Below are 56,183 nucleotides of genomic sequence, written 5' to 3' on the forward strand. Positions count from 1 at the left end.
GCGCTGCCCGGCGTGAGGGGCTGGGCGACGAGCTAGCTCGCCGCCGGCGGCGAGCTGTCCGAGGGCGACGGCGGCGATGTAGAGGCTGTTGTTGTGCAGGTGCGGGCCGGAGGCCGTGACCCGCTCCACCTCCCCGTTGATCGCGGAGCGCAGGAAGGCGGTGCGCCGTCCGCGGCCCGCGAGGGCGACCGTGATGAGTGTCTGCGGGGGCAGCGGGGCCGGGCGCAGGAGTTCGGCGAGCCATTCCGGCAGGGGTGCCACGGGGGTGTTACAGGTGACCTCGTACGGATGTCCGGCGAAGGTGCTGCCCGCGCCGACGACGAGCCCGCCCCACGCGCGGGTGTCGACCTTCCAGCCCAGTCCACGGGCGCTGTCCCCGGCGGTGTTGCGCAGGGGCTCGCCTTCAGGTGCGGCGAAGTACAGGTGGGTGCCGCCGCTCCAGGTGCGCACGGTGTAGGTGTCGGCGGGGAAGGGCTGGCCGTGGCGCTCACAGAGCACGGCGAGCACGTCGGCGCCGTCGGTGACGCCGTACTCGGCCCAAGCGGCCGGCGGGGTGTCGCCGGGGTGCTTGGGCTTGTCCAGGTCGATGACGACCAGGCCGGACGGGCCAGTGGCGATGCCGACGTTGAAGGCGGCAACGGACCACGCGCGGGTGATGCGGTCCGGGTCGGTAGTGGCGCGGGTCTCCCAGTCGGAGACGGCCGGGCGCTTGTCACCGGGGATCAGGGGGAAGACGCGCCAGTCGTGCGACGCTGCGTCAAGCGCGGCGGTGAGCTGGGCAGAGCCGTCCAGGTGCGGCATGCTGGGGGTTCTCCTGTTCTGTCTGCGGATGGGCAGGGAGAACCGCGGCGGCGGGCGACCTTGCTGGGGAGTCCCGCCGCCGCGGCGTTGCTACTGGTGCTTGGCCCAGTGGGCGTATTCCTGGCGGACGTAGCCGCGCGGGTCGGCGGCGGTCGCCGGGTGCTCCGGCCAGTACGGGACGCCGTGGTAGTCACCCTCGCCGTCCCGGTCGTACTCGATGAGCCGTCGGGCCGCTTCTTTGGCCGCCTCGGCCGCGTCGCCGGTGACGCCGTCCTCGTCCTCGCGCAGCGCGATGCGGTCCAGCAATGCGGCCTTGCGAAGCCAGTACTCCCGGTTCAGGTCAACGCCGAACGGTTTGTCGGCGGCCGTCTGAGCGGTCCATCCGATCTCGCGGACCATGCTCGGGGCGAGCGCGTACGCCTCTTCCGGTGTCGGCCACGGTCCCGGCTCAGGGCGGTGGTCCGCCGTGACGTACAGCCGGTCACGGTTGCCGTCGCGCGTGGGGTACTTGCGTGCCGGGCTGGTGTCGAACGCGGCGGCCAGGGCGCGGCTGACGCGGTCGGCGTCGGCCGGGTCGCAGATGACGTGGATCTCGAACATATGTCAGTGCTCCTTGCTGGTGCTGATGGACGGGAGTTCAGGCAGCCCGGCGGCTTCCACGGCCTTGAGGTCGAACCCGGGCAGGGCGGCACGGGTGACAAGCGCTTGGGCGAGCTGTTCGGCGTACACGGCGCCGGTACGGGCCACCGCGATCTGTGCTCCGGCGCGCAGGGTCTCGACGCGTTCGATGTGGGCGTGTTCCTCGCGGCGCGCGGTGGTCTGCCGCTCGTGGGCGACGCGCTCACGGCGGTCGGTGTGCCAGTACCGCGCGGCGAGCCCGTAGGCGATGGCGGTGGCCAGCGTCCACAGCAGCAGGGGCAGAGAGAGGCCGTCGGCGTATCCGGCGACCCCGGCGAGAGCGAGCCCGCCAGAGGCGGCGAACGCGGTTCCGGCGATGACGCTCTCGCCGGCGCGGCCGATGGTCGCGCATACGCCGGCCGCCGCGGACCCCAGGGACAGCACGGTCATGAGAACGGCGTTGCCGACGGAGTGCTCGGCGCCGTTGGCGTTCCAGATGCGGGCCAGGATCAGCACGGTGGACGTGGTCAGTGCGGGCGCGGCCTTGGGCGCGATGATGGCGAGCCAGTGTCGGGCGATGATCTGTTCGTTCATGGCCGGACTCCTCACAGTTGCTGCATGGCGTCAATGACGGCGGCGGCGAGTTGGTTGATGGGACCGGCGGCGCCCGTGGAGGCGAGGAAGTAGCCGAACCCAGCAGCGGTGAATGCGGCGCCGTAGCCCAGGGACTTGGAGCGCAGCAGGAAGAGCAGGACGAGTCCGAACAGGGCCACGAGCGAGACAGTGACGGCCACTGACGGCACCTCCTTCAGGTGGCGTGGGCGGGTGGTCAGTGCGTGCCTTCGCGGTAGATCCGCTGGGCTCGGTTGAAAAGCCAGCGCCCGGCGCGTATGCGCTTGCCGGTCGCGCGGCAGCGGCGGCAGCTCTTGCCGCGCTTGGGCTGTCCCTTGCGGTCGGTGGTCGTGGCGAAGCCGAAGCCGTGGCACTTGCGGCAGGTGCCGAATGGGCTGGCCGCACACAGAGCGCTGTAACCGAGCGTGACGATCATCAGGCAGGGGATAGCAAGGGCGATGAGGGTCATGAGGGGTCCTTCCAGGCGGTTTCCGGGATTTCCGCAGGTGGGGTGCTATGCACTAGAGCGCAGCTCAGACGCGATGTGGAGTGCTAGCGGGGGTGCTACTGGTAGCAGGGCGACGTGCTATCGGTAGCACCGTCCCGGACTAAGCAGCGCCCCGCCTATCGTCACGCCCCGCGATCGCCTTCGTGAGGTCGGCGCGGGTGATGCCGCGGCGGGTGGTGCGGGTGCCGTCGTCGGTGGTGCCGGCCACGTCGCGGGTCTTGATGCCGTGCGGCTTGAGCGCGCTGGTGACGTTCTCGCCCTTCCAGCCGCCGTAGACCTCCGGCCGCAGCTCTGCCAGCCGGGCGGCGATCCGTTCGTTCCACACCCGCTCCTCCGACGGCGGTATGACAGCGGCGACGTCCGCGAGCAGGTCGTAGGACGGGCCGGCCACAGCCTCGGGGTCCTCTCCGAGCGCGTGTCCGGACAGGGTGCCCTCGGCCTTGCGCAGGGCGTAGGCGCGCTGAGCGATGGCGTGGGTGGCGTTGTCATCTAGGTAGGCGGTGCGCACCACGACCGGCAGCGCGGTTGCGCCGGCGAGGTAGCCGTTACCGGCGTCGATCTCCGGCCGGAAGGACGTGGCGCGCACGCCATTCTTGTACGCCGACGTACCCAGGATCATGTCGTTCTCGACCTGCCCGGCGACCTTGAGGGCGAAGCGGATGGACACGTTGCCGCTGATGCCGGTCGGGAGGGAATCCTTGTCCGGGCGCTGCGTGGCCAGCACCAAGATGACCCCGAGGGCGCGGCCCAGCTTGATGATGAACTCGGCGTCGTCACCTGCTTGTTTGCCGTACTTGGGGTGACCGAACAGGTTCTGGCACTCGTCGAACACACCCAGGAGCGGCCACAGCTTCAGCGAGCGCTTGTCGGCGATCTGCCGGGTGACGCGTTTGTCCGGGCACAGGTCCCGCGGCAGCTTCTTGATCGCAGCCGCGCGGCGCATGACCTCCTCGCGCAGCATCTTCAGGGAGTCGGCCGCGTACTTGATCGAGTCGTCATCGATGCCGGAGACGAACCGGTGCGAGACGCATTCGAGGGAGTCCAGGTCGCCGGTTCCCTTGTTCTCGTGCAGCCACAGTTCCACGGACGGGTCCATGGCGGCGCCGCAGGCCAGCACGCGCACGGAGGCGGTCTTGCCCTGGCCGGGCAGCGAACCGATCAGGATGTTGTGCTGGATCATCGGCACGGACTGAGCCCGGCCGCGCGGGTCGATGCCGAACGGGATGCGCTTGAAGATGTCGTGCTTGCGCGCCGTCGCGAGCGGCCACTTGACGATGCCGGTCTTGGACAGGTCCCGGTCGCCCACCCACAGGATCAGCCGCCCCTCGTGCTCGCTGGGGTCGGCGTCCGGCCACACACAGCCCAGCGGGCGGCGCAGGCCTGAGGCGAGCCGGGCGCGCCGGTCGGCCACGTCCGCGACGGTCACACCCAGCGGCAGGTCGATGTCCGCGCGCCAGCCCGGACCCTCGCGGGTGATCGGGGCGACGAACTTGATGCCGTCCTGGCCCTTGGCCACGGCGGAGGCGATCTGGCCGATGCCGATGGACGCCATTGCCTTGACCACGATGTCGCTGGTCAGTTTCTGCACCTCGGTCTTGATGACCGCTCGGGTGGTCAGGGGTGCATCCGCTGGCGCTCCCAGCCAGCCGAGCGCGAGCACGGTGACCGTGGCGGCGATGACCTGGGTGCGCGGCTCGGCGCCGTAGACCAGGAACAGAGTCATGGTCAGAGCGAACAGGGCGGCGAGGAGGGCGACGCACATCCGCAGCCGCACCCTGCGGTCACGCTGGCGGGACAGCTTCAGGTACAGCTCGGAGTTCTCGCGGCGGGCCTCGGCCTGCCGCAGCGGCTCGCCCTCCGCGTCGACCGCCCACCGGCTGATCCGGGTCGCGGTGTTGGCCAGGCCGCGCGGGGAGCGCCAGATGAGCTTGGGCACGTACAGGAACGGCACGCGGACCGCGTGGAAGGCGATGGTGTGCCAGACGTGTCCGGCCAGCCACCGCATCGCGTCGGCGAACTCCGGGCCCGACGTGACCCACGCCGGGAGGACGTCCAGCCGCTTGGAGTTGCGGATGCGGTCGATCAGACCGGGGCCCGACTGAGTCGGCGCCGAACGGTCGACCAGAGTCGGGCCGGAGTCGTCCGACTCCCCCGTCTCCGGGTCGGCCGACTCGGTCGGCTTCGCGTCGGCCGACCGGTCGGGCCCGGAGTCGGGCGACGCGTCGGGCGTACGGTCGGCCGACTCGGTACGGGTCGACCGGGCCTTGTCCAGGTCGACCACGTCGCCCGCCGGGTCGGCAGTCATCTCGGCTTCCAGCCGGTTGAAGAGTTCGTTGTCGTCATCGGGATGTTTCACTGGGGGTTCCTTCTCTCAGGAGGGACGGCGGGGCCCGGCCGCTGCTTTGGTCGGTTGAGACCGGGCCCCGTACGGAGTCAGGCGGCGCGCTGATCCTCGGGGTAGGCACAGGGGACGCACACCCCGAGCGAAGTCGGGATGCAGTAGCTGTAGGTGATCCGGCACTGCGGGCAGGTGCGGCGGGCGAGCATCGCCAGGGCGAGCGCACCCCACTTGCGCGACGTCATCGGCCGGACCGGCTTCGCGCGGTCGACGCGGTACAGGTAGGCGACCTGCACCCCGGCCTTGCGGCCCCGGTGGCGGCGCATCACCTGCGCGGCGACCGGCTGTCCGCCCGGCCGCAGCCCGGCCGCACGGAGCTGGCGGCGGGTGGCGTAGACGTCCGGGGCGAACCGCCACGGGTACGTGGGGATGCCGAACCGGGTGCCGGACGGGTCGAAACACTTGCTGTAGGCGGCCATCAGGCAGCCACCCCCACGACCGGTGCATCGGTCCGAGCCCCGGCGCGGCCGGCACGTCGCCCGGTGACCGTGGCGAACAGCCGCCCCAATCCCGCCCGGCGGGCACCGGCGCGGGCCTGCTTAGCCGCGTACATCGCCTCATCCGCCCGCCGCAGCAGAGCGGACAGGTCGTCGCCGGGGAAGTCCGCAGCGCGCACCCAGCCGAGGGAGACCGTGGTGTGTATGGCGGGGTCCTGGCCGTCGATCGAGCGGGCGAGCACGGCGTGGAGCACGGCGAGCAGGTCGGAGGCGGTGCCGTGGTCGTCGATCAGGACGGCGGCGAACTCATCGCCCCCGAGCCGCCCGGCCACCCCGGAGCGGCCGACGTGATGGGCGAGACGGTCCGCGGTCGCCTTCAACAGCGCATCCCCGGCTGCATGCCCGAAGGTGTCGTTGATGTGCTTGAAGCGGTCGACGTCGGCCAGCACCACGACCGCGCGGGGGTCCCGCAGCAGAACCGTGGCGCGACGGGTGAAGGCATCGCGTGTCCGCAGCCCGGTCAGCGGGTCACGGCGGGCGACGTTCAGGCGCCGCCGCAGCCACAACGTGTGCGCCGTCCAACCGGAGGCGACCGGCGCCGCCGCAGCCAGCATGGTCAACACGGTGTTCATGCCGCCGCCTCCTCGGTCTCCTCGTCACCGTCGACGGAGTGCAGGCGGCGCCCCTCGGCCCGCTCGCTCAGCAACAGGTCGCGCAGCACGCGGGAGTTGGCAGCCGAGCAGTGCAGCGTGGTCCGGATGACTTCTGCGTTGATCGCGTCATCGGCCCACTCGGCCGTGGCCTCACGTGCCGCAGCGAGCAGTTCCGCCGGGGTCCGCGGCGCCCTGGCAGGCTTGGCCTTGCCCTTGGTGCTGGCCGGGCGCTTGCGCGGCGCCTTGTGCGCCTCCGGCTTCGGCTTCTCCGTCTGCTGCGGCGGCGTGGGCGGGACGTCCTCGCTCGAGGGGGTCAGCTCGCCCAGCTTCAGCAGCACCCGTTCCGGGCGCGGGGTCTTCGACCGCCACCGCCGTCCGTGCCGCTCGCGCAGCCGGGCGCGGGCCAGCTGCCGCTCACGCTCGCGCTTCAGCGCCTCGGAGTAGGAGGTGATCTCCCACAGCGTCATCCGCCGCCACAGGGCGAACGTCGACAGCGGGGCGAGCATCCAGCGGGAGAACCGCACCTTCTCCATCCGCCGGCCGGTGGCGGCGCCGATCCGGACGGCGTAGACGTGGGCGCCGATCTCGGAGAACACCACCCACAGCAGGGGCATCGTGCCGTGCGCGACCTTGGCCCACAGCGTGTGCCCGGCGGCGACGTTTAATCCGCACGTGATCAGCGTCAGCGCCCAGGGCACGAATCGCACCCACGCCAACGCCATGTCCATCCGGATCAGCAACAGGTTGGCCACGGTGAACACCGGAATGGCCACGTCGATGCCGACCGGCAGCATCCACGGTGCACCGAAGCCCCAGCGGGCAGCGGCGGAGGAGACCGCATCGAACGAGGCGATCAGCCCCAGGGCGCCAACACCGGCCGCGGCCAGCGCGCCTAATCCGGCAAGGCCCATCTCCGGCTTCGTCAGCGGCGGCACCGCCGGCCGTGCCGTCTCGGTTGCGGTCGTCATGCCGCCGCCCCCTTCCGGGAGGACCGGCGGCGCCTCGCCGGGCTCGCCAGTGGGACGACGTTGAACAGCTCCGGGGCGCGCGCCTCGATCACCTCGGCGGCGATACGGGCCACATCGTCCGGCAGGTTGCTGTACTCGAGGTCGGCGAGGATGTCGCGCGCCGCGTCCAGACGGGCCGCGCGCTCCTCGTCCGTCTCGCCCTCGACCCCGAGCCACAACTCAACCGGGGTGCCAAGGGCCAACTCCACGAAGTCCTCAGCGGATACGGCCTGTTGATGGTCGACGTACGTGCGCATGGTGCTCTCCTGAGTCGAAGGAGCAGGGAGAACCGCGACGCCAGGCGACCTAGCTGGGGAGTCCCAGCGCTGCGGGATTTCAGATTGACCCATGTCAATCCGGCTGTCAAGGGAATCGGGCGGGGGCGTAGAGATTGACCTAGGTCCAGCTACTCTCGAACCATGGAGCAGAGTCCAGAAGCGCCCAAGCAGACGCCCACGGCCAAGGAGATCGCCGCGGATTTTCGCGAGAAGATCACGGGCCCGAACCGCGAGTACGATCCGGGAGACCGGCTCCCTGCGGCTCGCAAGCTCGCCAAAGACCTTGGTGTGCAGCTCATGACCGTGCAGAGCGCCTACGGCCAGCTCCGTGACGAAGGACTGGTTCTCACCCAGCAGGGCCGCGGGACATTCGTCCGAGATCCATCGGTGCCGCTCGGTACCGAGCCGGGCAGTAGTCCCGCGTTTACCGCCCTGGCAGCAGAACTCAGCTCGATTCATGACGCTCTCCGTCTGCTCGGTGAGCGACTGGACCGCCTTGAAGAGCTCGTCGGCGACGAGACTCCACCCTCGCCGTAAGTTCGTCTGCTCGCCGCAGCAGTCGTTCGATCGTGGCGCGCGCCTCGCTCAGACTCTCTTCAATCAAGGCAAGGTCCGTGGGAGTCAGGCCTCCCAATTCGCCGCTCCGCTCATTGACACCTGACATGCCAATGAGCATGCGACCGGAAACGGAAGAGGACCCGGACAGACTGTCCGGGTCCTCTTTCCTTGCAGTTCAGACAGGTTGACGGCTCGTCACCGAGTAGCTTCCTCCACGACATCGAGCACTGCGGCCCACGGGAGTTCACGCTCCGCCGGCGCTTCCCTCGGTTCGTACAGCGGCCAGACGTCCGGGCCATAGACGACGTGTACTCCCCCGGCACGAAGGGCGTCGACGTGGCCCTGCCACGCAGGGTGGCGAGCGTGCGCCGCGTTCACCCGGGGGAAGACGACAACCGGCAGACCGAGGGTGCCGATGGCCTCACCGACCTGTGTCAGCGCCTGGTTGTCCATGAGGCCGGTCGCAAGCTTGGCGACCGTGTTGGCCGACGCGGGGGCGACCACGTAGCAGTCGACCGGCGGATGCGGCCGGTCCTCCCCAGGGAGCCGCGGTTCGTCACGCACAGGCAGGCCGGTGAGCTTCGCCAGCCGCTCGACCTCGCCGATCACCCGCAGCCACTTACCTGCGGTCGGCGTGAGGGTGACGGCCACCTGCCATCCTCGGTCCATCGCGGGCTCGACAAGACCGGTGCGCAGAGCCTCAACGCCTCCGGCTGCCGACCCGACCACACCGAGCACCCCGCGCTTGCCTGAACTCACTGCACCGCCCTGCATCGCTGAGCCATCACGAACACCTCGGACGAACGCGAACCGCCGGTCACGGGAGACTGCTTGACCAGGTCCCGCAGCGTCTCGCGCACCCTCGGATTGTTGCGTACGAGCTGCGGCGATGTCCGCTCAGCCGTACGTAGCTCCGCGAACGCTTCATCCCCGTGTCCAGCGAGGGACAGGGCTCGGGCGAAGTCGATACGGTGCGAGACGCTGCGCTCCTGCGGCATGTGGTCGACGTTGATCCGGCCGTGTTCCACCACGTACGAGACGTTGTCGAGGTCCAGCTCGATGGACAGGCGATGGAGCAGTACGTTTGTCGGCCCGAACCCGGTCTGCCAGTAGTTCCCATCCGCCCCGAGGTCATCTGCGAGTTCTTCGGCGCGGTCCAGTAGTGCCGTTGCGGTGGGCCGGTCGTGATGCCGTGCCGCCGCGACAGCGGCACGCAGGTGGATCATGCCCAGAAGGCTGAGCGCCGCCGGGTCGCTGTCGGTCACCTGGGCCCAGAGCCACGTAGCTGCCGTGTTGCCCAGCTCCAGCGCATCGTCGTAGCGCCCGTTGGCGAGCAAGGCATGCGTGCCGGATCGTGCAGCCGACGCCAACACGAGCGGGTCGTCCGACTCGTCAGCGGCTCGCATCGCGCGCTCGGCAGCAAGCCATGAGATGTCCGACTCGCCGATCTTCGCAAGAGTCGTAGCCGCAAGGTGGTGGGTACGGGCTGACACTGCCCAGCAGTCGCCATGGTCATCGCCGCGGCGCGCCGCTCGGCCCTCCAGTTCCTGTGCGGTCTGAAGAAGCGCCGGCAAGGCTGCGATCACGCTGCCGAGCCGTCCACCCTGATAGTCGTTCCATGCCTGCTCGACACGCACGGCCACAGGGGCAGGTGTCGGAAGTTGGGTCTCAGCCTCGGGGCCGAAGAGCAGACGCGAGAGCCGACGCGGGCTCATGAGGGCATCACGCACGGCGGGGACATCGTCCTGTTGCCGCTCGTCTTCCATGAGCACGGTCTGACCGAGCAGATCCCCGAGAGGCACACGCAGGGTGCGCGACAACTCCACGAGCATGTCGAGACGGGGCGGCTTCCGACGTCCCGTCTCGATCTTCGCGAGCCAGTCAGTGCTACGACCGACCAGACCGGCCAGCACCTCTTGCGTGTAGCCGCGGCGCTTCCGGTAGAACGCGATGCGCTCGCCGATGCTGAGGTGATCTCCAAGACCACGCATGTGGTGTTGCCTCCCGCTGCCGAGTAAGGGCGTCTTTCACGGTACCGACGCGGCGGGGAAGGGGTAAGTGATCTCGGCCTTTACCGCCGATGGCCAGCGTGCGGCACTGAGCAGGAGCGGACCCGGACAGATTGTCCGGGTCTGATGGAACCGCGCTGGGAGCTGTCCGGCTGTCCGGTTAGGGCACTCACCTGTACAAACAGCCCGGACAGCTCGAAGTCCCGCTGTCCGGGCTGTCCGGTCACAGACGGCTGCAACACGCAGGGGGTGTTACAGCCCGTCGGCGAAGTCAACCTCTCAATGGACGTCAGAGCCGGAGGCGACTTCCGATCTGCTCTGGCTCACGAAGATTCACCGAAGGGTTCGGAACTTCCCTATCCGATCAAGGCGGCTCGCTCCGCTCACGGCGCGCGGCCCGGCCCCCGGCCGGGCCTGCGCTCCTGTCTCCGCCCCGCTCCAGCCCGGCCAGCGCCCGTCCCGCGCGCGCAGCAATCAGCCGCCTGACGTCAGAGAAGGGGTACGTCGTGGCTGGGGCGGTCGGCTCCGCGGCTTTACGCAGCCACTTTGGGGCGAGCCTCGAAGATCTTGGCCCCAACGTCGTGCTCTATCGGGCAGGTTCACAGACCGCCCGACGCGCCGCAAGCTTACGGGGCCAAGATCACTCGCCCCAAAGCAGCCCCAGCCCAAAGCCGCTCCACCGACCTACGAGGTTCTCGCCTCGGCCACCCACACCTTCTTCAAGGACTACGATCTCCCTGTGATTACGGGCGAGCTGAAGAGCAAGGTGGACCGCGTCTGGGACGCGTTCTGGTCGGGCGGGATCTCCAACCCGCTGGAAGTGATGGAGCAGATCACCTATCTGCTCTTCATCCGGCGTCTAGACGAACTGCAGACGGTCAAGGACAGGATGGCCCGGCGCGGCATCCAGGACAACAGCCCCTTCTTCGGCCCTGATCAGCAAGACCTACGCTGGCAGAACTTCAAGGACACCGAGCCAGTGAAGATGTACGAGACCGTCGCCGAGGAGGTCTTCCCGTACCTGCGTGCGCTGGGCGGCGAGGACTCTACGTACTCGCACCACATGAAGGACGCCCGCTTCACGATCCCGACGCCCAACCTCCTGTCCAAGGTCGTCCTCCTTCTGGAGGGCATCCCCATGCAGGACAAAGACACCAAGGGCGATCTGTACGAGTACATGCTCAGCAAGATCGCCTCGGCGGGACAGAACGGGCAGTTCCGCACCCCTCGGCACATCATTCAGCTGATGGTCGAGATGACCGAGCCGAACCCGCGCGACGAAATCTGCGATCCTGCGTGCGGCACGGCCGGCTTCCTGGTCGCCGCGTCCGAGTACGTGCAGCGTGTCCACAGGGACGATCTGGTCGAAGCCGACAATCAACATCACTTCAACAACAGCATGTTCCACGGGTTCGACTTCGACTCGACCATGCTCCGCATCGGCTCGATGAACATGCTTCAGCATGACGTCGCGAGCCCGGACATCCGCTACCGTGACTCCCTTTCGCAAAGCGCGGGTGAGGAGACCGACCGTTACTCCCTGATCCTCGCAAACCCGCCCTTCGCTGGCAGCCTCGACTATGAGACGACCTCCTCGGACCTGTTGAAGCTCGTCAAGACCAAGAAGACAGAACTTCTCTTCCTGGCCCTCTTCCTCAAGCTTCTCAAGCCGGGTGGCCGAGCCGCGGTGATCGTCCCTGACGGCGTTCTCTTCGGGTCGACGAAGGCCCACAAGGAACTGCGCCGCATGCTGGTCGAGGAACAGAAGCTCGACGCGGTGGTGAAGCTGCCGTCGGGCGCATTCAAGCCGTACGCCGGTGTCTCCACCGCTATCCTCTTCTTCACGAAGACGGACTCCGGCGGCACGGATGAGGTCTGGTTCTACGACGTCCAAGCGGACGGTTTCAGCCTGGACGACAAGCGTACGCCGCTACTTCGGGAGGACCGCTCGGGCGCCCGCGCCACCGACCTTACGGCCGAGGAGCACGCGAAGAATAACCTGCCGGACGTCCTGACCCGCTGGAAGCGCCGCACTACCGACGAACGCAACCGCGCCCGCACAGAGCAGAGCTTCTGCGTCCCTAAGTCCGACATTGCCGTCCAAGACTATGATCTTTCCCTCAACCGCTACAAAGAAATTGTCCACGAGGAGGTCGTGACCCGGCCGCCCTTGGAGATCTTGGACGATCTGGATCGGTTGAACAAAGAGATCGAGGCGGGCACGTCGAAGCTGAAGGAGATGCTGGCGTGACTTCGATGCAGTTCGCCCCGCTTCGACATGTGGCTGAAATTCGCTCCGGTGTGGGATTTCCGAATCATCTGCAAGGGCGAACAGAGGGCAAATATCCGTTCGCCAAGGTGGGGGACATCTCCAAGCTGGCCCGCTCAGGTGCGTCAAACCTTCACGGTGCCTCGAATTACATCGACGACACGGACCTTGCGCAACTCAAGGCGAAGCCATTTCCAGCCGGAACGGTCGTTTTCGCAAAAATCGGCGAAGCGATCCGGCAAAACTTCAGGGCAATCCTCAACGCCCCCGCTCTCGTCGACAATAACGTCATGGGCGTGATCCCGAGACCAGAAGCTCTCGACCCACGCTATCTTTACCATCATCTCATGTCTATTGACATGTACCCTCTGGCTCAATCCACCACAGTGCCCTCCATCAGGAAGACGGACCTAGAGCGGCTTCAAATTCCACTCCCACCCCTTGCGCAGCAGAAGCGCATCGTCGCCATACTGGATTACCTGGATGAGCTACGCTCCAAGCGTCGCCAGGCCATCACCCTCCTTGACGATCTCATACTGTCCATTTTCCGCGACACGTTCGGCGAGGGCGGATGGCCGACAGAACCACTGAGCCGGGTTGTCCGGGAAGGGACCATCGTCACCTACGGGATCGTTCAGGCCGGAAACGAATACCCTGGAGGCGTTCCATATATTCGAACGGGTGACATCAAGGGGGGTGAAATCATTACCGGAGGCTTGAGGAGGACATCTCCGCTGATCGCAGAGAAGTATGCACGATCTAGGGTCCGTCCAGGTGAAATCGTCATGAGTATTCGCGCAACGGTGGGGACAACGGCTCTCGTCCCTGAGGAACTTGACGGCGCCAATCTCACCCAGGGAACAGCACGCATCTCTCCTGGAGACAGGGTTTCAGCAGAATACCTACTTGCCTATTTGCGGTCGCATGAGGCTCAATCCTGGATTCAGCGACAGGTCAAAGGGGCGACCTTTCGTGAAATCACACTCGCCAAGCTACGCGAACTAGTGGTGCCGCTTCCGCCTATAGAGCAGCAGCAGGTGTTTGCCGAGCAGGTCAAACATCTGAGAGGTTTGGCGAAAACTCATCGCACTCATCTGAGCACCCTCGACGAACTCTTCGCCTCCCTGCAGCAACGGGCCTTCTCTGGCACCCTCTGGGATCATGGAACCGCCGGGTAGCGCCTGACAGGCCCGCGCGTCATCGCACCACCCCGGCTGTCGCCGCAACCCCTCTTCAGCCGGTCGGCGTCCGGGTAGCTATTGCACACGTCAGACAGGTATTACATGCGTAGCCGCCAAGGCAGGCGTACGCATCACGCGGAAGGGACACGGCTCGGTCATGGCTATTGAGGGTCGCGGCAACGGCCAGGCGCAGGGCACCAACCGGGACGAGCGGAACGCGAAGGAAGCACGGGACACTGCGGCCGCCCAGAACATCGGCCGGCCGCACAGCAACTTCCACTTCCTCCGCACCGAGTGGCCCGCCCTCTACGACGAAGCCCTCCGCGCCGAGCGTCTCGCCCACGCGGATCCGCGTACCTCCTGCTTCTACGCCCGCCGTGTCCTTGAGCTCGCTGTGCACTGGATGTACCACAACGACTCCGCGCTGCGTCCTCCCTACCAGAACGACCTGAGTGCAATGCTGCACGAGCCGAGCATGCGGAACCTGGTCGGGCCGACGCTCAACGCGAAGATGGACCTCATCCGGCGCCAGGGGAACCACGCTGTGCACCGCCCGGCCCCCGTCCAGGCCAGGGACGCGATACGGACAGTCGCCGAGCTGTTCCACGTCTTCTACTGGTTCGCCCGCACCTACGCGCCCGACCCGGCCACCGCTCCCGCCCCCGGTGTCCAGTTCGACACTCAGCACATTCCGCGTCCCGTCCCCACCGAGGTCAAACTACGTCGCCAGGCCGAGCTGAAGAAGCAGGCCGAGGAGGACCAGGCCCGCTGGGACGCCCAGGCCAAGGAGCTGGCGGAGGAGCGCGCGAAGGGGGTGCAGCTCGCCTCCGAGGTGGCCGAGCTGCGTGCCAGGATCACCGAGCTCCGCAAAGCTAACGAGGCACGCCCCGACACACATGACTACGACGAGGCCGCCACCCGCGACCTGTTCATCGACCTCCTCCTCAAGGAAGCAGGCTGGGACCTCACCGAGGAGCGCGACCGCGAGTACCCGATCGACGGTGAGCCCGGGGTGATCAGCAAGTCCGGCAAGGGGTACGTGGACTACATCCTGTGGGGAGACGACGACCGGCCCCTCGCCGTCGTCGAGGCCAAGCGCACCCGTGTCGACGCCCGCGCCGGCCGCCAGCAGGCTGAGCTCTACGCCGACGCGCTCGAAGCTGTCTACAACCAACGACCGGTGATCTTCTACACCAACGGCTACGAGACCTATTTGTGGGACCAGTGGAGCAAGGACAAGAACAACGGCTACCCGCCCCGCAGGGTCCAGGGCTTCCGAACCAAGGACGAGCTGCACTGGATGATCCGGCAGCGCGCTGGCCGGCTCGCCCTGAAGTCCTCCAACGTCAACCAGGGCATCGCGGGCCGCCCTTACCAGCTGGAGGCCATCCAGCGGGTCAGTGAGAGCTTCGAGAAAGAGAAACGCCGTCGCGCCCTGCTCGTCATGGCGACCGGCACCGGCAAGACCCGTACCACCGTGGCCTTCACCGAGCTGCTGCAACGGGCTGGCTGGGCGCGGCGCATCCTCTTCCTCGCCGACCGCCAGGCCCTCGTCAACCAGGCGGTGCGGGCGTTCAAGGAGCACCTGCCGAACAGCGTGACGGTCAACCTCCTCACCGAGAAGAAGACCGACGCCCACGTCTACGTCTCGACGTACCCGACGATGATGAACCTGGTCAACGAGGTCACGGAGGACGGCCGCCGTCGTTTCGGCCCGGGCTTCTTTGACCTGGTCGTCATCGACGAGGCCCACCGCTCGGTCTACGACAAGTACGGCGAGCTCTTCGAGTACTTCGACAGCCTCCTCCTGGGGCTGACGGCCACGCCCAAGGACGACGTCGACCACAACACGTACCAGCTGTTCCAGCTGGAGGACGGCGTCCCCACCGACTCCTACAGCCTGGACCAGGCGGCCACGGACGGCTTCCTGGTGAAGCCGTCCGTCGTAGACGTCCCGTTCGACTCCCTCCGGCGGGGCTTCCGCTACGACGACCTCACCGAGGAGCAGAAGGAGGCCTGGGACAATCTGGAGTGGAGCGAGGATGGGCAGGTTCCCGACGCGGTCTCCGCGGACGAGATCAACCGCTTCCTGTTCAACCGGCCGACCATCAACAAGGCGCTCGAGGTCCTAATGCGGCACGGCCTGCGCGTCGAGGGTGGGGACCGGCTCGGTAAGACGATCATCTTCGCCAAGAACAACACGCACGCCCTGGCCATCGAGGAGCAGTACAACCTCAACTACCCCCAAGGCGCCGGGAACGACGCCCGGGTCATCACCTACCAGGAGAAGAATCCTCAGCAGCTCATCGACGACTTCTCCGACCCGGCCAAGGCACCGGACATCGCCATCTCCGTCGACATGCTGGACACCGGCATCGATGTGCCCGAGGTGCTGAACCTCGTGCTGTTCAAGCCGGTGTACTCGCGGACCAAGTTTTGGCAGATGATCGGCCGCGGCACCCGCCTGCGTCCGGACGTCTACGGGCCCGGTCGCGACAAGGACAGCTTCAACGTCTTCGACCTTTGCGGCAACGCGGAGTTCTTCAACCAGGAACTCGACCGCGCTCCCGCCCGGCAGGCTCCGACGCTCACCGAGAAGTTGCTGCAGCGCCAGCTCGACCTCATCCGGACGCTGGACTGCCGCCAGGCCCCCGACCCGGCCCAGGACGGCGGTCCCGACGCGATCGACACCGAGGCGTCCCTGCGCTGGGCGGCGGCGCACCGTCTCCACAGGACAGTGCGGGGCATGAACCTCGACAACTTCCTCGTGCGACCGCACCGCCGTCACGTCGAGGTGTTCGGCGGCGACTTCGCCGCCTGGCATCGGATCGGCGAAGACGCGGCCCACGCCCTAAGCGGGGACGTCCTCGGCCTGCCGTCCGACTACTGGCCGGAGGGCGAGGACAAGGGCGAGGAGGCCAAGCGCTTCGACCTCATCGCCTACCGCCTTCAACTCGCGGTTTTGGAGGGCGGCTCCGACTACACGCGCCTGCGCGGCCAGGTCAAGGAGCTCGCGGAGGATCTCCTCGGCAAGACCAACATTCCCGTCGTTCGGGACCAGGCCGACCTGCTGGAGGCCATCATCGGCGACGCGTGGTGGCAGAACGTGACCGTTCCAATGCTGGAGCACGTACGACGCCGCGTGCGCGGCCTGGCCCACCTGGTCGACGCGCCAGCCGCCCGGAAGATCGTCTACACGGACATAGCCGAGGATCACGGGGACCTGACGGAGGTCGCGCTCAAGGGTCTGCCCGTCGGCACGGACAGCGAACGCTTCAAGCAGAAGGCCCGCGCCTACCTCCAGACTCACCGCGAGCAGGAGGCTGTCCGCAAGCTGCGCGAGAACGAGCAGGTCACGGCCGAGGACCTGGCCATCCTGGAAGATGTCTTCCTCTCCGAGGGGGTCGCCTCCGCCGAGGACCTCGAGGAGAAGCGCACGGCCGACGGCGGCCTCGGTGCGTTCCTTCGCCGCATTGGCGGCTTGGACCAGGCCGCCGCGCAGGAAGCCTTCTCGGGCTTCATCGCCGACCACGACCTCTCCGCCGACCAGATCGACCTCGTCGGCCTCATGATTCGGTACGTGGCGGCGAATGGTCTCATCGACACCCGCGACCTTTACGAGAACAGCCTCTTCAGCAGTCGTGGGGTCATCGACAACCACTTCACCGACGACGAGATCGACGCCCTGGAGGTCGTCTTCCGTACCGTGCGTTCCCGCGCCGTCCCGGATGCGGGTCTCGCCGCATAGTCAGGCCGCGCTTGTCCCAGAGCCAGTAAGGCCCTGGGGCAGCGCTCGCCACAGCGGCTTTCAGTCGACTGGCGGGGATGCCTTCGATGGCCTTCCAGTTCGACGACTACCTTCTACCGATCAGGCCGGCGCGGCACACCCTGACTCTCGTGCCTGGCTGGGGGGTCTGACGGTCTTCGGCGTCGACAATGCCGCAGCTTGCGGTGCGGGTCGAGTTGTAATGTGCCGCTATCGGAAGCACACAGGCCGCCCGTGACCATCTGTGGACCAGGCGCCTCCTATCGGTCACCCATGGACTCGTGACTTGCGTCTACGGCAGCGACGGAAAGGCCCTCCGGAGCCGCTTGCCTAGTTGTTGGCATCCTGAGACGGGAGCCGGGGTGCGCCCCTCCTCTTGAAGGAGGGGCGCACCCCGGCTAGTACTCGCCGCTGTCTCGCAGCTCCTGGGTTACCTCGTCCACCTTGTCCGGGCAGTAGGCCTTCACGCCCATCAACAAGAGCTCGTTCGCCTCGGGCTTTCTCGTACCCCAGTCCCCGCCGGATGGGTACAGGCCGCCCTCGCTGAAGAGGAACGCGACACTGTGGCCCTCGGCGAGCCCGTCGCACCACATCTGTGGGAACTCGATGAGGTCCCCGTCTGCCGGCTGAGTCTCCTGCCAACTCTGCCAAGACGCGAGATGCACGGCGTCAAGAAACTTGTCTTCCTTCGCCACTGTAGGCGTCGGCTTCGCCTTGGCAGTGGACTTAGTGTCGTTGCCACCGCAGGCGGTCACCGAGGCCGCAGTTATCAGTACCAGTGCAGTTAGCGCGGTGCGGTAGAGCATGGTCCCCCTAGGCGTGTGTGATGCACACATGATCACCACCGTGAGGGTGACGTGAAGGTGAAGTGTTCAAGTTGTGACATGAAGGCCACTGCAAGTAGGGAGACGCGACAGCCATCGCCAGACCGTGCGAGGCCCTGAGCAGGATCGGGTGACTGTTACGACCTTCTCCCGTAGTTCGGGACCTAGAGGTCGCGTGCCACAGCCGTGCCAGATGCAGGGGTCAGCCACGATCAACACGGGTGCCTGGCGGGCGCGCCCGCGCTAGATAGCTCCACCAACAGAGCTGCAGGTCACCAGCAAGACCCCCAGCCTCTCTCGTAAGGCGGTGGTCATGCCCTCGTGGACTATCTGTGGCCGGACCCCAGCCGAACGCGCACCTGCGCGGCCCTGACCAGCCACATTGTCTGTGGCTCAAAGGGCTTCCGGGCCGTGTGCATCGGTGTAGTGACAACTTGAGGTGGCGACTCACCCGTACCGACTAGCTGTCGAACTCCCACCACATCGGCGGAAGATCGGCGAGCGGGCCCGGCGGCTTGAGTGCCTTACCATTGATTCCAGCCTTGGCCTGCACGATGCGATGTCGGCTCTTCTGTGCTGCCTCCGCGGCCGCTCTCTTTTCAAGCCATGCGGCACGCACTTCGGCTGCCCGATCTCTTTGCCGTACTCGATCGCTAACGTGCTGATCTTTGGCGGGCTGCCGCCTGGCGGAGTGCGCAGCGGCTTCTTGGAGTGTTCGTCGGCATGGTCTACACAAGTACCCCTCTGGATAGGGTCGCGCACGTGCCACGTTCCGGCAGTTTGGCTGGCAGCAGAGGACGGCGTTCAAGATGTTCCCCCCTGAACACTAGGTGCATCTACGTTACCCAGCGTGCCCGGAAAGTAACAGGCCTGAAGGACAGACTGCCGCGGTGCCTTGGCGCCGTTCCCAAGTGCAGGAGCGGCGCGCACAGCCAAGATCAGGAGAGATCAATCGATGTCTTGTCGAACTCGCGTCGAAGTGCTGCGAGAGAGAAGCACGCCTAGAGCGATGATGCAGGTCACGGGCCGTGGTGGCCGGGAGCATCCAAGCGCCTTCCAAGCTCCTGCCCCTTCGCAGGCTGTGTCGGCCGCGTGTCAGCCCCGCTGACGACCGCCCGCAGCCGTGCTAGCGGGGCGGCTACCGCCGACCCGACGGTCCTGAGCCTCGCCTGCGAGTATCCGATGCTTGTACTTCCAGAGCCTTCTTCGCTCGTCCCTCGTCAGGTCATCCGCCAACCGGGTCACCTCTTCCCAGGCGGCAGACCGTGCTGACCGTGCAGCTCGCCAGTCCCGTCGGTTCACGGCCGAGTCAAGCTCTGACATCAGCTTGTTCAGCTGCTTCCTGGCAGCCTTCTGCTTCTTCGTGAAGCCAGTCTGCTTCGCCGCCGCCCGCCGCTCCTCCCACGCGGGCCCACCGGTCAACAGATGCACGCGCGGACGCGCCCTATGGGTCATCAGGATCTCCAACCTCCTGGAGCATGGACGCGAAGGATGTGTAAGCGGTGGCAGCCCCAAGCGCTTCAGCACTGGACGATGCAAGGGCGCACGAGGAAGCCGCGTCCCGGACATCTTGCAGCGGAAGTCCGTTGGTCGCCAAGGAGCTAGAGCCGCAGCGATGTTGCAGCCGCTCGGCGAAAGCCGCTCTTCCCATGGGCTCAGGAGCCGGAGGCGACTTCCGACTTCGCACTATCTGCGATACACGAGGGCCCCGCATACCTCACGAGATCAAGGGAGCTGCTGGTCAGGGTACATTCGCAAGCAGAACTCTGATTGCGCTCCGGAGCCGCGTGCGCAGGTTCGGATCCTGCCGCTGGCCCCTCGAAGGAGGTGCCAGAAGACCCCGCCACCAGCGAAAACGCTGAAGGCGGGGTCTTCGTGTTTGTGCAGGCGTACGTCGCCCGGAGCGGCCGTGTGTCGAGGGCTGTGGACGAGGCTTGGAGGGGGTCTTGAGGCGTCTGCCCAGGTCAGCCCCGGTGAACAGCAAGGCCCCGGGACAAGTCCAGGGGCCTCAGGGTTGGTTGATCGGCGGTTCAACGCAGTAGCCGATCTCGATCGGCTGACCGTCACGGTAGAGCACAGCGCAGTGGCCGCGCCCTGGGAGTAAAAAACAGTCCCCAGTAGTACTGCTCGTGTCCTGAAGTCTCAGTCGTCACTGTCGCCTCGGTATCGCGCCGGCTTGCTGGGGGCCTGAACCACATCCTGTCCAAGTCACTCCAGCCGGCTAGACGTCCTCATCGACTTTGCGACTCTTTCGGTGTTATGGCCTACTCACCACGATGCACGCCAGGGGCCGAAAGTCAATAGTCTTTCGGTTGGTTTCGATGGAAACCTCCCGCGATCATCTTCCACTGCGACGTCCGGCTCGTCCGCAGGTCGACGGGGAGCCGGTCGCGGCCGAGCGATTACCCAGGTCAGCCCATCTGACTGACCACTGCGCATGCGCATCGCCGCGTTACGCCGGGTTGCTCTTCCAGGAGGTGCCATGGGCGCGGTCACAGCCCGGCGTGGCGGTCGCGCTTCAGATCGCCTGGGTCGAATGCGCTGCGAAGACGTCCGACCTGCCGGCCTCCACAACGCGGATGCGCGGGAATGCCGCCCGGTCGGGCTCTTCACGGAGGCCGGGACGGCGCGGCTGTCGGATGTGGGAGGGGGGTGGCATGAGATCCCCGCGGGAGGAGGGCACCGCCCGAGCTGTCGTCTTCCCCGGTGCCGTGACCGTCGACGGCGTGAGCGCCCGCTATGTCGCCGCCCACGGGGGCGGCACCGTCGTCGTGGAGCCGGGCGGGACCAAGGCCGTCGACGCACTCCGGGCGGGGCTCACCGGCAAGGGTGAGCGCGCGGCGCGGCAAGCCGTGCTCACCGAGCCGGCGGAGTGCGTGGAGCGGAGCACCTCCCTGGAACCCGGCGACTGCCCGATTGGTCCGGACGGCTACTACTGGGAGGAGGGCGCCGAGGACGTCGTCCGGACCCAGGAGTCCGAACCGGTCCTGCAGACCGAGCTGGCCGAGGACGGCACCGTGAGCGTCACCGGTGACCTGGACCTCAAGGTCACCTGGACCGACGTGGGTTACGGCGAGGAGGGGAGGATGGAGGACACGTGCACGTCGTCCTTCTCCGCCACCGTCGATCTCTCCGGCGCCAGTCCGACCGTCGGTTTCGACACGTCCTACTGACCCGTCCGGGCCGGCACCCTCTCAGGTGCCGGCCCGGGCCTGCCCCGCCGGGGATCAGGGCCTGCCCCGCCGGGGATCAGGACCCGCTCCGTGGGTCACATGCGCGCGAGGATCTCCGCCTTCTTCGCCGTGAACTCCTCTTCCGAGAGGATGCCCGCGTCCCTCAGCTCGGCCAGCTGGCGGAGCTGTTCGACGGGGGTGGTCGCCGCCTGCGGCGCGGGGGCCGGGGCGGCGGGGGCCGGGGCCTGGGCGGGGGCCTGCCCGGGGACGGGGACCTTGCCGAGAATCAGGTCGGTGAGCAGGGCCTTGATGCGGGGAGCCGCGTCGTGCGGCACCCGGAACTCGATGTTGTTGCCCGACGCCACGACCACGACCTTGGTGAACATCAGGCCGTCCCGCTTGGTCACCACGCTGGCGATGTTGCGGACCGGGATCATCTCGGTGCCGGCGTCGGAGCTGCGCACACCCGTGGCCAGGAGCGAGGCGCCGCCGGTAAGGAAGCCGGCCGTGAGCTTCTTGGCGCTCATGCCCCGGGGGCGGGACCACTCGATCCGGTCGTGGTGGATGGCCACGTCGGCGTTCTTGCCCTCGATGTGGCTCTTGAAGGTCATCAGCGCGGTGCTGGACATGGGGGTGCTCCTGACGTTCGGAACGGCGTGGTACGTGCCGTCCGCACCTAGACACACCTAGGTATGTGAAGGTTGTACGAACGTCGGGGAGGGGCCTCAGGCCGTCGGGTCCGGCATGATCTCGCGGACCTCCTGGGCACACCGGCACGCCTCGGCGATCTTCGCCGCCCACTCCAGCGCGGCCTCGCGCGAGGGGACGTCGATGACCGAGAAGCCGCCGATCACCGCCTTGGTCTCCGGGTCGGGGCCGTCGGTGACGGTGCCGTCCGGGGCCACGACGCTCGCCCGCTGCCGTTCCAGTCCGCCGCCGTAGACCCACACTCCGGCCTCGCGGGCCTGGCGCACCACTTCCAGGGATGCCTCGGCGACCTTCGGCAGCTCGCCCTCGGGGATGACCATGGTGCCGTCGTCGAACGAGATCAGGTAGTGCGTCATCCGGGGCTCCTCTGCGGCTCGTCCGGCTCGTCCGGCTCGTCCGGCTCGTCCGTGGCCGGGGCTCCTCTGCGGCTCGTCCGGCTCATGCGGCCCGTCCGTGGCCGGGGCTCCTCTGCGGCTCGTCCGGCTCATGCGGCCCGTCCGTGGCCGGGGCTCGTGCCAGGCGGGGACGCGGCCGGCTCAAGCGGGGGTGTCGGTGCGCAGCATCGCCCACACCGTCTTCCCGGCCGGCGGGCGCCGGGTCCAGCCCCAGTGTTCGGAGAGGACGTCGATCATGCGCAGGCCGCGGCCGTGCTCGTCGAAGGGGTCGCTGGTGTGGGGGTAGACCGGTGGGTTGTCGCTCGGGTCGGTGACCGCGCAGACCACGTGCGCCGGGCGGCGCAGGCTGAGGCGGAGCCAGATGTCGCCGTCGCCCCCGGTGGGCCGGGCGGCGTGCAGGACCGCGTTGGCCAGGAGTTCGGTGACGACCGTGAGCGCGTCGGCGGTGCAGTGGCCGAGGGACCAGTCGTCCAGTGTGCGGCGGACGAGGTCGCGGGCCTGGGCGCAGCCCTGTTCGGCGCCGGTGAGGCGCAGGGCCACGGGACGGGGGGTGTCCGCGCACGGCGAGAGCGGTCCGGCGGGCGCCAGGGGCGCGGTCCGGGGCGCCTGGGTGCCGGCGTCGAGGCTTCGTACGGCGTTGCCGAGGGGGCGCGCCGGCCTTGTGGGGGACGCGGCGCTGCCGGGCGGTCGGAGGCCTTCGTACGCAGGTAAGGACACAACGTCTCCCTGATACACGGTCATAACTGGGCGTCTGCACCGCAGTTGACGGCCCGGCTATTATCCACGACGAAGGCCTCCTCGTGCAATTTCACGGGAAATTGCGCATGGAATGTCATCGCAGAGCACGTGGCGTGTCCGGGCCCGGCGAGGCGGAGGGACGTACGCGTGGCGGAACGTGAGCAAGGAGAGTGCAGTGCCAACAGCACCGAACGGCGTACGAGCGAGCTCGTTGGGCGTCCGTTGGATCAAGAGCAGGCACAGCAATGCCGAGGGCAACTGCGTCGAAGTGGCGGCGCTGGCCGACGGGCGGGTCGCCCTGCGCAACTCCCGGGACCCCGACGGCCCGGCGCTCGTCTACACCCCGGGCGAGATCTCCGCTTTCCTGGCGGGCGCCAAGGACGGTGAGTTCGACCACTTGGCGTGACGCCCGGCCGACCGGCCATGCGGGACCGACGGCCGCCGGCGTGACACCGGCGGCCGTCGCAGGACACCGGCCCCTCCGCGAAGGGTGCTGGTCACGCGGGGGCGCCGCAGCTCCTCGGGGAAGCGGCGGCGCCCCTGCCGGGGGCGTGTCGGCGCCCCGAACTCCGTGCATGAAACGGAAGTTGAGACCGCTACTTCTGGCGGGGCCGAGCAGCGGGAGCCGTCGGGATGCGATAATGCAGTCTGTCGTATGCCGGTCTACGGGGAGTCAGGATGTCCTCCGAGTCACCTCGCATTTCCCGCCTCGAGCCGTATCTGAGTCGGACCGAACCAGCGCCCACCCTGCTCAAGATGCTGGTCGGCGTGCAGCTGGCGGGTATCCGCGAGGACGCGGGACTCTCCCAGGACCAGGCGGCGCGTGCCGTGGGGTTCAGCCCGGCGAAACTGTCGCGGATCGAGTCGGGCAAGGGCCGCCGGCCACCCACCGACGCCGACGTCCGCGCCCTGCTGGAGCTGTACCGCACCGAGGAGTACGAGGCCTCCGTGCTGCTGCAGCTGCTCAAGCGCGCCAACGAGCCCGGGTGGTGGCAGCGCTACGACAAGCGGCTGATGCCGGAGTGGTTCGACCGGCTCGTGGGGCTCCAGGAGGCCGCCACCGCCATCCGCACCTTCGAGCTCCAGTACGTGCCCGGTCTGCTGCAGACCGAGGACTACACCCGGGCCGTCGTGGAGCGCGGGCTGCCCACGGCGTCCGCGCGCGAGGTGCAGCGGCGGGTCGAGCTGCGCATGCGCCGCCGTCAGCTGCTGCACCGGTCCGACGCGCCCCGGCTGTGGGCGATCGTGGACGAGTCGGTGCTGCTGCGTGTCCTCGGCAGCCCCGCGGTGATGCACGAGCAGCTCGAGTACCTCGTCGAGATGGCGCAGCGGCCGCACGTGACCGTGCAGATCGTGCCGCTGGACGTGACGAACGCGTCCGCGCCCGCCATCCCGATCACCTATCTCCGGTTCGGCGGCGTGGACCTGCCCGACATCGTGTACCTGGAGCACATCAAGAGCGCCGCGTTCCTGGAGGACCGCGACGAGACGGAGGAGTACCGGCTCGCGCTGGACCGTCTGGGCGACGAGGCCCTCGACCCGCGGGAGTCGGTGGAGCGGCTGTGCGAGACGATGAAGCGCTACGCGTGACCACCGCTGACACGCCCGGCCAGGTATGACGCGTCCGGAGCTCCCCGCGAGAGCTCCGGACGGGTGCGGTGCGGACGGCCGCGTTACTGCGGCAGGCGGCCGATGCCGCCGAACTCGATCCACTCCGTCGTCTGCTGACGGGGCGCCACCTCGTTGTCGGGGCGCCAGGTGGAGACCTCCACGAGACCGGGCTCCAGGATCTCCAGGCCCTCGAAGTACTCCTCGACGTCCTTCTCCTGACGCACCCGGCCCCAATGGCCCTGGGTCGCCTGGTCCATGAAGTCGGTGACGAACGTGCGGACCTCGGGGTCCTCGCTGACGAGCTGGCACATCAGCATGAAGCTGCCGGGCGCGAGCCGCTCGCGGACCCGGCGGGCCACGGCGAGCGGGCCGTCGGTCTCGCTGTCCGGGATGCAGTGGAAGACCGAGTTGAACAGCACGGCGACGGGCTGCGAGAAGTCGATCAGGCGCTTGGTGTCGGGGTGGTCGAAGATGCCGTCGGTGTCGCGCATGTCGGCGTGGATGACGGCGGTGCGGTCGTTCTGGTCGAGCAGGGCGCGCCCGTGGACCAGGACCATCGGGTCGTTGTCGACGTAGACGACGCGCGACTCGGGGTCGATGTCCTGGGCGACCTGGTGGACGTTGTTCTGGGTGGGCAGACCGGAGCCGTGGTCGAGGAACTGGCGGATGCCGTACTCACCGGCGAGGGCGCGGACGGCGCGCTGGAGGAAACGCCGGTTGTTCACCGCGAGGGCCCGGGTGCTGGGGACGACCTTGTCCAGTTCCTCGCAGGCCGCGCGGTCGGAGGCGTAGTTGTCCTTGCCGCCGAGATAGTGGTCGTACATGCGCGCCGCTGTCGGCACCGCGGCGTCGATCGATGTGGACAGCTTTCCAGGCTCCATCGTTTCCCCCAGTGGCAGGGCCGGCCGAGGAGGATCACCTCGCCGACAACCCATCCTAGGGAGCGGCGAGTTGGTCGGGCCAGTGCATCGGGGAAGCCGCACGGCCGTTCTCGCCCGGCGGGGCGGGCGCGGAGCCGCGAAATGGAGCAAGGGTGCGAACCGGTCAGGGGCGGCGGACGGGCGGGTGACCGCAAACGTTCGTAGGTGTCTACGAGATCTTCGTCCTGACGGCCCGCCGGGTGGTGCGGGGGCCGGTGATCTCCGGGGGGCCGCACCGTCCGGGGGAGCCGGCGGGGAGGTTTCTCGGCCGCGTTGCGCGCGCGGGGCGGCGGCACCCCTCTGATCGAACTACAGTTCCCGGTCGGACACCACATACGACGGGGGTACTCAGGTGGCCGCCAGGACGCGCCCGCTCCACTCCGCGCCCATCGGGTTCGGGACGACGCCATGACCGTGCCCGGGACGCGGACCCGGTGGCTGAGGGGCGTGCGCTCCCCCGGCGCCCGGACGCGTCTGGTCTGCTTCCCGCACGCGGGCGGGGCGGCCGGCTTCTTCCACGACTGGGCGGCGCTGACCCCGCCGTGGCTCGAGGTGCTGTCGGTGCAGTACCCCGGCCGCCAGGACCGGCTGAACGACCCGTGCCCGGCCACGATGGAGGAGCTGGCCGGCACGGTCGCCGAGGCGCTGCTCCAGGAGGCGGCGGACGGTCCGCCGGTGGCACTGTTCGGGCACAGCATGGGGTCGGCGGTGGCGTACGAGGTGGCCGGCCGGCTGGAGGACGCGGGCGCCGCCCCCGTCCGGCTCGTCGTGTCGGGACGGGGGCGGCCGCGGGGCCCGCACGAGCTCGCGGCCCGGCCGGCCCCGGACGACGACGAGATCCTGCGGCACGTCCGCGCGCTCGATCCCGCCGGTGCCGCCGTGTACGACCATCCCGAGCTGCGGCCGGTGATCATGCCGGCCCTGCGCGCGGACTTCCGGATGCTGGCGGCCCACCGCCCGGCCCCGCTGCGCCGGCTGGCGGTCCCGGTGACCGCCTGCGGCGGGGACCGCGATCCGGTGTGCGCGGTCGCGGACCTGTCGTCCTGGTCGGACGTCACCTCGGGGGACGTGGAGGTGCGCGTCTTCGACGGCGGCCACTTCTACCTCACCCCGCGGAAGGCCGACGTACTGGCCTTCCTCTCCGCACGGCTCGCGTGACCGGGAGCCTCACGCCGAGCGCTTGCGGGAGGCCGTCTTCTTGGCCGCCGTCTTCTTGGCCGTGGTCTTGGCGGTGCTCTTGGCCGTCGTCTTCTTCGCGCTCTGGGCGGACTTGGACGTCGACTTCCTCACGGACGACGCCGTCTTCTTCGCCGCGGTCTTCCCGCCGGCCGCGGACTTCTTCCCGGAGGTCTGCTTCGGTGCCGCGCGGGCGGACTTGCGCTGCGGCAGCGTCCGCACCTCCGCCTCCGGCGCCTCCTCGGGCCCGGCCGGCTCCTCGCCCCGCGACTCCTTCGCCGCGCGCACGCTCTTCTCCAGGGCGGCCATCAGGTCGAGGACCTTGCCGGACCGCGCCGGTTCGGGGGCCTCGGGCGGAGCCTCGCCGGAGACCTTCGCGGCGACCACCTGCTCCAGGGCCTCGCGGTACTCGTCGTGCAGCTCGTCCAGCTCGATCTCGCCGAGGGTGTCCATCAGGGCGTCCGCGAGGTCGAGTTCCTTGTCGTTCACGGTGACGGGCGTGTCCGGCGCCACGCCCTCGGGGGCCCGGACCTCGTCCGGCCACAGCAGCCCGTGCATGGCGATGGCGTCGTCGACGACCCGCAGCATGCCCAGCCGCTCCCGGCCGCGCAGGGCGTACTTGGCGATGGCCACCTTCTGGCTGCGCTTGAGCGCCTCCCTCAGAAGGGTGTACGGCTTGGCGGCCTGAGCCCCGCCGGCCGCGAGGTAGTAGGCGGCGTCCATCTGGAGCGGGTCGATCCGGTCGGCCGGGACGAAGGCCACGATCTCGATGGTCCGGGCGGTCGGCAGCGGGAGGTGGGCGAGGTCCTCGTCGGTGATCGGGACGATCGTGCCGTCCGCGTCCTCGTACCCCTTGCCGATCTCGTCCTGGCCGACCTCGCGGTCCTCCAGCTCGCAGACCTTGCGGTAGCGGATCCGGCCGCCGTCCTCCGTGTGGATCTGCCGGAAGGAGATCGAGCGGTTCTGGGTGGCGTTCACCAGCTTGATGGGGATGCTGACCAGGCCGAACGAGATGGCGCCGTTCCAGATGGATCGCACTTCCGCACCCCTTCGGTCGATATGCCGCGATTGTTTCCATATTCAGCTGTTTCTCTGGAATCCTCATCGTATGACGCCGATCACAGAGGTGGAGGGGCGACGGCTCGCGCTGAGCAACCTGGACAAGGTGCTGTATCCGGCGACCGGCTTCACCAAGGGCGAGGTGCTGCACTACTACGCCACCACCGCGCCGGTGCTGCTGCCGCATCTGCGCGACCGGCCGGTGTCGTTCCTGCGCTACCCGGACGGCCCGGACGGACAGCTGTTCTTCACCAAGAACGTGCCGCCGGGCACTCCCGACTGGGTCACCACCGCCGAGGTGCCCCGGGTGGAGGGGCCGGCGCGGATGGTGCTGGTGCAGGACCTGGCGAGCCTGATGTGGGCCGCGAACCTCGTGACCGAGTTCCATACGCCCCAGTGGGTGATCGCGGCACCCGGCGAGGCGGACCGGCTGGTCTTCGACCTGGACCCCGGGGCGCCCGCCTCGGTGGTCGAGTGCTGCGAGGTCGCCCTCTGGCTGCGGGAGCGGCTGGCCGCCGACGGCATCGAGGCGTACGCCAAGACCTCCGGCTCCAAGGGCCTGCACCTCAGCGCCGCCGTCCGGCCGGTCTCCTCCGAGCGGGCCACGGAGTACGCCAAGGAACTCGCCGTGGAGGCCGAGCGGGCGATGCCCCGGCTGGTCGTCCACCGCATGACGAAGAGCCTGCGGCCGGGCAAGGTCTTCGTCGACTGGAGCCAGAACGCCGCCCGCAAGACGACGGCCGCCCCCTACACCCTGCGGGCCCGCGCCGAGCCCCTGGTGTCCACCCCCGTCACCTGGGAGGAGGTGGCGGAGTGCAGCTCTCCCCGCTCCCTGACCTTCCTCGCCCCGGACCTGGCCCCGCGCCTGCAGGACTTCGGCGACCTGATGGCCCCCCTGCTGGATCCGAAGGCCACCGCCGGGCTGCCCTGACGGCCTACAGCGCCGACGTCCACACCGTACGGTCCCGGGCCAGCGCGAACAGGGCCTCGACGTCCGCCGGCTTCAGCAGCCCGCCCGTCCGCGCGAACCCGGCGACCTCCGTGTCCCCGAGCACCCGCACCTCCCGCGGCGGCGCGGTCACCGCCACCGCGGCCGGGTCGACGAGGACGAGGACCGGGCGGACCTCGGCGGTCAGGACGTGCGCGGCCCGGGCGGCGTCGGCGCGCAGGCGCCGCAGCAGCGGCTGCGCGGTGCGCCGACCCAGCGTGACCAGGGGATCGGCGACGGTCACCCGCTGCCTGCGGGCGTACAGGCTGTGCAGCGTGAACAGCCCGCCGGGCCCGATCAGCAGATGGTGGACGCGGTCGCCGCCGGGCAGCGGCACCGAGTGCAGCACGCGCCAGCCGGCGCCCTCCAGCAGGTCCAGCGCCTCCCCGACGGTGCGCTCGGCGGTCAGCGCCCGCCGCCGTGGATCGGTCCGCAGGCGGTGGGCGGGGCCGGGGTCCCGGTCGAGGGCGACGAGAAGCGCCTCGCCGGGACGGTTGGGGGCGAGGTCGTCGTCCGGGTGCAGGGCGAGCCGGGCCAGGTCGGCGGGGGTGGGGACCGGGGGCGGGCCCACCGTGACCGGGCCGGTGACGAAGGGGTTGAGGGCCTCCAGCACCTCCTCGCGGCGGTCCTGGCCGAGCAGGTTGACGCGGGCCGCCTCCCGGTCGTACCAGGCGATGTTCCGCCCGTCCGGGAGGCAGACGTACAGCCGTTCCTGGCCGTGCCGCCAGGCTGGTACGACGCGCAGTTCGCTCATGGCACCATCACCCCACCGTCCATGGGAACAGGCGGGGTGCTGGGCGGGCAAGAACCCGGTTACCTTGGGGAGGAGTTGGGCAGGGCCCCGCGAGGGGCGGCTGGGGAGGCGCCGTTGCGTACCCGCGGGAAGCGACCCGACGTACCCGCTCCGGAGAGTCCGTGGAGCGAGATCGTGCCTGGTCTGTGGATGGGCGGGCACCAGTTCCGCAGCCGTTCCGGGCAACTGGAGTTCGCCGTGGTGCGGGACGAGTTCGACCTCGTCCAGACCTTGCTGCGGCTGCCCGGGCACGGTCCCGACCCGGGCGTGGAGCACCATGTGTGGCCCATCCCGGACGGACCGCTGGACGGGACCCAGCTCGCCGGTGTGATCCGGCTCGCGGACGCCGTGACGGACGCCCTGGACGCGGGCCGCAGGGTCCTGGTGCGCTGCTACCACGGATACAACCGCTCGGGGCTGGTCGTCGCCCAGGCGCTGATCCGCCGCGGCCACTCGCCCGACCGGGCGATCCGGCTGATACGCTCCCGCCGCTCTCCCTGGGCCCTGCACAACGAGCTGTTCGTCGACTACCTCCGCGCGGGACTGCCGGTCGCCCGGCTGCTGGAGGAACTCGCCGAGTGACGGTGCCGCCCCTCCGCCCCCGGGTGCGCAAAAAGGACTTCCGTACGAATACTGTGTACGCGCCCGCCCAGCGCCCGCCCTTTTCTGGAGAACCGTGCCCCGCAGCCGCCTCATGCGCCTCGCCGCGCTCGTCGCCCTGCTGTCGGCGGCCGTCGCGGGGTGCGGTGACGCCGGGGGGCTGCGGAGCGCCGGCCCGACCGAGACGGCGGTCGCCCCGGACAAGCTCTGGCCGCGGCTGACGCCCGCGTCGAGCCCGGCGTACGTGATCGGCGAGGTGAACCGGGAGGTCGTCAAGGGCCTCACCGTGCCCGGCGGGGACATCCGCGCCGTGGACCCGGTGGACGTCGTGCGCCGGGAGGTGGCGAAGAGCCCCGGTGACTACGAGGGCGGCAAGGCGCCGTACCGCGAGACCGGGCGTCGGATGGACGACTGCGGTGACGGCGCGGGACACGGCCGGTGCCCGGTGCTGCGGCCCTACTACCGGGACCTCACCGGCGACGGGCGCGCCGATCTGACGCTGGGCTTCCGGCTGCTGCCGGGCCGGACCACCGCGGTGCGCGTCTACACCGTGGAGAAGCGGCGGCTGGTGCAGGTGATGAGCTGGGACGACGCCGTCAGCGGGGTGGAGCTGGCCCGGCGTTCGGTGATCATCCGCTCGCCGTCGGAGGTCGCCGGGTACGAGTACCGGCTCCAGTGGACCTGGGAGCCGGACCAGAAGGCGATGCTGCTCACCCACGACGAGATGCTGCGCACCGGGCACCCGGCGAAGCCGCCGAGATCGTCGGCGTCCCCCTCGGCGGGCACCCCGTGAGGCTCCGGCTGCCCCGGTGGTCCGGCCCGCTCGCGGTGCGGGCCGCCGTGTTCATCACGGTGATGTGCTGTGCGCTCGCGGCCCTGCTGGGTGTGCTGGTGCACGTCTCGGTGACCAATCAGACCGTCGGCAAGGCGCGCGACCTGGCGCTGCGCCGGCTGGTGAGCGCCACGACGGCGTTCGAGGCCGGGGACACCCTCGCTCCCGGTGCCCGGGTCGACCCGCCGGGGCTGCCGCGCTCCCTGCGGGACCTGGCGCTGGGCGGCGAGCGGGGCACCGTCGTCGCCGATCACGGGGGGCGCCCGACGATGTGGGCGGCGGGCCCCGTCGACCGCGGCGAGGTCCTCGCGGTCGAGGTGGACTACTCGCAGCAGGCCCGCACGATCGACGGTCTGGACCGGGCGATCCTGTGGTCGTCGGCCCTGGCGATCGGGGTGACGGTCCTGGCGGGCGCGTTCGCGGTGACCCGGGTGACGCGCCGCCTGCACGCCACGGCCCGGGTGGCCCGCCGGATCAGCGTCGGTGACCTGGACGCGCGGGTCGGCGATCCCCGGACGAAGGATCCGGGCCGGCCGCAGGACGAGGTGGCCGTGGTCGCGGCCGCCCTGGACTCGATGGCGTCCTCGCTCCAGGGCAAGCTGCAGGCCGAGCAGCGCTTCACGGCGGACGTGGCGCACGAGTTGCGCACCCCGCTGACCGGGCTGCACGCGGCGGCCGAGCTGCTGCCGCCGGGGCGGCCGACCGAGCTGGTGCGGGACCGGGTGGCCGCGCTGCGGACCCTGACCGAGGACCTGCTGGAGATCTCGCGGCTGGAGTCGGGGCGCGAGCGCTCCGAGCTGGACACCGAGTCGCTGGCGGCGCTGGCGGGCCGGGTGGTGCGGGGTGCGGCCGGTGACACGGAGGTCGTCGTGGTCCGGGACGCCGTGGTGGAGACCGACCGGCGGCGGCTGGAGCGGGTGCTGGGCAATCTGGTGGCCAACGCGCACAAGCACGGGCGGGGGCCGGTGGTGCTGACGGTGGACGGGCCCGTGGTGACGGTCCGGGACCACGGCGAGGGCTATCCGGAGTACCTGGTGGCGCACGGGCCGCAGCGGTTCCGCACCGAGGGCGGGGCCACGGGGCACGGGCTGGGGCTGACGATCGCGCTGGGGCAGGCGGAGGTGCTGGGGGCGCGGCTGACGTTCGCCAACGCCGAGGACGGCGGGGCGGTCGCCCGGCTGGCCCTGCCCTAGTCACCGGTCGGACCGAGGGCGTGATTCCCCGGGCGGCGGACAGGTGCGCGTCCCGGGGCGGCTCCTCCCCCCGGGGTGGTGCCCGGTCGGCCCATTCAGACGCGCGGAGCCCCTGATGCGCTCCTAATGTGGCGATCAGTCAGGTTTTTCCTGTCCCGGGGTTCTCCGGGACTGTCCTCGGAGGTGCCCCATGGCCCTGCGTTCGCGTTTCGCGCTGTCCATAGCCGCCGGCCTGCTCGCCACCGCCGCGGCCGCCACACCCGCCGTGGCCGACGACGAGTGGGGGTCCGGCAGCAGCACGGAGTCCCAGGGGAACTGGGGCGGGACCCAAGGAGAGGGCGGTGGCGGTCAGGGCGGGGACGGCGGCGGCCAGGGCGGGGACGGTGGTCAGGGCGGGGACTGGGGCGGCCAGGGCGGGGACGGCGGCGGCCAGGGCGGGGAGCAGGGCGCGTCCCAGGGCGACTGGGGCGGCGGCCAGGGCGGGAACCAGCAGTTCACCCGGGGCCGGGTGACCGCGAGCACGCTGCTGCTGCGCAGCGCGCCCGACCGGGGCAGCCAGGTCATCCGTGTCGTGCACCGGGGGGACCACGTGCGCATCTACTGCAAGACCCGGGGCGAGAGCGTCCAGGGCAACCGGAACTGGTACCTCCTGGCGGACGGCACCTGGGCGTGGGGCTCGGCGCGCTACATCGACACCCTTGGGCGCACGCCGCGCTGGTGCTGAGGCATCAGGCACGCAAGACGGACAATTTGGGTAGGTTCCGGACATGACCAAGGCCGGAACCTCCCTGGTGGCAGCGGACTCGCCCGCTCCCGCCGCACCCCTCCCCCGGCGCCGTGGCATCGAACTGTCCCTCATCGTCGTGGCCGTCCTGCTCAGCGTGTACGGCTACTGCGCCGTCGGCCTCGCCCGGCAGGGCACCGTCCCACCCGGCGCCGCCGGCTACGGCGCCGGGCTGGGCGTGCTGGCGTTGCTCGCGCATCTGGCCGTACGTCTGCGCGCCCCTTCGTCGGACCCGCTGCTGCTGCCGATCGGCGTCCTGCTCAACGGGCTCGGCCTGGTGCTGATCTACCGGCTCGACCTGGAGACGCCCGGGGACCGGGCGGCGCCCACCCAACTCGTCTGGTCCACGCTGGGGGTGGCCCTGTTCATCGTGGTCGTGCTCCTGCTGCGCGACCACCGGGTGCTCCAGCGGTACGCGTACGTCTGTGTCGTCGCCGCGCTCGCCCTGCTGACCCTGCCGATCCTCTTCCCCTCCGTGAACGGCGCCCGCATCTGGATCCGGATCGCGGGATTCTCCATCCAGCCCGGCGAGTTCGCGAAGGTGCTGCTCGCGGTGTTCTTCGCCGCGTACCTGGCCGCCAACCGCAGCGCGCTGGCCTACACGGGCCGGCGGGTCCTCGGGGTGGAGCGGCTGCAGCTGCCCACCGGGCGGGTCCTCGGCCCCATCGTCGCCATCTGGCTGCTGAGCGTGGGCGTGCTCGTCCTCGAACGGGACCTGGGCACCTCGCTGTTGTTCTTCGGCCTGTTCGTGGTGCTGCTGTACGTCGCCACCGGGCGCACCGGCTGGATCGCGGTCGGCCTGCTGCTCGCGGCGGTCGGCGCGGTCGCCGTGGGCCTGCTGGAGCCGCATGTGCACGGGCGGGTCGAGGACTGGCGGCACCCGTTCGCCTCCATCGAGGCGGGCGAGGGGCCCAACCAGCTCTCCCAGTCGCTGTTCGCCTTCGCAGCGGGCGGCACGTTCGGCACCGGTCTCGGCCTCGGCCACTCGATCCTGATCGGCTTCGCCGCCAAGTCGGACTTCATCCTGGCCACCGCCGGGGAGGAGCTGGGCCTGGCCGGGCTGACCGCGGTCTTCCTGCTGTACGGCCTGCTCGTGGAGCGCGGCTACCGGACGGGCCTCGCGCTGCGCGACCCGTTCGGACGGCTGCTCGCGGTGGGGCTCGCCTCCATCGTGGCGCTCCAGGTGTTCGTGATCGCGGGCGGGGTGACCGGGCTGATTCCGCTGACCGGCATGGCGATGCCGTTCCTGGCGCAGGGCGGCTCGTCGGTGGTCACCAACTGGGCGATCGTGGCGCTGCTGATCCGGCTGAGCGACCGCGCGCGCAGCCGCCTCGGCGTGCCCCGGAGCGAGGAGAGCGCGGCGCGGGAGACGGGACGGCACGAGCCGGCGGGGGCCGCCCGATGACCCGGCACATCCGGCACGCCGCCCTCTTCTGCGCGCTGCTGCTGGCCGCGCTGCTGGTCAACGCCGCCCGGGTGCAGGTCGTCGAGGCCCCGGCGTACGGCGACAACATCGCCAACCGGCGCACCACCATCGCCCGGTACGGGCAGCCGCGCGGGGACATCCTGGTCGACGGCACCCCGGTCACCGGCTCCGAGGACACCGGGGAGCACCTGCGCTACGAGCGGACGTACACGAACGGCCCGATGTACGCCCCGGTCACCGGGTACGCCTCGCAGGTGTACGGCACGACCCTGCTGGAGCACACCGAGGACGGCGTCCTGGCGGGCACCGACCCGCTGCTGTCGCCGTTCCCCCTGTGGGGGGCCGCCGCGCGGGGCCGGTACCCGGGCGGGGACGTCGTCACCACGCTGCGGCGGGCCGCGCAGGAGGCCGCGTACGAGGGGCTGGCGGGCCGCAAGGGGGCGGTCGCGGCGGTCGAGCCGTCGACGGGGCGCATCCTCGCCCTGGTGTCCGCGCCCTCCTACGACCCGTCGGTGCTGTCGGGGAACGGCTCGGCGGTGGCCCGGTCCTGGTCGACGCTGAACCGGGACCGGGACAAGCCGATGCTGAACCGGGCGGTGCGCAAGACGTACCCGCCGGGTTCGACCTTCAAGGTGGTGACGGCGGCCGCCGCGCTGGACGCGGGAGTGGTCGACGACCTGGACGTCAGGACCCGCACCCCCGACCCGTACACGCTGCCGGGCACCCGGACGAAGCTGACGAACGCGTCCGAGGGCTGCAAGGACGTGCCGCTGCGCAAGGCGTTCGAGTGGTCCTGCAACACGGTGTTCGCGAAGCTCGGCGTCGAGGTGGGGGTGAAGCGGATGGCGGCGACGGCCGGCGCGTTCGGGTTCAACGACGCCGATCTGAGGATCCCCTACTCGGTCGCCCGGTCCACGTTCGACACCCGGGTGGACCGGGCGCAGCTCGCCCTGTCGTCGATCGGGCAGTACAACACGCGGGCCACGCCGTTGCAGATGGCGATGGTGGCGGCGGCCGTGGCCAACGGGGGGCAGGTGCGCTCGCCGTATCTGGTGGAGCGCACGGTGCGGGCCGGCGGGGGCACGGTGGCGGCGGCCGGGTCCCGTCCGATGCGGCAGGCGATGCGGCCCTCGACGGCCGCCCAGCTGCGGGAGCTGATGGTGGACGTGGTGCGGGAGGGCACCGGCTCCAACGCCTGGATCCCGGGCGCGACGGTCGGCGGCAAGACCGGCACGGCGCAGCACGGCCTGGGCAACTCGGGGACGCCGTACGCCTGGTTCGTCTCCTGGGCGCAGGGCGACCACGACGTGGAGCCGAAGGTCGCGGTCGCCGTGGTGGTGGAGGACGCGGCCGCGGACCGGGGCGAGATCAGCGGCGGCGGGGACGCGGCTCCGATCGCGCGGGCGGTGATGGAGGCCGTGCTGAAGTCGTCGCCGCAGCCGCGGCGCTGACGCGGCCGGCTCAGTCGCCGTCGGCGCCCGCGCGCACGGCGTCGGTCACCTCGGCCACCCGCTCGCGCTCCTCGCGCGCGAACCGCTCGGCGTCCAGCCGCTCGGCGATCTCCTCGTCCTGGGACATCAGCAGGTCCAGGTTGTGGTCGCCCATCTCCAGCACGCCCATGTCGACGTACGCCTGCTGGAGGCGCTTGCCCCACAGGCCGATGTCCTTGACGCAGGGCACGATGCGGGAGAACAGCAGCCTGCGGAACAGCTGGAGGAACTCGGAGTGCTCGCTGAGCTCCTCCGCCTCGGCCTTCGGGATGCCGAAGTTCTCCAGGACCTCCACGCCCCGCAGCCGGTCCCGCATCAGGTAGCAGCCCTCGATGACGAACTCCTCGCGCTCCCGGAGCTCGGCGTCGGTCAGCTGCCGGTAGTAGTCGCGCAGGGCCATCCGCCCGAAGGCCACGTGCCGGGCCTCGTCCTGCATGACGTAGGCGAGGATCTGCCGGGGCAGCGGCTTGGTGGTGGTGTCGCGGATCATGCCGAACGCGGCCAGCGCCAGCCCTTCGATCAGCACCTGCATGCCGAGGTAGGGCATGTCCCAGCGGCTGTCGCGCAGGGTGTCGCCGAGCAGGGACTGGAGGTTGTCGTTGATCGGGTAGACCATCCCGATCTTCTCGTGCAGGAAGCGGCCGTAGATCTCGGCGTGCCGGGCCTCGTCCATGGTCTGGGTCGCCGAGTAGAACTTGGCGTCCATGTCCGGCACCGACTCCACGATCCGCGCCGCGCAGATCATCGCGCCCTGCTCGCCGTGCAGGAACTGGCTGAACTGCCAGGAGGCGTAGTGCCGGCGCAGGTCGCCCTTCTCCCGGTCGCTCATGCGGTCCCAGTAGGGCGTGCCGTACAGGGCCATCGCGTCCTCGGGAGTGCCGAGCGGGTCGTACGGATCGACCTCCAGGTCCCAGTCGATCCTGCGCTGCCCGTCCCACTGTTTGTCCTTGCCCTTCTGGTAGAGGGCCAGAAGCCGCTCGCGGCCGTCGTCGTACTCCCAGTTGAAGCGGGCCGCACCGGTCGCCGGCACCTGCCAGAGGGGGGCACCCGGATCGTCGGCGTACACGTCGTATGTCGGCATACGGCGCAGGCTCCTACGTGTTGGACGCGGGGTCAACAAGTGCGGCACAGGGGATTGACGGGCTTGCTGACAGGCAGTCTCATAAGACCCGTACGATGTGACCACCGGTAACGAGGTGAGGGACCGATGACTGCCCTGACGGAAGCCGAGGCGCTGGACGGACTGCGCGACGCTCTCGGCCTGCTCAAGGACCGCGAACAGGTGGCCGAACGCCTCCTCGCCTCCTCCGCGAAGCACTCCTTCGACCCCGACAAGGAGCTGGACTGGGACGCGCCCTTCGAGGAGGGCAAGTGGTTCTGGCCCCCGGAGCTCGTCTCGCTGTACGACACCCCGATGTGGAAGCGGATGAGCGAGGAGCAGCGCATCGCGCTCTCCCAGCACGAGGCCGCCGCGCTCGCCTCCCTCGGCATCTGGTTCGAGATCATCCTCATGCAGCTGCTGGTCCGGCACATCTACGACAAGTCCGCGACGAGCGCCCACGTCCGGTACGCGCTCACCGAGATCGAGGACGAGTGCCGGCACTCCAAGATGTTCGCCCGCCTGATCTCCCACGGCGGCACGCCCTGGTACCCCGTCAGCCGTGTCCACCAGAACCTGGGCCGGCTGTTCAAGACGATCTCCACCACCCCGGGCTCCTTCACGGCCACCCTGCTCGGCGAGGAGATCCTCGACTGGATGCAGCGCCTGACCTTCCCGGACGAGCGCGTCCAGACCCTCATCCGCGGCGTCACCCGCATCCACGTGGTCGAGGAGGCCCGCCATGTGCGCTACGCCCGTGAGGAGCTGCGCCGGCAGATGATGACGGCGCCGAGGTGGTCGCAGGAGTTCACCCGGGTCACCTCGGGCGAGTTCGCCCGCGTCTTCTCGGTCGCCTTCGTCAACCCGGACGTCTACACCAACGTCGGCCTCGACAAGCGGGAGGCCATGGCCCAGGTCAAGGCCAGCGGCCACCGCCGCGAGGTCATGCAGACCGGGGCCAAGCGGCTGACCGACTTCCTGGACGACATCGGCGTCCTGCGCGGAGTGGGCCGCCGTCTGTGGAAGTCGTCGGGCCTGCTGGCCTAGGGCCTGCCCGGCGCCGATCGGGCCCGCCGCCACTCGGCGGTTAGGCTTCGTCCCATGCCAGCCGCTCCCGCCTACCGCCGTCTGAGCGTCGAGGAGCGCCGTACCCAGCTCCTCGACGCCGCCCTCGGCCTCTTCGCGCACCGCGCCCCCGAGGAGGTCTCCCTCGACGACGTGGCGGAGGCGGCCGGCGTGTCCCGGCCGCTGGTGTACCGGTACTTCCCCGGCGGCAAGCAGCAGCTGTACGAGGCGGCCCTGCGCTCCGCCGCCGAGGAGCTGCAGACCTGCTTCGACGAGCCCCGCGACGGCCCCCTGCTCCCCCGGCTCGCCCGCGCGCTCGACCGGTACCTCGCCTTCGTCGACCAGCACGACACCGGCTTCAGCGCCCTGCTCCAGGGCGGCAGCGTCGTCGAGACGTCCCGGACGACGGCCATCGTCGACGGGGTGCGCCGCGCCGCCGCCGAGCACATCCTGCGGCACCTGGAGGTCGGCGACCCGGGGCTGCGCCTGCGCATGACCGTCCGCATGTGGATCACTGCCGTGGAGGCGGCCTCCCTCATCTGGCTCGACGAGGGCAAGCAGCCGCCCGTGGGGGAACTGCGCGACTGGCTGGTGGACCAGTTCGTCGCCGTGCTGTCGGTCACCGCCGCCCGTGACCCGCAGACCGCCGCGCTGGCCGAGCGCCTGCTGGCGGATGGCTGACACTGGTCCCGTGAAGAGCGAAGACACCCCGTTCGAGGGCGGCCCGATGGACGGCCGTGTGCTGCCGGTGCTGCTGGGCATCACCGGCCACCCGCCGAAGACGTACCGCATCCCCGTCCCCGACCCGGACGGCGGCCCGCCCACGGTCCTCGTCTACCGCCGCGTTCCGCGCGGGCAGGGCGCCCGGCCGGGCCTGTCCCGGCGCTGGAAGTACGCCTACGACCCCGAGGGCGACCAGGGCCGTCGGCTGAACTGGCCCTGGTCGCGTCCCGGCGACACGCCGCGCGGCAAGCCGGACGACCCCCACGGGTGACCGGCCTACGCCGAACCGCGCACGTCCCGCGCGCGAACCCGGTGCGTCCGCCCGATGCTCACGGTGCGGAGCAGAGATCCTGTCCGCACCGGAGGTGATGACATGTCAGGAAGGCCGCTGCGTCTGGCGTGTACCGCGGCCGTGACGGCCGCCGCGCTCCTCGCACCCGTGTCCGCCACGGCGGCCCCCGAACCCCCCGAGCGCACCACGGCCGTCCTCCTGACGGACCTTCAGCGCCTGTACCGGGAGGCGGAGCGGGCGACCGAGACGTACAACGCCACCGAGGAGAAGCTGGATCGGCAGCGCGCCGAGGTGGCCCGCCTGGACAAGGCGCTCGCCTCCGCGCGGCTGCGGCTGCACGACAGCCGCGGCGCGGCCGGCCGTCTGGCCCGCCAGCAGTACCAGAACACCACGGCGATCTCTCCGTACGTCCGGCTGCTGCTGGCCCGGGACCCGCAGCACGCCCTGGACCAGGGCCATGTCATCGGGCTGCTGGCCCGCGAGCGCGCCGAGGCCGTCGGCCGGCTGACCGGCACGGAACGGGCCGCCGACCGGCTGGCCCACCGCGCCCGCGCCGCCCTCGACCGGCAACTCGGCCTCGCCGAACGGCAGAAGAAGGACCGGGACGCCGTACGGAAGCGGCTGCGGAAGGTGGAGGAACTGCTGGCCTCCCTCACCGCCGAACAGCTCGCCGCGCTGGCCGAACTGGAGGAGAAGGGCGTCACGAAGGCCCAGAAGGACCTGCTGGCGTCCGGCACCCTCGCGCCGGACGACCACAAGCCGTCCACCCGGGCCCGGCGGGCGATCCGCTTCGCCGAGCGGCAGCTTGGCAAGCCGTACCGGTGGGGCGCCGAAGGGCCCCGGTCGTACGACTGCTCGGGGCTGACCCAGCGGGCCTGGGCGCACGCCGGTACCCGGATCCCCCGCACCAGCCAGGAGCAGTGGGCACGGCTCGAACGCGTCCCGCTGATCGAACTGCGCCCCGGTGACCTGGTGATCTACTTCCCGGACGCCACACATGTGGCGCTGTACATCGGCAAGGGCAAGGTGGTCCAGGCCCCGCGCCCCGGCGAGAAGGTCACGATCTCCCCGATCGCCTCCAACCCGGTCCTGGGCGCGGTACGGCCGGACGTCAGGAAGGCGTGACCGACGCCAGGTACGCCTCGGTCTTCTCCGGGTCGTAGAAGAAGTTCTCGAAGTCGCTCGGGTCGTTGAAGGCGTTGGCGAAGCGGTCGGCGGCCGGCTGGAGCTGGCCCGCCGCGCCGATCAGGTTCAGGATGTGCTCCGGGGGCGGGGCCAGCATGGCGTTCGTCCACTTGGTGACGTGCTGCGCGGTGGCCCAGTAGCGGTCGAAGGTGGCCCGCATCCAGGTCTCGTCGAACTCCTTGTCGCCGTGCTCCAGGATCGACGCGAGGTAGGCGGCCGCGCACTTGGACGCCGAGTTGGAGCCCTGCCCGGTGATGGGGTCGTTGGCCACGACGACGTCCGCGACGCCGAGGACCAGGCCGCCGCCGGGGAGCCGGCCGACGGGGTTGCGGACCGTCGGGGCGTACCGCCCGCTCAGCGTGCCGCCGGCGTCCGTGAGCTCCACCTTGGTGGCGCGGGCGTACTCCCACGGCACGTACCGCTCCATGAGTTCCAGGGTCAGGGAGAGGTGCTCGGCCGGGTCCTTCACGCCGCCGAAGACGTCGAGCGGCCCGCCGGGTATGCCCTCCCAGAACAGGATGTCCGCGCGCCCGGACGTCGTCAGGGTCGGCATGACGAACAGCTCGCCGACGCCGGGGACCAGGTTGCAGCGGACGGCCTCGGTGTCCGGGTGCTCGGGGCGCGGACCCATCCCGTGGACGTAGGCGACGGCCAGGGCGCGCTGGGGCTCGCTGTACGGGGAACGCTCGGCGTCCCGGCCGAACATCTGGACGAGCTCGCCCTTGCCCGCCGAGACCAGCACGAGGTCGTAGGTGCGGGAGAAGTAGTCGAGGTCGCCGACGGCCGCGCCGTGGATGACGAGCTGGCCGCCGCGCTGGGCGAAGGTCTCCATCCAGCCGGCCATCTTCACCCGCTGGTCGACGGACTGCGCGAATCCGTCGAGCCGGCCCAGCCAGTCGATCGCGCGGGCCGCCGGGCCCTCGGCCCAGGAGCCGGGGGCGGCGACCGAGACACCGAGTCCTTCGATCTTCGGGGCCTGGGACTCCCAGAAGTTCAGCTCGAGGTCGCGCTCGTGCTGGAGTGCGGTGTGGAACATGCACTGGGTGGACATGACCCGCCCGGAGCGGATCTCGTCCGCGGTCCGGTTGGACATCAGGGTGACCTCGTACCCGTGGGACTGGAGTCCGAGGGCGAGCTGGAGACCGGACTGGCCGGCCCCGACGACGAGTATCTTCCGCATGCGGGTGAGGGCTCCTAACCGCGTTTCACTCGGGGGTGACGTCGAGCGCGTGTCCCACCAGGGACAGAAGGGTCTCGATCACCGAGATCCGGCGCCTCGCGTCCATGATCATTACAGGTATGTGCGCGGGGATCGTCAACGCCTCACGCACGTCCTCCGGTTCGAACCGCTCGCTGCCGTCGAAGTGGTTGACCGCGACGACGTACGGCAGTCCGCAGCTCTCGAAGTAGTCCAGCGCGGGGAAGCAGTCCTTCAGCCGCCGGGTGTCGGCCATGACGACCGCGCCGATCGCGCCGCGCACCAGGTCGTCCCACATGAACCAGAACCGCTGCTGGCCGGGTGTGCCGAACAGGTACAGCACCAGGTCGTCGTCGAGCGTGATGCGCCCGAAGTCCATGGCCACGGTGGTGGTCGACTTGCCGGGCGTGGCGGTGAGGTCGTCGGTCTCCTCGCTCGCCTCGGTCATCAGCGCCTCGGTCTGCAGCGGCGTGATCTCGGAGACCGCGGTCACCAGCGTGGTCTTCCCGACGCCGAACCCGCCCGCCACGACTATCTTCGTGGCGATCGGGGCCCGGGTGCGGTCCGTCTGCCAGGACCTCAGGTCCTCGTCGGTGTCCTCAAAGACGACGGAGTCCACTCAGCACCCTTTCGAGCAGAGCCCGGTCCGGACGGCCGGCGCCATGACCGGTTCCGGTCCCGTACACACGGATCTTTCCCTGGTCCGCGAGGTCGCTGAGGAGCACGCGGACCACGCCGAGCGGCATCTTCAGCAGCGCGGCGATCTCGGCCACCGTACGCATCCGGCGGCACAGTTCAACGATGGCCCGCAGCTCCGGCATCACCTTGGTGCTGAGCGAGCCGTTCGTGAGCTCCTTGCGCTCCTCGGGGGCCTCCAGCGCGGCCACGAAGGTCTCCACGAGGAGGACGTGGCCGAAGCGGGTCCGGCCGCCGGTGAGCGAGTACGGCCGCACGCGGGCCGGCTTGCGGTCTCCGCCGCGCACGGGGAGCTGTGACCGGTTCCTCGGGGCGTTGCTCATCGGGTGCCCCCTGCCGACGCGGGCTCCAGGGACTTCCGCAGCTCACTGCGTAGTTCGGGGGTGAGGACATGGCCGGCCCGGCCGACGAAGAGCGCCATGTGGTAGGCGACGACGCTCATGTCGCAGTCGGCGGAGCCGTGCACACCGAGCAGCGAGCCGTCGCTGATGGACATGACGAAGAGGCTGCCCTCGTCCATCGCGACCATGGTGTGCTTCACCCCGCCGAACTCCATGAGCCTGGCCGCGCCGACGGTGAGGCTGCCGATGCCGGAGACGACCGTGGCGAGGTCGGCGGAGGAGCCGCGCGGGCCGGAGCGGTGCCCGGACCTCGCCTCGCGGGCCTCGTCGTTGCGTGCCTGGTCCGAGGAGAGGAGGAGCAGGCCGTCGGAGGAGACGACGGCGACCGACTGGATACCCGGCACCTCCTCGACCAGATTCGTCAACAACCAGTGCAGGTTGCGGGCTTCACTGCTCAGTCCGAAGGTACTGGGCGCGGTCAACTGCTTGCCTCCTCGACGGTGCCCCCCGTGGCTGCTTCGGATTCGGTGCGCGTTTCGGCGGGCGTGTCCGGTGCCTTGTTCTGTCCGGTGCGTTCGGCGATCTCCGCCTGGACGTCGCGGTAGCCGGCCTCCGCTCCCCTGCGGAAGCCGCCGAGCCGACGGCGCAGGGCCTCGGCGTCGACCGTTCCGCCACGCTGGGGCGGCGGGGCGGTCGGTGCGGTGATCTTGGGGGTGCGCTTGGGCAGGCCCTTGTCGGTGACGGGCTCCGGGTCCTCGTCCGCCTCGTCCCGGGCGCGCTCGTGGGTGTCCGGGCCGATGGCGTACGGGTCGGGCCGCTCGGGGAGCGACTCCTCGGCCGGGGCGGCGGCGGGCTCCGGGATCAGCAGCTCCATCGTCGTCTCAGACGGCGACGGCCCGGCGGGCGTGCCCGGCTCGGACGGCGACGGCTCGGCGGGCACGCCCGGCTCGGCGGCCTCGGGCTCCTCGCCGGCGGCCTCGGTCCCGGTCCCGGACCCGGACTCCGACTCGTTCCGCTGTACGGCCTTCTCGGCCAGCTCCACCAGCGGGTCGGCGTTCTTCTGCCGGGCCGGCAGGTGGTTGGAGTTGGCCTCGGCGTCGGCGCCCGGCAGGGAGAAGGTGTGGCCGCCGGTGTGGCGCGGCGCGACCGTGGGGACCGCGGCGGTGGGGGCGGCGGCCAGCAGGCCCGAGGGCAGGACCGCGACGGCCGCGACGCCGCCCTGCTTCTGCTCGCGCAGCTGGACGCGGACGCCGTGCCGGTGGGCGAGGCGGGCGACGACGTACAGGCCGAGACCCAGGCCGTCCTCGCCCTCCTGGTCGTAGGTGGCCTGCGGGTCGAACTCAGCGAGGCGGGCGTTGAGCCGGGCCAGCCGGTCGCCGGCCATGCCGATGCCCTCGTCCTGCACGGAGAGCATGACCTCGCCGCTCTCCAGCAGCCAGCCGGAGACCTCGACGGGCAGGTCCGGCGGGGAGAACGAGGTGGCGTTCTCCATGAGTTCGGCGAGCAGGTGCGAGAGGTCGTCGGCGGCGAAGCCCGCCACATGCGCGTGCGGCGGCAGCGCGGCGATCCGGACCCGCTCGTACCGCTCGATCTCGCTGACGGCGGCGCGGACGACGTCCACCAGCGGCACCGGTCCGGCGTGCTGCTGGACGTGCTCGGTGCCGGCGAGGACGAGGAGGTTCTCGCTGTGCCGCCGCATGACGGTGGCGAAGTGGTCCAGCTTGAACAGGGTGGAGAGGCGCTCGGGGTCCTGCTCGCGCTCCTCCAGGCCCTCGATCACGCCGAGCTGGCGCTCCACCAGGCCGAGGGTGCGCAGGGCCAGGTTGACGAAGGTGCCGCCGATGCTGGTGCGCAGCCGCTCCAGCTGGGCCATGGAGTCGGCGAGTTCGCCGCGCAGCTCCTCGCGGGCGTCGGCCATCTTCTGGCGCTGCCCGACCAGGTGCTTGCGGTCGGACTCCAGGGTGGTGATGCGCTCGTGCAGGACGACGGCGCGGGTGTGCAGCGCGTTGACGGAGTCGACGACCTGGGCGAACTCGTCCTTGCGGCCGGTGAACCGCACGGGTTCCTCGGCGGCCGGGTCGGTGGCACCCGCGAGCCGGGCCGAGCCGAGCCGCAGCACGGCGAGGGGGCGGGTGAGGCTGCGGGCCATGCCCGTGGCGACGCCCACGGCGAGCAGCATCAGCGCGCCGAGGATCGCGACGTGGATCTCGAGCGCGGTGACGTCGTCGTCGCGCAGCTCCTCCAGGGCCTTGGTGCGGCGGTCGTAGAGCGCCGACTCCGCGCCGCGCATCGAGTCGACGCGGGCGGACAGGGCGGCCGAGGCCCGGCGGGTGTCCGTGGCCAGGTCGCGGTCGGAGAGCGTGGGCTGGTCCGTGAGGGTGGCCAGGTACCGCTCGGCGGTGTCGACCTCGGGGCCGGTGACGGTGGAGTCGTAGGAGGCGCGCGCGGCGGGGGCGGCGGTGTCGCGGAAGCCGGCGACGGCCGCGTCGGAGCGCAGCCGGGCCTGCTGGGCGGCGGTGGTGAGCGCGTCGCGCTGCTTGGCGTCCGCGTCCGAGGCGGTCTTCCGGGTGGTGGCGACCCCGGTGAGCGGGTCGATCACGGTCTGGGTGGTGGTCGGCACGCTCAGTGCGGCGAGCAGCAGCCCGCGCGCGGCGGCGGCCTGCTGCACCGCGGTGTCCAGTTCGGCCAGCGCGTGGGCGCCGGTGCCGGCGCGCGACGGCATCTCCTCGGCCAGCCGCTCGGCGAACCGGTGCAGTTCGGTGACGGCGCCCGTGTAGGCGGCGTGCGCCTCCAGGGCGCTGCTCTTGCCGGTGAGCGCGGAGCGGCGCAGGGCGGCGACGCCCTCGAGGTCGTCGCGGAGCCCGGCGGGCGTGTCGGTGTCGGCGCGCAGCTCCTCGACCTGCCGGTCGACGCGGGCGCTGCGCTGTTCGCTGGGCGCCTTGGACTTGGGGCGGCCCGCGGCGATGTAGGAGGTGACCTCGTCGCGCTCGTCGGCGAGGGAGTGCGCGAGGGTCAGTGCGTCCTGGGTCTGCTCGGCGAGCGTCACCATGCTCTGTGTGTCGTGCAGTTGCCCGGAGGCGGCGACGACCGAGGGGACACCGGCGCCGGCGATGGCGGCGGCCACGACGGCCACGGCGACGATCAGCCGGTTCCGTACGTGGGTCGGGCGCCCCTTGCCTGCCGGGGCGGGGGCGTCGGCGGTGCCGGGGATGGGCTGGGCGCCTCCTGCGGAGGCCGTCTGCTTGCCTGAGCGACGAGGCCGCGTCTTCTGCACCGGTGCTCGCATTCCTGACTCGTGGTACCCATGGGTCCGGATGACGTGTCGTCAACTTTCGTCGACCGTACGCACACCCCTCCCCCAAGCTCGCGACTGGGTTCGCGCCCGGGGTGGCCCTCACCGGTCCCCGACCCTCCCAGTGCGGGTGGGCGACGGCCGCACATCACCTGAGCCGCCACCCGAAGGAGTGAACCCCGGAGGGGAGTTGGCGGGCAAGTTCCCGTGGCGCGTGCGGGTGCCCCGCGGGGCGGGCCAGTTGGACGTCTGCGGCGGGCGGTGGCAGGATTCGCCGCCACGCCTTGCCGGAGTGAAGCATTCTTCCCAAAACAGGCGGATGACCTGCGTCGCCGTGACGATCCGGCGTCATGCGCCCCCCTGGGGGATCTTGTGAAGGGCTCGTGCAGACTGGCCGGATGCGCACTGAGCTGGTTTCAGAGTCGGGCGATCCGGACCGCGCCAACGAGGACTTCGCGAGTGTCGCTCTGCCCGCTTCGGGGCGGGGAGGGGCCCTCGTCGTCCTGGACGGGGTGACACCGCCGAGGGGTGCGACGGGGTGCCGGCACTCCGTGCACTGGTTCACCGCGCGCCTGGGCGGGGCGCTGACCGAACTGACCGTTTCCCTCCCTGATGTTCCGCTCGCGGACGTGCTGGGCCACGCCGTCGCCCGTACCGCCGAGGCCCATGCGGGGACCTGTGACCTTTCTCACCCGCGTACGCCCCAGGCAACCGTCGCCCTCGCGCGGTGGTCCGCCGGGGCGGTGGAGTACCTCGTGCTGTCCGACTCGGTGCTCCTCGTGGAGGCCCGCGACGGCACGGTGACGGCCCTTCTGGACGACCGGCTGGCCCGGCTGCCCCGTTCGGCGCTGGCGACGGACGCCCACATCGACGCGCATCTGCGCAACAAGGAGGGCGGCTTCTTCACGGCGGCCGCCGACCCCGCGGTGGCGGCGCGCGCGGTGACGGGGACGCTGCCGCGCGGCGAGGTGCGCACCCTGGCCGCGCTGTCGGACGGGGCGGCGCGCTGGGTGGAGCGCTTCCGGCAGGGCGACTGGGGCGACTGCCTCGGCCTGGTCCGCAAGGAGGGCGCGGGCGCGCTGGTGGAGCGGGTCCGGGCGCTGGAACGCGATCACCGGGGCCGCGGCAAGCGGCACGACGACGCGACGGTCGTGTACGTGGAGCTGTGAGGGCGGGCGGGCCGCCGGGGTGCCTACTTCTCGGTGCCGCGGTTCAGCTGGTTCAGCAGCCGGGCCAGCTCGGCCACTTCCTCGCGCTCCCAGTGGGAGAGCTGCGCGACGTAGCGCGCCCGGCGGGCCTCGCGCACCTTGGCGACCCGGCGGCGCCCCTCCTCGGTGAGGTGCACCAGCCAGGCCCGGCCGTCCGCCGGGTCCGGCTCGCGGGCGACCAGCCCGAGGTCCTCCAGGGCGCGCAGCTGGCGCGACATGGTGGCCTTGCCGACGCCGATGTACGCGGCGAGTTCGGTGGCGCGCTGCCGTCCGGACTCGTCCAGACGGACCAGCAGTCCGTACGCCGCCGACTCCAGGTCCGGGTGCACCTCGCGGGCCATCTCGCCCTGCTTGGCGCGGGCCCGCCGGAAGAGAACCGTCAACTCGCGTTCCAGGTCCAGGAACTCGGGCTGGTCCATGCCACCGCGGGAGGCCCCGGGTCCGGGCGCCGTCGCGTCGCCGTTGCCGTCTTCGTGCACGTCAGCCCCTGACTCGTTTTCCCGGCCGTGAAAGTTTCCGCCAATCGGCGTCATCGCCGCAGCTCCGTCAGTATTTCGCAGGCTTAGACCAACGGCAGCCGCCAGGGCCCCTTCCACCAGGTCATTCGGCTGCCTAGCGTCGTACGGCGGAGCATCGCTGACATGCTCACGCCACACCCGTGCGCGTTCCCCACCATGCGTCACCGAGCCTTCGGAGGCACGCTATGCCCGTGCACAGACCCGAACAGCGCCACCCCCACAGCCTCTATCCGACCGGACTCCTGCTCACCCTCGCGCTCGCCCTGGCCCTGCTCGTCCTGGCCGCCCAGCCGTCGTCCGCGAGGGACGGCGGCACCGGCACCCCGCCGCGCGGCTCCGCGTACATGGGCATCGGCGTCGTGTCCCACGACGGCGCCGACGGCGCCCCCGCCGGCACCCTGGCCACCCAGACGGAGGGCGTGGACGTCTCCAGCCACCAGGGCAACGTCGCCTGGTCGACCCTGTGGTCCAGCGGGGTCAAGTGGGCCTACGTCAAGGCCACCGAGGGGACGTACTACACCAACCCCTACTTCGCCCAGCAGTACAACGGCTCCTACAACGTGGGCATGATCCGCGGCGCCTACCACTTCGCGACGCCGGACACCACCAATGGGGCGACCCAGGCCGACTACTTCGTCGACCACGGCGGCGGCTGGTCCCGTGACGGCCGCACCCTGCCCGGCGTCCTCGACATCGAGTGGAACCCGTACGGCGACGCCTGCTACGGCAAGTCCGCGAGCGCGATGGTCACCTGGATCCGCGACTTCGTGAACCGCTACAAGGCCCGCACCGGCCGCGACGCCGTCATCTACACGGCGACCAGCTGGTGGAAGCAGTGCACCGGCAACTCCGGCGCCTTCGCCACGGCCAACCCGCTGTGGATCGCCCGGTACGCGACAGCCGTGGGCGAGCTGCCGGCCGGCTGGAGCTACTACACGATGTGGCAGTACACGTCGACCGGCCCGACCGTCGGCGACCACAACCGGTTCAACGGCGCCCTCGACCGCGTCGTGGCCCTGGCCAACGGCTGACCTCCCCCGCACGGCGAAGGCCCGGGTCCCCCGAAGGGGACCCGGGCCCTGCCCTGTCCGGCGGCGTCCGTCACGCCGCCGCCGGAACCTCCCGGGCCGCGTCGCTGGTGGCCGGCGACAGGGCCAGTTCCAGGACCTGGCGGACGTCGGTCACGGCGTGGACGTCGAGCTTGTCCAGCACCTCGGCCGGGACGTCGTCCAGGTCGGGCTCGTTGCGCTTGGGGATGATCACGGTCGTGACCCCCGCGCGGTGCGCGGCGAGCAGCTTCTGCTTCACGCCGCCGATCGGCAGCACCCGGCCGGTCAGCGAGACCTCACCGGTCATCGCCACGTCCGTGCGGACCAGCCGGCCGGACAGCAGCGAGGCCAGCGCCGTCGTCATCGTGACGCCCGCGCTCGGGCCGTCCTTGGGCACCGCGCCCGCCGGGAAGTGGATGTGCACGCCCCGGTCCTTGAGGTCGGCGACGGGCAGCTCCAGCTCGGCGCCGTGCGAGCGCAGGAAGGACAGGGCGATCTGCGCGCTCTCCTTCATCACGTCACCCAGCTGGCCGGTCAGCGTCAGGCCCGCCGCGCCCGTCTCCGGGTCGGCCAGCGACGCCTCGACGAACAGGACGTCACCGCCCGCGCCGGTCACCGCGAGGCCGGTCGCCACGCCCGGCACCGCCGTACGGCGCTCGGCCGGGTCCTGGGCCGACTCGGGCACGTGGTGCGGCCGGCCGATCAGCCCGCGCAGCTCGTCCTCGGCGACGGTGAACGGCAGCTTGCGCTCGCCCAGTTCGTGCTGGGCCGCCACCTTGCGCAGCAGCCGCGCGATGGACCGCTCCAGGGTGCGCACGCCCGCCTCGCGGGTGTACTCGCCGGCGAGCTTGCGCAGCGCGCCCTCGTCGATGGTGACCTCGTCCGCGTTCAGTCCCGCCCGCTCCAGCTGGCGCGGGAGCAGGTGGTCGCGTGCGATGACGACCTTCTCGTCCTCGGTGTAGCCGTCGAGGCGGACCAGCTCCATACGGTCGAGCAGGGCCTCCGGGATGGCCTCCAGGACGTTGGCGGTGGCCAGGAACACCACGTCGGACAGGTCGAGCTCGACCTCCAGGTAGTGGTCGCGGAAGGTGTGGTTCTGCGCCGGGTCCAGGACCTCCAGGAGGGCCGCGGCCGGGTCGCCGCGGAAGTCGGAGCCGACCTTGTCGATCTCGTCGAGCAGGACCACCGGGTTCATCGACCCGGCCTCCTTGATCGCCCGCACGATCCGGCCGGGCAGCGCCCCGACGTAGGTACGGCGGTGACCGCGGATCTCGGCCTCGTCGCGCACACCGCCGAGGGCGACGCGCACGAACTTGCGGCCCATCGCGTGGGCGACGGACTCACCCAGCGAGGTCTTGCCGACGCCGGGCGGGCCGACGAGCGCCAGCACGGCACCGCCGCGCCGGCCGCCCACGACGCCCAGCCCCCGGTCGGTGCGGCGCTTGCGCACCGCCAGGTACTCGGTGATCCGCTCCTTCACGTCCTCCAGGCCAGCGTGCTCGGCGTCGAGCACGTCCTTGGCGCCCTGGATGTCGTAGGCGTCCTCGGTGCGCTCGTTCCACGGCAGCTCCAGGACGGTGTCCAGCCAGGTGCGGATCCAGGAGCCCTCGGGCGACTGGTCGCTCGAGCGCTCCAGCTTGTCGACCTCCTTGAGGGCGGCCTCGCGGACCTTCTCCGGCAGGTCGGCCGCCTCGACGCGGGCGCGGTAGTCGTCGGACTCCTCACCCTCCTGCTCGCCGTTCAGCTCGCGCAGCTCCTTGCGGACGGCCTCCAGCTGGCGGCGCAGCAGGAACTCGCGCTGCTGCTTGTCGACGCCCTCCTGGACGTCCTTGGCGATGGTCTCGGCCACGTCCTGCTCGGCGAGGTGGTCGCGCAGCTGCTGCGTGGCGAGCTTCAGCCGGGCCACCGGGTCGGCGGTCTCCAGCAGCTCGACCTTCTGCTCGGTGGTCAGGAAGGGCGAGTACCCGGAGTTGTCGGCGAGCTGCGAGACGTCGTCGATGGCCTGCACACGGTCCACGACCTGCCAGGCGCCGCGCTTGCGCAGCCAGGCGGTGGCGAGGGCCTTGTACTCCTTCACCAGCTCCGCCACCTGTCCGGGCAGCGGCTCGGGCACGCTCTGGTCGATCGGCGTGCCCTCGACCCACAGCGCCGCACCCGGCCCGGTGGTGCCCGCGCCGATGCGCACGCGGCCCCGGCCGCGGATCAGGGCACCGGGATCACCGTCGGCCAGCCGGCCGACCTGCTCGACGGTGCCGAGCACCCCGGTGCTCGCGTAGGTGCCGTCGATGCGCGGAACCAGCAGTACCCGGGGCTTGCCGGGCGTGGACCGCGCGGCGGCCTGGGCGGCCTCCACGGCGGCGCGCACGTCGGTGTCGTTCAAGTCCAGCGGGACCACCATCCCGGGCAGCACGACCTCGTCGTCGAGCGGCAGCACGGGCAGGGTGAGCGATGTGGACGTCGAAGCCATGATCTCCCCTTAGGCAGTCAAGTTGAGTTACGCCGACTCAATGCTTGACGGGGCGTGATTGTTCCCGGGCCTGTGACGCGTTCGCTGACAGCGATCGACCGGCTCCGCGGCGCCCCTCCCACCTGGCAGGATGGCCCGGTGCCCACTTCGTACGACACCCCTGTGGTCCTGGACCGTCGCGAAGGCCTCCACGGGGAGGTGGTGCTGCGGCGGCACGGCGACCTGCTCCAGATCATCGCCAACGGCTGCTTCCTGATGGACACCTCCGACGGCCGCTCCGAGCGACTGCTGGTCGACGCGGCGCTCGACGCGCTGGGCGACCGCTCACGGCCGCACATCCTGATCGGCGGGCTCGGCGTCGGGTTCTCGCTCGCACACGCCGCGGCCGATCCGCGGCCAGGGCGGATCACCGTCGCGGAGCGGGAGCGCGCGATCATCGACTGGCATCTCGGCGGACCGCTCTCCGGTCTTTCCGCGGCGGCGCTCACCGACCCGCGGACGTCGATCCTGGAGACCGATCTCGTCATCCATGTGTATGAGACATCCGCCACGTACGACGCGCTCTGCCTCGATATCGACAACGGACCCGGATGGACCGTCACCGAGGACAACGAGAGCCTGTACTCACCGGACGGACTGGCCGCCTGCGCAAGGGCGTTGACACCGGGTGGGGTACTGGCCGTATGGTCCGCGCAGCCCTCCCCGGAATTCGAAGAAACCTTGCGCAATGCCGGATTCCAGCAGGTGCGTACCGAAGAGATCCCCGTTGCCCGGGGCGTTCCGGACGTCGTGCACCTCGCCGTCCGACCTGGATAGCCCTGGCACGGTGACTCCCCGTACTCTGCTTCCCTGACGCGGATCATTCAAGCGTCAATCGCAAGCATGCGCAGGCACAGCCAGTAGGCGGAATCACCCCACGGATTCCGGAAAGCAACTTTGGGGCGGGCGATGGAGCAGACACACACCTCCCACAACGGCACGGCGGCGACCCCTGGCGCACAGCGCCGGGTCCTGGTGGTCGAGGACGATCCGACCATCGTGGACGCCATCGCGGCCCGTCTGCGCGCCGAGGGATTCCTCGTGCAGACCGCGGGAGACGGCCCGGCGGCCGTCGACACGGCCGAGGCCTGGCAGCCCGACCTGCTGATCCTCGACATCATGCTGCCCGGCTTCGACGGCCTGGAGGTCTGCCGCCGGGTCCAGGCCCAGCGTCCGGTGCCGGTGATGATGCTGACCGCGCGCGACGACGAGACCGACATGCTGGTCGGGCTCGGCGTCGGCGCCGACGACTACATGACCAAGCCGTTCTCCATGCGGGAGCTGGCGGCACGCGTGCACGTGCTGCTGCGCCGCGTCGAGCGCGCCGCCCTCGCGGCCACCACGCCGCGCTCGGGCATCCTGCGCCTCGGCGAGCTGGAGATCGACCACGCGCAGCGGCGCGTGCGTGTGCGCAGCGAGGACGTGCACCTCACGCCGACCGAGTTCGACCTGCTGGTGTGCCTGGCGAACACCCCGCGCGCGGTCCTCTCGCGCGAGCAGCTGCTCGCCGAGGTGTGGGACTGGGCGGACGCCTCCGGCACCCGGACCGTCGACAGCCACATCAAGGCCCTGCGGCGCAAGATCGGGGCCGAGCGCATCCGCACCGTGCACGGCGTGGGCTACGCCCTGGAGACGCCGGCGCCATGAGCGACGGTCCGGCCGCGCGGAGAGGCCCCGGGGAGCCCTGGGGCGGCGTTCGCCCGTTCTCGATCAAGACCAAGCTGGGCGCACTCGTCGTCATCGCGGTCCTGATCACCACCGGACTGTCGATGATCGCGGTGCGCACCCAGACGGAGCTGCGCTTCATCACGGTCTTCTCGATGATCGCCACCCTGCTCATCACGCAGTTCGTGGCGCATTCGCTCACCGCGCCGCTGGACGAGATGAACACGGTGGCCCGGTCGATCTCCCAGGGCGACTACACGCGCCGGGTCAGCGAGAGCCGGCGCGACGAGCTGGGTGACCTGGCCGAGACGATCAACCTCATGGCCGACGAGCTGGAGGCCCAGGACCAGCAGCGCAAGGAGCTCGTGGCGAACGTGTCGCACGAGCTGCGCACCCCGATCGCGGGTCTGCGGGCCGTCCTGGAGAACGTGGTCGACGGGATCGCCGAGGCCGACCCGGAGACGATGCGCACGGCGCTGAAGCAGACCGAGCGCCTCGGACGGCTCGTGGAGACGCTGCTCGACCTGTCCCGCCTGGACAACGGCGTCGTCCCGCTGCGGATGCGGCGCTTCGAGGTGTGGCCCTATCTGTCCGGGGTGCTGAAGGAGGCCAACATGGTCGCCTCCGCGCGCGCGGGCATGACCTCGGGCTCCGGGAGCCACACCCGCACCGACGTGCATCTGCACCTCGACGTGTCGCCGCCGGAGCTGACCGCGCACGCCGACCCCGAGCGCATCCACCAGGTCGTCGCCAACCTCATCGACAACGCGATCAAGCACAGCCCGCCGCACGGCCGGGTCACGGTCAAGGCGCGGCGCGGGCCGTACCCGGAGTCGCTGGAGCTGGAGGTCCTGGACGAGGGTCCGGGCATCCCGCGCTCGGACTGGCACCGGGTCTTCGAGCGGTTCAACCGGGGCGCGGTGAGCCGGCCGCACGGGCCGGGCAGCGACGGCGGCACGGGACTGGGGCTGGCGATCGCGCGCTGGGCGGTGGATCTGCACGGCGGCCGGATCGGTGTGGCCGAATCGGATCGCGGTTGCCGGATTCTTGTCACACTTCCAGGGCAGCCGTCTGTGCAAAGTTGACGTAAAGTTCGAAGCGGAGCGTCAAGATCCACACACGTCGTACCTGACAGACGCGTGTGATCAGGTACAGACCTGCGCCGTAGCCGCGTCAGGTCACGGCTGCGCCATCCCATTTGCGGGCCGCAGAAGCGGAACCACGCTTGTTTCCCGCCATTTCTGACCCCGAAACACGCTGTCCGATGTGACTTACACGACGTTGCCCATGCCCGGCCTGACCTTCCCGGCCGGGGAGGCGTAGCCTTAATTCCCGCTGTCCATCACCTTGTGAAGCGGAAGAGGGCGGTTCTCGCCGTGTCGCCACAGTCCCCCAGTAACGCATCGAGCATCTCGACCGACGCGGACCAAGCGGGCAAGAACCCCGCTGCCGCGTTCGGCGCCAATGAGTGGCTCGTCGACGAGATCTATCAGCAGTACCTCCAGGACCCGAATTCGGTAGACCGCGCCTGGTGGGACTTCTTCGCCGACTACAAGCCGGGGGCTGCCGCCGCCCCGGCTGCGGCGGGTACCGCGGCCGCGGGGGCCGCGGAGACCACCGCTCCCGCCGCCGCGCCGGTCCCGGCGCCCGCCCCGGCCGAGAAGCCGGCTGCGGCCGAGAAGCCGGCTCCGGCCAAGGCCGCCGCGCCCGCCGCTCCGGCGGCTCCGGCTGCTCCGGCGGCGAAGCCCGCCCCGGCCGCGAAGCCCGCCCAGGCGAAGAAGGCCGAGCCCGCCGCCGCCTCCGCGGACGGCCCCGAGTTCGTGACGCTGCGCGGCCCCTCCGCCGCCGTCGCGAAGAACATGAACGCCTCGCTGGAACTGCCGACCGCCACCTCGGTCCGCGCGGTCCCGGTGAAGCTGCTGTTCGACAACCGCATCGTCATCAACAACCACCTCAAGCGGGCCCGGGGCGGGAAGATCTCCTTCACGCACCTGATCGGCTACGCGATGGTGCAGGCCATCAAGGCCATGCCGTCGATGAACCACTCCTTCGCGGAGAAGGACGGCAAGCCGACCCTGGTCAAGCCGGACCACGTCAACCTCGGCCTCGCCATCGACCTGGTCAAGCCCAACGGCGACCGCCAGCTCGTCGTCGCGGCGATCAAGAAGGCCGAGACGCTGAACTTCTTCGAGTTCTGGCAGGCCTACGAGGACATCGTCCGCCGCGCCCGCGACGGCAAGCTGACGATGGACGACTTCACCGGCGTCACGGTCTCCCTGACCAACCCCGGCGGCCTCGGCACCGTGCACTCCGTGCCGCGTCTGATGCCCGGCCAGTCGGTGATCATGGGCGTCGGCTCCATGGACTACCCGGCGGAGTTCCAGGGCACCTCGCAGGACACCCTGAACAAGCTCGGCATCTCCAAGGTCATGACGCTCACGTCGACCTACGACCACCGGGTCATCCAGGGCGCCGCCTCCGGCGAGTTCCTGCGCCAGGTCGCCAACCTCCTGCTCGGCGAGAACGGCTTCTACGACGACATCTTCGAGGCCCTGCGCATCCCCTACGAGCCGGTCCGCTGGCTCAAGGACATCGACGCCAGCCACGACGACGACGTCACCAAGGCCGCCCGGGTCTTCGAGCTGATCCACTCCTACCGGGTCCGCGGCCACGTCATGGCCGACACCGACCCGCTGGAGTACCGCCAGCGCAAGCACCCCGACCTCGACATCACCGAGCACGGACTCACCCTGTGGGACCTGGAGCGCGAGTTCGCCGTCGGCGGCTTCTCCGGCAAGTCCCTGATGAAGCTGCGCGACATCCTCGGCGTGCTGCGCGACTCGTACTGCCGCACCACCGGCATCGAGTTCATGCACATCCAGGACCCCAAGCAGCGCAAGTGGATCCAGGACCGTATCGAGCGCCCGCACACCAAGCCGGAGCGCGAGGAGCAGCTGCGCATCCTGCGCCGGCTGAACGCCGCGGAGGCCTTCGAGACCTTCCTGCAGACCAAGTACGTCGGCCAGAAGCGTTTCTCACTGGAGGGCGGCGAGTCCGTCATCCCGCTGCTGGACGCGGTCATCGACTCGGCGGCCGAGTCCCGCCTGGACGAGGTCGTCATCGGCATGGCCCACCGCGGCCGGCTGAACGTCCTGGCCAACATCGTCGGCAAGTCGTACGCGCAGATCTTCCGCGAGTTCGAGGGCAACCTCGACCCGAAGTCGATGCACGGCTCCGGCGACGTGAAGTACCACCTGGGCGCCGAGGGCACCTTCACCGGCCTGGACGGCGAGCAGATCAAGGTCTCGCTCACCGCCAACCCCTCGCACCTGGAGGCGGTCGACCCGGTCCTGGAGGGCGTCGCCCGCGCCAAGCAGGACATCATCAACAAGGGCGGCACGGACTTCACCGTCCTGCCGATCGCCCTGCACGGCGACGCGGCCTTCGCGGGCCAGGGTGTCGTGGCCGAGACCCTGAACATGTCGCAGCTGCGCGGCTACCGCACCGGCGGCACCGTCCACGTGGTCATCAACAACCAGGT

52 protein-coding genes (1 of these 52 running past the window's edge) are annotated in these 56,183 nt (G+C 70.3%); 25 read left to right on the forward strand and 27 right to left on the reverse strand.

The genetic code is table 11. The features are described from left to right. The 10 genes from ABZ899_RS12295 to ABZ899_RS12340 all read right to left on the reverse strand — a co-directional run. A partial coding sequence (locus tag ABZ899_RS12295; RefSeq protein ID WP_361344642.1) for a bifunctional DNA primase/polymerase occupies window positions 1–801 on the reverse strand: 801 nt, incomplete at its 3' end. A gap of 90 nt (window positions 802–891) precedes the next feature. Next, complete coding sequence (locus tag ABZ899_RS12300) at window positions 892–1,401, reverse strand: hypothetical protein (protein ID WP_361344644.1); 510 nt, start codon at window positions 1,399–1,401, stop codon at window positions 892–894. 3 nt (window positions 1,402–1,404) lie between these two features. Further along, window positions 1,405–2,013 carry a hypothetical protein gene (locus tag ABZ899_RS12305; protein ID WP_361344646.1) on the reverse strand — a complete coding sequence of 203 codons (609 nt, stop codon included), beginning with the start codon at window positions 2,011–2,013 and terminating at the stop codon, window positions 1,405–1,407. 11 nt (window positions 2,014–2,024) lie between these two features. Further along, on the reverse strand, window positions 2,025–2,213 hold the full coding sequence (locus ABZ899_RS12310) for a hypothetical protein (protein ID WP_361344648.1): 189 nt from the start codon (window positions 2,211–2,213) through the stop codon (window positions 2,025–2,027). A gap of 35 nt (window positions 2,214–2,248) precedes the next feature. Beyond that, window positions 2,249–2,500, reverse strand: a complete 252-nt coding sequence (locus ABZ899_RS12315) for a hypothetical protein (protein WP_361344650.1) — start codon at window positions 2,498–2,500, stop codon at window positions 2,249–2,251. Between the two features lie 139 nt (window positions 2,501–2,639). Further along, window positions 2,640–4,895, reverse strand: coding sequence for a cell division protein FtsK (locus tag ABZ899_RS12320; protein ID WP_361344652.1), 2,256 nt, complete (start codon window positions 4,893–4,895; stop codon window positions 2,640–2,642). A gap of 77 nt (window positions 4,896–4,972) precedes the next feature. Beyond that, window positions 4,973–5,356 carry an RRQRL motif-containing zinc-binding protein gene (locus tag ABZ899_RS12325; RefSeq protein ID WP_361344654.1) on the reverse strand — a complete coding sequence of 128 codons (384 nt, stop codon included), beginning with the start codon at window positions 5,354–5,356 and terminating at the stop codon, window positions 4,973–4,975. Further along, the gene (locus tag ABZ899_RS12330; protein ID WP_361344656.1) at window positions 5,356–6,006 is read right to left on the reverse strand and encodes a GGDEF domain-containing protein; all 651 of its coding nucleotides are present in this window, start codon (window positions 6,004–6,006) and stop codon (window positions 5,356–5,358) included. The genes ABZ899_RS12325 and ABZ899_RS12330 overlap by 1 nt, the downstream gene beginning before the upstream one ends. After that, window positions 6,003–6,995 (reverse strand): DUF2637 domain-containing protein, encoded by a 993-nt coding sequence (locus tag ABZ899_RS12335; RefSeq protein WP_361344658.1) that lies wholly within the window; start codon window positions 6,993–6,995, stop codon window positions 6,003–6,005. Before ABZ899_RS12335 ends, ABZ899_RS12330 begins: the two co-directional genes overlap by 4 nt. After that, the gene (locus tag ABZ899_RS12340) at window positions 6,992–7,291 is read right to left on the reverse strand and encodes a hypothetical protein (protein WP_361344660.1); all 300 of its coding nucleotides are present in this window, start codon (window positions 7,289–7,291) and stop codon (window positions 6,992–6,994) included. Before ABZ899_RS12340 ends, ABZ899_RS12335 begins: the two co-directional genes overlap by 4 nt. A 162-nt stretch (window positions 7,292–7,453) precedes the next feature. Here ABZ899_RS12340 and ABZ899_RS12345 point away from each other — a divergent pair, with 162 nt between their 5' ends. After that, entirely contained in the window at window positions 7,454–7,849 is a 396-nt protein-coding gene (locus ABZ899_RS12345) for a winged helix-turn-helix domain-containing protein (RefSeq protein WP_361344662.1), read from the forward strand. 216 nt (window positions 7,850–8,065) lie between these two features. Here the strand turns inward: ABZ899_RS12345 and ABZ899_RS12350 are convergent, their stop codons facing one another. Beyond that, the gene (locus ABZ899_RS12350; RefSeq protein WP_361344664.1) at window positions 8,066–8,644 is read right to left on the reverse strand and encodes a flavoprotein; all 579 of its coding nucleotides are present in this window, start codon (window positions 8,642–8,644) and stop codon (window positions 8,066–8,068) included. Further along, window positions 8,626–9,861, reverse strand: a complete 1,236-nt coding sequence (locus tag ABZ899_RS12355) for a helix-turn-helix transcriptional regulator (RefSeq protein ID WP_361344666.1) — start codon at window positions 9,859–9,861, stop codon at window positions 8,626–8,628. The genes ABZ899_RS12350 and ABZ899_RS12355 overlap by 19 nt, the downstream gene beginning before the upstream one ends. Window positions 9,862–10,618: 757 nt before the next feature. Between ABZ899_RS12355 and ABZ899_RS12360 the strand changes: the two genes are divergently transcribed. The 3 genes from ABZ899_RS12360 (at window position 10,619) to ABZ899_RS12370 (ending at window position 17,077) form a co-directional block, all read left to right on the forward strand. Next, window positions 10,619–12,130: a class I SAM-dependent DNA methyltransferase gene (locus tag ABZ899_RS12360; RefSeq protein ID WP_361344668.1), complete on the forward strand. Its 1,512-nt coding sequence runs from the start codon at window positions 10,619–10,621 to the stop codon at window positions 12,128–12,130. Between the two features lie 5 nt (window positions 12,131–12,135). Then, entirely contained in the window at window positions 12,136–13,326 is a 1,191-nt protein-coding gene (locus tag ABZ899_RS12365; protein ID WP_361345219.1) for a restriction endonuclease subunit S, read from the forward strand. A 160-nt stretch (window positions 13,327–13,486) separates the two neighbouring features. After that, window positions 13,487–17,077 (forward strand): DEAD/DEAH box helicase family protein, encoded by a 3,591-nt coding sequence (locus tag ABZ899_RS12370; RefSeq protein ID WP_361344670.1) that lies wholly within the window; start codon window positions 13,487–13,489, stop codon window positions 17,075–17,077. Window positions 17,078–17,493: 416 nt separating this feature from the next. Here the strand turns inward: ABZ899_RS12370 and ABZ899_RS12375 are convergent, their stop codons facing one another. Continuing rightward, window positions 17,494–17,901, reverse strand: coding sequence for a hypothetical protein (locus tag ABZ899_RS12375; RefSeq protein ID WP_361344672.1), 408 nt, complete (start codon window positions 17,899–17,901; stop codon window positions 17,494–17,496). Between the two features lie 2,675 nt (window positions 17,902–20,576). On the opposite strand from ABZ899_RS12375, the gene ABZ899_RS12380 reads away from it, so the two are divergent. Continuing rightward, window positions 20,577–21,092: a hypothetical protein gene (locus ABZ899_RS12380; RefSeq protein WP_361344673.1), complete on the forward strand. Its 516-nt coding sequence runs from the start codon at window positions 20,577–20,579 to the stop codon at window positions 21,090–21,092. A gap of 95 nt (window positions 21,093–21,187) precedes the next feature. Here the strand turns inward: ABZ899_RS12380 and ABZ899_RS12385 are convergent, their stop codons facing one another. The 3 genes from ABZ899_RS12385 to ABZ899_RS12395 all read right to left on the reverse strand — a co-directional run bounded on the left by ABZ899_RS12385 (window position 21,188) and on the right by ABZ899_RS12395 (window position 22,735). Then, a complete protein-coding gene (locus ABZ899_RS12385; protein ID WP_361344675.1) occupies window positions 21,188–21,721 on the reverse strand; it encodes an SHOCT domain-containing protein in 534 nt (177 codons plus the stop codon). A 96-nt stretch (window positions 21,722–21,817) separates the two neighbouring features. Beyond that, the gene (locus ABZ899_RS12390; RefSeq protein WP_361344677.1) at window positions 21,818–22,156 is read right to left on the reverse strand and encodes a YciI family protein; all 339 of its coding nucleotides are present in this window, start codon (window positions 22,154–22,156) and stop codon (window positions 21,818–21,820) included. 180 nt (window positions 22,157–22,336) lie between these two features. Continuing rightward, window positions 22,337–22,735 (reverse strand): ATP-binding protein, encoded by a 399-nt coding sequence (locus ABZ899_RS12395; RefSeq protein ID WP_361344679.1) that lies wholly within the window; start codon window positions 22,733–22,735, stop codon window positions 22,337–22,339. Between the two features lie 373 nt (window positions 22,736–23,108). On the opposite strand from ABZ899_RS12395, the gene ABZ899_RS12400 reads away from it, so the two are divergent. Together ABZ899_RS12400 and ABZ899_RS12405 are read left to right on the forward strand one after the other, a co-directional pair. Then, entirely contained in the window at window positions 23,109–23,339 is a 231-nt protein-coding gene (locus ABZ899_RS12400; RefSeq protein ID WP_055624080.1) for a DUF397 domain-containing protein, read from the forward strand. 272 nt (window positions 23,340–23,611) lie between these two features. Continuing rightward, on the forward strand, window positions 23,612–24,523 hold the full coding sequence (locus ABZ899_RS12405; protein WP_361344681.1) for a helix-turn-helix transcriptional regulator: 912 nt from the start codon (window positions 23,612–23,614) through the stop codon (window positions 24,521–24,523). An 83-nt stretch (window positions 24,524–24,606) separates the two neighbouring features. Here ABZ899_RS12405 and ABZ899_RS12410 read toward each other — a convergent pair whose 3' ends face one another. Next, window positions 24,607–25,425: an SAM-dependent methyltransferase gene (locus tag ABZ899_RS12410; RefSeq protein WP_361344683.1), complete on the reverse strand. Its 819-nt coding sequence runs from the start codon at window positions 25,423–25,425 to the stop codon at window positions 24,607–24,609. A 447-nt stretch (window positions 25,426–25,872) separates the two neighbouring features. Between ABZ899_RS12410 and ABZ899_RS12415 the strand changes: the two genes are divergently transcribed. Beyond that, window positions 25,873–26,622 carry an alpha/beta fold hydrolase gene (locus ABZ899_RS12415; protein WP_361344685.1) on the forward strand — a complete coding sequence of 250 codons (750 nt, stop codon included), beginning with the start codon at window positions 25,873–25,875 and terminating at the stop codon, window positions 26,620–26,622. Window positions 26,623–26,631: 9 nt separating this feature from the next. Here the strand turns inward: ABZ899_RS12415 and ABZ899_RS12420 are convergent, their stop codons facing one another. Next, window positions 26,632–27,678: a Ku protein gene (locus tag ABZ899_RS12420; RefSeq protein ID WP_361344687.1), complete on the reverse strand. Its 1,047-nt coding sequence runs from the start codon at window positions 27,676–27,678 to the stop codon at window positions 26,632–26,634. Between the two features lie 70 nt (window positions 27,679–27,748). On the opposite strand from ABZ899_RS12420, the gene ligD reads away from it, so the two are divergent. Next, a complete protein-coding gene (ligD, locus tag ABZ899_RS12425) occupies window positions 27,749–28,630 on the forward strand; it encodes a non-homologous end-joining DNA ligase (protein ID WP_361344689.1) in 882 nt (293 codons plus the stop codon). A 4-nt stretch (window positions 28,631–28,634) separates the two neighbouring features. On the opposite strand, the gene ABZ899_RS12430 is transcribed toward ligD, so the two are convergent. Continuing rightward, window positions 28,635–29,441 (reverse strand): nuclease-related domain-containing protein, encoded by an 807-nt coding sequence (locus ABZ899_RS12430; protein WP_361344691.1) that lies wholly within the window; start codon window positions 29,439–29,441, stop codon window positions 28,635–28,637. Window positions 29,442–29,555: 114 nt separating this feature from the next. On the opposite strand from ABZ899_RS12430, the gene ABZ899_RS12435 reads away from it, so the two are divergent. The 6 genes from ABZ899_RS12435 to ABZ899_RS12460 all read left to right on the forward strand — a co-directional run bounded on the left by ABZ899_RS12435 (window position 29,556) and on the right by ABZ899_RS12460 (window position 35,766). Beyond that, on the forward strand, window positions 29,556–30,062 hold the full coding sequence (locus ABZ899_RS12435) for a protein phosphatase (protein ID WP_361344693.1): 507 nt from the start codon (window positions 29,556–29,558) through the stop codon (window positions 30,060–30,062). A 94-nt stretch (window positions 30,063–30,156) separates the two neighbouring features. After that, window positions 30,157–30,873 (forward strand): hypothetical protein, encoded by a 717-nt coding sequence (locus ABZ899_RS12440; protein WP_361344695.1) that lies wholly within the window; start codon window positions 30,157–30,159, stop codon window positions 30,871–30,873. Further along, entirely contained in the window at window positions 30,870–32,105 is a 1,236-nt protein-coding gene (locus ABZ899_RS12445) for a HAMP domain-containing sensor histidine kinase (RefSeq protein WP_361344697.1), read from the forward strand. Before ABZ899_RS12440 ends, ABZ899_RS12445 begins: the two co-directional genes overlap by 4 nt. A gap of 190 nt (window positions 32,106–32,295) precedes the next feature. After that, window positions 32,296–32,829: an SH3 domain-containing protein gene (locus tag ABZ899_RS12450; protein ID WP_361344699.1), complete on the forward strand. Its 534-nt coding sequence runs from the start codon at window positions 32,296–32,298 to the stop codon at window positions 32,827–32,829. Between the two features lie 43 nt (window positions 32,830–32,872). Beyond that, window positions 32,873–34,294, forward strand: coding sequence for an FtsW/RodA/SpoVE family cell cycle protein (locus ABZ899_RS12455; protein ID WP_361344701.1), 1,422 nt, complete (start codon window positions 32,873–32,875; stop codon window positions 34,292–34,294). Then, complete coding sequence (locus ABZ899_RS12460; protein ID WP_361344703.1) at window positions 34,291–35,766, forward strand: penicillin-binding transpeptidase domain-containing protein; 1,476 nt, start codon at window positions 34,291–34,293, stop codon at window positions 35,764–35,766. Before ABZ899_RS12455 ends, ABZ899_RS12460 begins: the two co-directional genes overlap by 4 nt. Before the next feature lie 10 nt (window positions 35,767–35,776). Here the strand turns inward: ABZ899_RS12460 and ABZ899_RS12465 are convergent, their stop codons facing one another. Continuing rightward, window positions 35,777–36,886, reverse strand: a complete 1,110-nt coding sequence (locus tag ABZ899_RS12465; RefSeq protein ID WP_361344705.1) for a ferritin-like domain-containing protein — start codon at window positions 36,884–36,886, stop codon at window positions 35,777–35,779. A 126-nt stretch (window positions 36,887–37,012) separates the two neighbouring features. On the opposite strand from ABZ899_RS12465, the gene ABZ899_RS12470 reads away from it, so the two are divergent. The 4 genes from ABZ899_RS12470 (at window position 37,013) to ABZ899_RS12485 (ending at window position 40,109) form a co-directional block, all read left to right on the forward strand. Beyond that, window positions 37,013–37,951, forward strand: a complete 939-nt coding sequence (locus tag ABZ899_RS12470) for a diiron oxygenase (protein WP_344408170.1) — start codon at window positions 37,013–37,015, stop codon at window positions 37,949–37,951. Between the two features lie 54 nt (window positions 37,952–38,005). Further along, window positions 38,006–38,650, forward strand: coding sequence for a helix-turn-helix domain-containing protein (locus ABZ899_RS12475; protein WP_361344707.1), 645 nt, complete (start codon window positions 38,006–38,008; stop codon window positions 38,648–38,650). Window positions 38,651–38,660: 10 nt separating this feature from the next. Further along, complete coding sequence (locus ABZ899_RS12480; protein WP_361344709.1) at window positions 38,661–38,963, forward strand: hypothetical protein; 303 nt, start codon at window positions 38,661–38,663, stop codon at window positions 38,961–38,963. Window positions 38,964–39,065: 102 nt separating this feature from the next. Continuing rightward, a complete protein-coding gene (locus tag ABZ899_RS12485) occupies window positions 39,066–40,109 on the forward strand; it encodes an NlpC/P60 family protein (RefSeq protein ID WP_361344711.1) in 1,044 nt (347 codons plus the stop codon). On the opposite strand, the gene ABZ899_RS12490 is transcribed toward ABZ899_RS12485, so the two are convergent. From ABZ899_RS12490 to ABZ899_RS12510, 5 genes are read right to left on the reverse strand one after another with little or no spacing between them, the layout of a single operon-like run. Next, window positions 40,096–41,349, reverse strand: coding sequence for a styrene monooxygenase/indole monooxygenase family protein (locus tag ABZ899_RS12490; RefSeq protein WP_361344713.1), 1,254 nt, complete (start codon window positions 41,347–41,349; stop codon window positions 40,096–40,098). The two genes, ABZ899_RS12485 and ABZ899_RS12490, sit on opposite strands and share 14 nt — an antisense overlap. A gap of 25 nt (window positions 41,350–41,374) precedes the next feature. Beyond that, window positions 41,375–41,986 carry an ATP/GTP-binding protein gene (locus ABZ899_RS12495; protein ID WP_062668249.1) on the reverse strand — a complete coding sequence of 204 codons (612 nt, stop codon included), beginning with the start codon at window positions 41,984–41,986 and terminating at the stop codon, window positions 41,375–41,377. Beyond that, window positions 41,967–42,386, reverse strand: coding sequence for a DUF742 domain-containing protein (locus tag ABZ899_RS12500; RefSeq protein ID WP_361344715.1), 420 nt, complete (start codon window positions 42,384–42,386; stop codon window positions 41,967–41,969). The genes ABZ899_RS12495 and ABZ899_RS12500 overlap by 20 nt, the downstream gene beginning before the upstream one ends. After that, window positions 42,383–42,886 carry a roadblock/LC7 domain-containing protein gene (locus ABZ899_RS12505; protein WP_361344717.1) on the reverse strand — a complete coding sequence of 168 codons (504 nt, stop codon included), beginning with the start codon at window positions 42,884–42,886 and terminating at the stop codon, window positions 42,383–42,385. The genes ABZ899_RS12500 and ABZ899_RS12505 overlap by 4 nt, the downstream gene beginning before the upstream one ends. Then, complete coding sequence (locus tag ABZ899_RS12510; protein WP_361344719.1) at window positions 42,883–45,678, reverse strand: nitrate- and nitrite sensing domain-containing protein; 2,796 nt, start codon at window positions 45,676–45,678, stop codon at window positions 42,883–42,885. The genes ABZ899_RS12505 and ABZ899_RS12510 overlap by 4 nt, the downstream gene beginning before the upstream one ends. A 416-nt stretch (window positions 45,679–46,094) precedes the next feature. On the opposite strand from ABZ899_RS12510, the gene ABZ899_RS12515 reads away from it, so the two are divergent. Further along, window positions 46,095–46,865, forward strand: coding sequence for a protein phosphatase 2C domain-containing protein (locus tag ABZ899_RS12515; protein WP_361344721.1), 771 nt, complete (start codon window positions 46,095–46,097; stop codon window positions 46,863–46,865). Window positions 46,866–46,888: 23 nt separating this feature from the next. Here ABZ899_RS12515 and ABZ899_RS12520 read toward each other — a convergent pair whose 3' ends face one another. After that, complete coding sequence (locus ABZ899_RS12520) at window positions 46,889–47,323, reverse strand: MarR family transcriptional regulator (protein ID WP_361345221.1); 435 nt, start codon at window positions 47,321–47,323, stop codon at window positions 46,889–46,891. A gap of 284 nt (window positions 47,324–47,607) precedes the next feature. On the opposite strand from ABZ899_RS12520, the gene ABZ899_RS12525 reads away from it, so the two are divergent. Further along, window positions 47,608–48,453, forward strand: coding sequence for a lysozyme (locus tag ABZ899_RS12525; RefSeq protein ID WP_361344723.1), 846 nt, complete (start codon window positions 47,608–47,610; stop codon window positions 48,451–48,453). A 70-nt stretch (window positions 48,454–48,523) separates the two neighbouring features. Here ABZ899_RS12525 and lon read toward each other — a convergent pair whose 3' ends face one another. Beyond that, on the reverse strand, window positions 48,524–50,938 hold the full coding sequence (gene lon, locus ABZ899_RS12530; protein ID WP_361344724.1) for an endopeptidase La: 2,415 nt from the start codon (window positions 50,936–50,938) through the stop codon (window positions 48,524–48,526). A 138-nt stretch (window positions 50,939–51,076) separates the two neighbouring features. Between lon and ABZ899_RS12535 the strand changes: the two genes are divergently transcribed. The 4 genes from ABZ899_RS12535 to ABZ899_RS12550 all read left to right on the forward strand — a co-directional run. Beyond that, window positions 51,077–51,754 carry a spermidine synthase gene (locus ABZ899_RS12535; protein WP_361345223.1) on the forward strand — a complete coding sequence of 226 codons (678 nt, stop codon included), beginning with the start codon at window positions 51,077–51,079 and terminating at the stop codon, window positions 51,752–51,754. A gap of 132 nt (window positions 51,755–51,886) precedes the next feature. After that, the gene (locus tag ABZ899_RS12540; RefSeq protein WP_361344726.1) at window positions 51,887–52,624 is read left to right on the forward strand and encodes a response regulator transcription factor; all 738 of its coding nucleotides are present in this window, start codon (window positions 51,887–51,889) and stop codon (window positions 52,622–52,624) included. Beyond that, complete coding sequence (locus tag ABZ899_RS12545) at window positions 52,621–53,727, forward strand: ATP-binding protein (protein ID WP_361344728.1); 1,107 nt, start codon at window positions 52,621–52,623, stop codon at window positions 53,725–53,727. Before ABZ899_RS12540 ends, ABZ899_RS12545 begins: the two co-directional genes overlap by 4 nt. Window positions 53,728–54,018: 291 nt before the next feature. Beyond that, on the forward strand, window positions 54,019–56,183 hold the 5' portion of the coding sequence (locus ABZ899_RS12550; RefSeq protein WP_361344730.1) for a multifunctional oxoglutarate decarboxylase/oxoglutarate dehydrogenase thiamine pyrophosphate-binding subunit/dihydrolipoyllysine-residue succinyltransferase subunit. 1,633 nt of this gene lie beyond the right edge of the window; 2,165 of the gene's 3,798 nt are visible here — the first part of the coding sequence; the start codon lies at window positions 54,019–54,021; the stop codon falls past the right edge of the window.

Source organism: Streptomyces sp. NPDC046859 (assembly GCF_040645135.1).
Lineage (GTDB): Bacteria > Actinomycetota > Actinomycetes > Streptomycetales > Streptomycetaceae > Streptomyces.

What these genes read in the sequence shown, in the direction of transcription:
- ABZ899_RS12300 (WP_361344644.1), bottom strand. Translation starts at nt 1,401, where the DNA reads ATGTTCGAGATCCACGTCATCTGCGACCCGGCCGACGCCGACCGCGTC.
- ABZ899_RS12305 (WP_361344646.1), bottom strand. Translation starts at nt 2,013, where the DNA reads ATGAACGAACAGATCATCGCCCGACACTGGCTCGCCATCATCGCGCCC.
- ABZ899_RS12315 (WP_361344650.1), bottom strand. Translation starts at nt 2,500, where the DNA reads ATGACCCTCATCGCCCTTGCTATCCCCTGCCTGATGATCGTCACGCTC.
- ABZ899_RS12325 (WP_361344654.1), bottom strand. Translation starts at nt 5,356, where the DNA reads ATGGCCGCCTACAGCAAGTGTTTCGACCCGTCCGGCACCCGGTTCGGC.
- ABZ899_RS12330 (WP_361344656.1), bottom strand. Translation starts at nt 6,006, where the DNA reads ATGAACACCGTGTTGACCATGCTGGCTGCGGCGGCGCCGGTCGCCTCC.
- ABZ899_RS12335 (WP_361344658.1), bottom strand. Translation starts at nt 6,995, where the DNA reads ATGACGACCGCAACCGAGACGGCACGGCCGGCGGTGCCGCCGCTGACG.
- ABZ899_RS12340 (WP_361344660.1), bottom strand. Translation starts at nt 7,291, where the DNA reads ATGCGCACGTACGTCGACCATCAACAGGCCGTATCCGCTGAGGACTTC.
- ABZ899_RS12345 (WP_361344662.1), top strand. Translation starts at nt 7,454, where the DNA reads ATGGAGCAGAGTCCAGAAGCGCCCAAGCAGACGCCCACGGCCAAGGAG.
- ABZ899_RS12350 (WP_361344664.1), bottom strand. Translation starts at nt 8,644, where the DNA reads ATGCAGGGCGGTGCAGTGAGTTCAGGCAAGCGCGGGGTGCTCGGTGTG.
- ABZ899_RS12355 (WP_361344666.1), bottom strand. Translation starts at nt 9,861, where the DNA reads ATGCGTGGTCTTGGAGATCACCTCAGCATCGGCGAGCGCATCGCGTTC.
- ABZ899_RS12365 (WP_361345219.1), top strand. Translation starts at nt 12,136, where the DNA reads ATGCAGTTCGCCCCGCTTCGACATGTGGCTGAAATTCGCTCCGGTGTG.
- ABZ899_RS12370 (WP_361344670.1), top strand. Translation starts at nt 13,487, where the DNA reads ATGGCTATTGAGGGTCGCGGCAACGGCCAGGCGCAGGGCACCAACCGG.
- ABZ899_RS12375 (WP_361344672.1), bottom strand. Translation starts at nt 17,901, where the DNA reads ATGCTCTACCGCACCGCGCTAACTGCACTGGTACTGATAACTGCGGCC.
- ABZ899_RS12380 (WP_361344673.1), top strand. Translation starts at nt 20,577, where the DNA reads ATGAGATCCCCGCGGGAGGAGGGCACCGCCCGAGCTGTCGTCTTCCCC.
- ABZ899_RS12385 (WP_361344675.1), bottom strand. Translation starts at nt 21,721, where the DNA reads ATGTCCAGCACCGCGCTGATGACCTTCAAGAGCCACATCGAGGGCAAG.
- ABZ899_RS12390 (WP_361344677.1), bottom strand. Translation starts at nt 22,156, where the DNA reads ATGACGCACTACCTGATCTCGTTCGACGACGGCACCATGGTCATCCCC.
- ABZ899_RS12405 (WP_361344681.1), top strand. Translation starts at nt 23,612, where the DNA reads ATGTCCTCCGAGTCACCTCGCATTTCCCGCCTCGAGCCGTATCTGAGT.
- ABZ899_RS12410 (WP_361344683.1), bottom strand. Translation starts at nt 25,425, where the DNA reads ATGGAGCCTGGAAAGCTGTCCACATCGATCGACGCCGCGGTGCCGACA.
- ABZ899_RS12415 (WP_361344685.1), top strand. Translation starts at nt 25,873, where the DNA reads ATGACCGTGCCCGGGACGCGGACCCGGTGGCTGAGGGGCGTGCGCTCC.
- ligD (WP_361344689.1), top strand. Translation starts at nt 27,749, where the DNA reads ATGACGCCGATCACAGAGGTGGAGGGGCGACGGCTCGCGCTGAGCAAC.
- ABZ899_RS12430 (WP_361344691.1), bottom strand. Translation starts at nt 29,441, where the DNA reads ATGAGCGAACTGCGCGTCGTACCAGCCTGGCGGCACGGCCAGGAACGG.
- ABZ899_RS12450 (WP_361344699.1), top strand. Translation starts at nt 32,296, where the DNA reads ATGGCCCTGCGTTCGCGTTTCGCGCTGTCCATAGCCGCCGGCCTGCTC.
- ABZ899_RS12455 (WP_361344701.1), top strand. Translation starts at nt 32,873, where the DNA reads ATGACCAAGGCCGGAACCTCCCTGGTGGCAGCGGACTCGCCCGCTCCC.
- ABZ899_RS12460 (WP_361344703.1), top strand. Translation starts at nt 34,291, where the DNA reads ATGACCCGGCACATCCGGCACGCCGCCCTCTTCTGCGCGCTGCTGCTG.
- ABZ899_RS12465 (WP_361344705.1), bottom strand. Translation starts at nt 36,886, where the DNA reads ATGCCGACATACGACGTGTACGCCGACGATCCGGGTGCCCCCCTCTGG.
- ABZ899_RS12470 (WP_344408170.1), top strand. Translation starts at nt 37,013, where the DNA reads ATGACTGCCCTGACGGAAGCCGAGGCGCTGGACGGACTGCGCGACGCT.
- ABZ899_RS12475 (WP_361344707.1), top strand. Translation starts at nt 38,006, where the DNA reads ATGCCAGCCGCTCCCGCCTACCGCCGTCTGAGCGTCGAGGAGCGCCGT.
- ABZ899_RS12485 (WP_361344711.1), top strand. Translation starts at nt 39,066, where the DNA reads ATGTCAGGAAGGCCGCTGCGTCTGGCGTGTACCGCGGCCGTGACGGCC.
- ABZ899_RS12490 (WP_361344713.1), bottom strand. Translation starts at nt 41,349, where the DNA reads ATGCGGAAGATACTCGTCGTCGGGGCCGGCCAGTCCGGTCTCCAGCTC.
- ABZ899_RS12500 (WP_361344715.1), bottom strand. Translation starts at nt 42,386, where the DNA reads ATGAGCAACGCCCCGAGGAACCGGTCACAGCTCCCCGTGCGCGGCGGA.
- ABZ899_RS12515 (WP_361344721.1), top strand. Translation starts at nt 46,095, where the DNA reads ATGCGCACTGAGCTGGTTTCAGAGTCGGGCGATCCGGACCGCGCCAAC.
- ABZ899_RS12520 (WP_361345221.1), bottom strand. Translation starts at nt 47,323, where the DNA reads ATGGACCAGCCCGAGTTCCTGGACCTGGAACGCGAGTTGACGGTTCTC.
- ABZ899_RS12525 (WP_361344723.1), top strand. Translation starts at nt 47,608, where the DNA reads ATGCCCGTGCACAGACCCGAACAGCGCCACCCCCACAGCCTCTATCCG.
- lon (WP_361344724.1), bottom strand. Translation starts at nt 50,938, where the DNA reads ATGGCTTCGACGTCCACATCGCTCACCCTGCCCGTGCTGCCGCTCGAC.
- ABZ899_RS12540 (WP_361344726.1), top strand. Translation starts at nt 51,887, where the DNA reads ATGGAGCAGACACACACCTCCCACAACGGCACGGCGGCGACCCCTGGC.
- ABZ899_RS12545 (WP_361344728.1), top strand. Translation starts at nt 52,621, where the DNA reads ATGAGCGACGGTCCGGCCGCGCGGAGAGGCCCCGGGGAGCCCTGGGGC.